The organism is Sphingopyxis sp. H050 (assembly GCF_001468265.1).
In the GTDB taxonomy this organism is placed as follows: domain Bacteria; phylum Pseudomonadota; class Alphaproteobacteria; order Sphingomonadales; family Sphingomonadaceae; genus Sphingopyxis.
The window spans coordinates 1-41524 of record NZ_LNRZ01000015.1; the positions used below are offsets into that span (position 1 = coordinate 1).

Consider the following 41524-nt stretch of genomic DNA (forward strand, 5'->3'; position numbering starts at 1 on the left):
GCAACACCGTAAGCTCGCCGCCTAAAACCCAACAACAGACGAGGCCCGCACTCCGCTAATTTACGCCGCGACCTGTGCCAAATGTTCTGACGACGGACAGCTTTCCGACATCGACGGCTCGGCGATCGCGCCAGCCATCATCGAAAGCTGCCAGACCCGGCTGCTACTGCCGAACGAGCGCGCGATCGAACCGCAGATCACGGCGATATATCAGCGCTTCGGGCTCAATTCGCGCCAGATCGAGATCCTCGCGCGGGCGATGCCCAAGCGCGACTACTACTGCCAGTCCCGCCGAGGCAATCGCCTGTTCGAGCTGGGCCTGTCCGACGTCGCGCTGGCGCTCTGCGCCGCCTCGTCGAAGACCGACCAGGCCGCCATAGACCGCATCGTCACCGAGCATGGCCGCAAGGGATTCCTCGCCGCCTGGCTGCGGCTGCGCGGCGCGACATGGGCGGTCGACCTCATTCCCGACCTCACCAACCTGGAGAGCCTGCCATGAAACTGCGCATTCCCCGCGCGGCGATCACCGCCGCCGTCCTCGCCATCCCTTTGTCTGCGTCGCCGGTGCTAGTCGCGCCGGCCTCGGCGCAATGGATCGTCTACGACCCGACGAACTACGTTCAAAACGTCCTGACGGCGGCGCGTTCGCTGGAGCAGATCAACAACCAGATCACCTCGCTCCAGAACCAGGCCACCTCGCTGATCAACCAGGCCCGCAACCTCGCGAGCCTGCCGTTCTCCTCGCTGCAACAGCTCCAGCAATCGGTCCAGCGCACCCAACAGCTTCTGCAGCAGGCGCAGCGCATCGCCTACGATGTCCAGAACATCGATCAGGCGTTCCGCACCAATTACGGGGCCGGAAGCGCCTCGATGAGCGCGTCCAATCAGCAGCTCATCGCCCAGGCGAAAGAGCGCTGGAACAACACCGTTTCCGGCCTTCAGGACGCCATGCGCGTCCAGGCCGGCGTGGTCGGCAACATCGACACCAACCGCACCCAGATGTCGGCGCTGGTCGGCCAGAGCCAGGGCGCCACCGGCGCGCTGCAGGCCACCCAGGCGGGCAACCAGCTTCTCGCACTCCAGGCCCAGCAGCTCGCGGACCTGACCGCCGTCGTCTCGGCGAACGGCCGTTCCCAGGCGCTCGCCGAAGCCGAGCGGTCGGCGGCCGCCGAACAGGGCCGCGAGCAGCGCCGCCGTTTCCTGACGCCCGGCTCGGGCTACCAGCCCGGCAACGCGCAGATGTTCCAGAACGGCAACTGAGGGCGCGACGATGGACGGAAAGATCCTCGCGCGCATCGGCGCCATCTTCTTCGTGACCTTCGCCGTCACCGCCACCGCCATCGAACTCGCCCGCAAGGACGAGCCGCCGATCTACCGCAGCATCGCGGTGCCCGCGGAAGCGGCGGCCGATCCGCTGAAGGCAAAGCTGCGCCGCTGCCAGCGGCTCGGCGAGGCCGGCACCAGCGACAGCGAGTGCCTGCAGACCTGGGCGGAGAACCGCGACCGCTTCCTCACGCCGTCGCAGCCGGCGCCGCAGGCGCCCGGTCCGCAGGACATCCCGCAGAATCCGCCGGTCACGCGCGAGCCCATCGTCAAGGAGCCCGTGCCGGCCGTCGACTCCCACACGAACGAGGCGCGCTGAGATCATGGGCGGCACCGGCGTCATCGACCACTTCCTGGAAGTTTTCACCCGCTACATCGACGGCGGCTTCGGGCTTCTCTCCGGCGAAGTTGCGTTCATCGCCACGACGTTGATCGTGATCGACGTCACGCTCGCCGCGCTGTTCTGGAGCTGGGGCGCCGACGAAGACATCATGGCGCGCCTGGTGAAGAAGACGCTGTTCGTCGGCGTCTTTGCCTACCTCATCGGCAATTGGAACAACCTGGCCCGCATCATCTTCGAGAGCTTTGCTGGCCTCGGCCTGAAAGCCTCCGGCACCGGTTTCACCGTCGCCGACATGATGCGGCCCGGCCGCGTCGCCCAGACCGGCCTCGATGCCGGCCGGCCACTGCTCGATTCCATATCCGATCTCATGGGTTACTGGAGTTTCTTCGAGAACTTCATCCAGATCGCGGTGATGCTGCTCGCCTGGGCGCTGGTGCTGTTGGCCTTCTTCATTTTGGCCATCCAGCTCTTCGTGACGTTGATCGAATTCAAGCTCACCACGCTGGCGGGCTTCGTGCTCATCCCGTTCGGGCTGTTCGGCAAGAGCGCCTTCATGGCCGAGCGTGTGCTTGGCAACGTCATCTCCTCAGGTATCAAGGTGCTCGTCCTCGGCGTCATCATCGGCATCGGGTCGAGCCTGTTTTCCGAATTCACCGCCGGCTTCGGCGGGGCAACACCCACCATCGATCAGGCCATGGCCATCGTGCTCGCGGCGCTGACGCTGCTCGGTCTTGGCATCTTCGGTCCGGGCATCGCCAACGGTCTCGTCTCTGGCGGACCCCAGCTCGGCGCGGGCGCCGCCATCGGAACCGGCCTAGCCGCGGGCGGCATGGTCGCCGCAGGCGCCGCCACGGTTGGAGCGGTGGCGTCCGGAGGAGCCGCGCTGGCAGGAGGCGCGGCCGCCGCCGCTCGCGGGGGCGCCGCCCTCGCGGGCGGCGCTTCCACCGCCTACAGCCTGGGCGCCGCAGGGCAGTCGGGCGCCTCAGGTGTGGCCAGTGGCCTGGGCGGCGTCGCCCGGGCCGCCGGTTCCGCTGCAACATCGCCGCTCCGCCGCGCCGCTGAACGCTCGACCGAAAGCATGCGCTCCAGTTTCTCGGAGGGCGCCAAGTCCGCCTTCGAGGCGACCGGCGGCTCCTCGACCATGGGCACCATCGGCGGCGGCTCAGACGAGGCCGCGCCCGCCGCCGGCAATTCAAACACGCCGCCCGCCTGGGCCCAGCGCATGAAACGCTCCCAGCAGATGAGCCACGCCGTTTCCACCACCGTCCATGCCGTCCGCAGCGGCGACAGCCATGGCGGCGGCTCTTCCATCAACCTCTCTGAAAGCGACCGCTGATGTTCCGAAGACCCTCTACGCATTACGGAAAGGCTCCCGAGCCCGAGACCCCTTATCAGCGCGCCGCCCAGGTTTGGGACGACCGTATCGGCTCGGCCCGCGTCCAGGCGAGGAACTGGCGCTATATGGCCTTCGGATCGCTGTTCCTCAGCGCCGGCTTCGCCGCTGCGCTGGTCTGGCAGTCAGCTCGGGGAACCGTCGTGCCATGGGTGGTGCAGACAGACCGGCTCGGCCAGGCGCAAGCGATTGCGCCTGCGACCGCCGACTACCAGCCGACCGATCCGCAGATCGCCTTCCACCTGGCGCGCTTCATCGAGCAGGTCCGCTCGATCCCAGCCGACGCGATCATCGTCCGCCAGAACTGGTTACGCGCCTACGACTTCACGACAGATCGCGGCGCGGCCGCACTCAACGATTACGCGCGCTCGAACGATCCCTTCACCAAGGTCGGCCGCCAGCAGATCGCCGTCGATGTCTCGAGCGTCATCCGTGCGTCGCCGGACTCGTTCCGCGTCGCTTGGACGGAGCGCCGGTATGAGAACGGCCAGCTCGCCGACACCACGCGCTGGACCGCGATCCTCACGATCGTCGTCCAGATTCCCCGCAATGCCGACCGGCTGCGGGCCAATCCCTTGGGGATCTACGTCAACGCAATCTCATGGTCACGGGAGCTGGGGCAATGACAAAGCCGTATTTCCGTAAAGCCGGAAGGCCGGCTTTGCGCATTCAGACATTTGCGGCTTTGCTGCTGTCGGCGACGGCGCTCGCCGGCTGCGCCACCGCGACGCCGCCGCCGGAAATCAGCTACGACGACGCTCCGGCCGCCGTGCAGACCGTCGATCCTCCCGCGCCGGTCCGGGTCGTCGAGCTGCCGCGACCGCTGCCGCTGCCCGGTCAGATGAAGCCGGTCGAGGAATCGCGCCGCGCTCCGGAGCCGGCCGATCCCACCGCGCGCGTCAACCAGGCCAACGCCGCCGCCCGTATTCAGCCGGTGCGCGACGGCTTCATCAACTCGATGCAGGTCTATCCCTTCACGCAAGGGGCGCTCTATCAGGTCTACACCGCCGTCGGGCAGATCACCGACATTGCGCTCCAACCCGGCGAGCAGCTCGTCGGCTCAGGGCCGGTCGCGGCCGGCGATACGGTCCGCTGGATTATCGGCGACACGCAGAGCGGCGCCGGCGCGACGCTGCAGGTCCATATCCTCGTCAAGCCGACGCGCGCGGATCTGATGACCAACCTGGTCATCAACACCAATCTACGCACCTACCATATGGAGCTGCGCTCGACCGAGCGGACCTATATGGCCTCGGTCTCGTGGCAGTATCCGCAGGACCAGCTCATCGCGCTCCGCAGGCAGAATGCCGAGGCGCAGGCCACCCAGCCGGTGGCCACCGGCGTCGATCTCGCACGGCTGAACTTCCGCTACGAGGTGACCGGCGACCGTGCTGCATGGCGGCCGCTGCGGGCCTATGACGACGGCCGGCAAGTCTTCATCGAATTCCCACGCGGCGTCGGCCAGGGCGAGATGCCGCCGCTGTTCGTCGTCGGCCCGGAGGGCAAGACGTCGGAGCTGGTCAACTATCGCGTCCGCACCAACTACATGATCGTCGACCGGCTGTTCGCCGCCGCCGAGCTGCGGTTCGGCTCCGGCGACAATCAGAAGCGTGTCCGGATCACCCGCACCGACGGGAGGCCGGCGTCGTGAGCGAAGACCGGAACGAGGGAGAGGATGCGGCCGCGCCGCTGACCGGATCGGCGCCCGAAGCGGCAGCGCCGATGCGGCTGCGCGCGGATGCGCCGCGCGTGACGCGGCTGTCGCGCAAGGTGCTCGCCGGGCTCGGCCTGGTCGCCAGCCTCGGGATCGGCGGTGCGCTGGTCTATGCGCTCCAGACTCGCAACGGCGGCCGGGCGCCGGAGGAGCTTTATTCAACCGACAACCGCAACACGGCGGATGGCCTCCAGGGCCTGCCGCGCGACTATAGCAGCGTGCCGCAGCTCGGCCCGCCGCTGCCGGGCGACCTCGGCCGGCCGATCGTCAGCGCCCAGAACCGCGGCCAGCCCGTGCCCAATCCCGGCGTCGCCGCTCCGCAGCCCGGCCTCAGCGCCGAGGAGCAGCGCCGGCTCCAGGAGATCGAGACCGCCCGCACCAGCCGTCTGTTCGCGGCGGCGGAGGCGCGCAATGCCGCGCCGGTCACGGCGAACACGCCGAACCAGGCGCCACCGGACCTCGCCAGCCTCGGGCTCGCGCCGCCGCCGGCAACGCCGAGCGCCCAAGATCGGCAGCAGGCCTTTCTCAACGCGCCGGTCGACCGACGCACTGTTGCGGCCGACCGCATCGCCGCGCCGGCCTCTCCGAATATCCTTCAAGCCGGCGCCGTCATCTCGGCCGCTCTCATCACCGGCGTTCGATCGGACCTTCCGGGCCAGATCACCGCCCAGGTCACCGAGAACATTTATGACAGCCCGACAGGCCGGATCCTCCTGATCCCGCAGGGCACGCGCGTGATCGGCCAGTATGACAACAACGTCCAGTTCGGGCAGAGCCGCGTCCTGCTCGTGTGGAATCGGCTGATCTTTCCGAACGGCCGCAGCATCGTGCTGGAGCGCCAGCCCGGCGCCGACGCCGAGGGCTATGCCGGCCTGCAGGACGGCGTCGACTATCACTGGTGGGATCTCGCCAAGGCCGCCGGTCTCTCGACGCTCCTGAGCGTCGGCGCCGAACTGGCCACCAATGATGACGACCGGCTGATCCAGGCGATCCGCAACGGCGGCCAAGACACGATCAACGACGCAGGCCAGCAGATCATCCGGCGGCAGCTCAACATCGCCCCGACGCTCACCATCCGACCCGGATTCCCGGTCCGGGTGATCGTAACCCGTGATCTTATTCTCGAGCCCTACGGAGGCTGATGTGACCAAGTTGAAACTCGGCATGATAGCCGACGACAAGCCCGTGAAGGTGACGGCGGAATTACCGGCGACGGTCTATCGGGATCTTGTCGCTTACGCTGAGGTTCACGGCCGCGAGACCGGCCAGCCGGTCGCCGATCCAACACGTCTGATTGCGCCTATGATCGAACGCTTCATCGCGACCGATCGCGGCTTCGCCAAGGCACGTCGCGCGCGGCACGTTACTTCCTCTTGATCGTCGGCAGGGCCCAAGGGAGCCCCGGCGAACGATCATTCGGGTTCCTTATAGCCATATTCGGGAATGCCTTGCTCGCTTCCGTAGTAGCGATAGGGAAGAAACTTGCCCGACATTCCGATCTTCACTCGATCACCTTTTGGATTCGGCTCACGCTCGAACGTGATGTCGAAATCGATTGCGGACATAATGCCGTCGCCGAACTCGTCCTCGATGAGTGCCTTCCACGCGGGGCCGTTGACCATCACCATTTCATAGAAGCGATATATCAGGGGGTCCGTCGGCGGCATGGGCATGCCTCGATATGGCACCTCGTTCAGCATACGCTCTTCTGCCTCCGACAGGCCGAACAGCGCCGCAGCCTTCTTCGCGAGCGGTTTGATCAGCTTCATCTGCCCGAGCAAAGCGCCGATGATCAGCACCTCGGACACACCACCGATCTCTCCGGTGATGTGTTTCCACGACCAGCCTCGCTCGCGCTTGATGTCCAATATCTTTTCGGTCAGTTCCTCACGCCTCATCGATCCGTTCTCCTTCTTTGATGATCGCTAACGGGATGCGGTCCCGGCAATGCCGGGACCACAGGGACATGTGCGCAGGTGCGGGCGTCTCAGCCCTTCAGTTGTGAGACGGTTTCCGCGGTCGTCCAAAGGCCGTGCGCGAGGAACCGGAAATTCACCAGGGCGGCGAGGTAGCCGTCGCCCTCCGGAACGCGAGGGCCGGCTGTCGCATCGCGAACGACCACCACTTCGAAGCCCTGTTCGATCAGTTCCCGCAAATGCGCTTCAATGCACAGATTGGCGGCCATGCCGGCCAGGATGACTTGTGACACACCTTGTTTGCGCAGTTGGAGAATGAGGTCGTTCGTCTCGGGGCCGTAGACCTTGTGCGGCGAGGCAATGATGGTTTTGCCGTCGTGGATGTACTTTTTGTAGTCTTCGAGGAAATCCGCGCCCGATCCCTCGAATTCCTCCACGGTAAACTGGCCTTTGCGACCAAACATGTTGATCGCATGCATGGTCTTTTCCAGTGGACCGCCAAACTGCCAATGATGGTCACATGGATAGTAGAAGTGGGGCGAGATGGCGACGGTGATATCCGCTGCCTTCGCGGCTTCGAACAGTTGGCCGATGTGCGACACGGTGTTGTTCTCGACAACGCTCTCGCCGAAGAACGGCCAGCTCACACCGCTGGGATGTAAGAAGTCGTTCTGCGGATCGATCACCACGAGGGCAGCTCGCTTCAGGTCGAGCTGAAACGTGCTTTTTGGAAGCACCGGATTTTCGGGATCTGCGTAGAGTTCAGTCATGATCTTCTCCTTTCAGAAGAGGAAGGCGCCATCTGCTGGCGACGTATTAAAGTGACTGGTCGTCTATTAATACGACACGATTTTCACGCGAGGAGCCGAGGCAGGGCAACAGTGCCAAATCGCCTCAGAGCTCTTCCGCTTTGCTCGACCTTGGCCACCATCACCGCGCCCTCGAAGGCCTCGATGAGCGTCGCCGCAAGGTCCTGGGGTTCGCGCGCGAGGGGAAGCTCTCCCGCTTCGCTCGCGGCCGACAGGCACTTTGCAAGGGCGGCTGTCCAAGTCCTCAGGAGAGCTTTCAGCTTTGATCGTGCAATCGAGCTCTGCGCCGCAAGCTCAAGCGCGAGATTGCCGATCAGACAGCCAAACGTGAATTTCTGTCGCTCATGATACTCAATCAACTCCGAAAAGTGTCTCTCGACGCGCTTTAACGGGCTAACGAAATCGTCTTCCAGGATGGACACGTAATTGGATTCGATTGCGCGCCAGTATTCATCGAGTATCGCTGCCGCGAACGCATCCTTGCTTTCGAAGTAATTGTAAAACGATCCCTTCGGAACTCCGGCAGCGGCAGTAATATCCTGCACGCCACAGCCGTTGAAGCCAAGGCGATGGATGATTTCTGCGCCTTTTTCGATGAGGCGCGAACGAACTTCTGGATTCGGTGGACGTGGCATGACGTTAATAAATGACCAGTCATCTCGTTATGTCAACCGTTGAATGGCCTCTAGGACCGTTGAGGACCGCCGCTGGTGCGTTTTTGCGATCGATGCGCTAAGGTCCAGCAGACGCTTAAGCGCGGGATTGACGTTGTTTGTCGACCAAACAACGCTTGAGTTGAACACCTCGCCCCCTTCGGCAAGCGGAACGAAGATGACCGCGGGATAGGAGGCGCCCTGAGTGGAGGTCGCAGCCAAGGTCACGCCGAATCCCATGCCCACCATGTTGAGGAGGTTCTCGCGGCCAACCCGCTGCACCGAGATCCGCGGATGAAAACCCAAACCGGAAAGCTGCCGCACGATGATCGCCTCGACCTCAGGCCCGTGAACGTCCGCTGCGACAAGGAATGTCTCGTCGCGGAGATCCTCCCAATTGACGCCGACGCGTGCCGCCATGGAATGGTGCTTTGAAACTGCGACGTATAGAGGTTCACCCCAGAGATGCATCGCCTGGCAACCGGGAAGACGCGGCTCGCCGGGAATGAATGCCGCGTCGAGCCGACCGCTTAGCACGCCGGCGGCAGTCGCCTGCGCCGTCGCCTCTTCGATCTTTATATCGATGTTCGGAAACCGGAAATGGAACGCCTCGAGCACGTCGGCCAAGAAACCGCTGGCGAGCGAGGCCATCAGCCCGATTTTCAACTCCCCAATCTGGCCTCGTTTCTCCATGCTTAGGCTGCTGACAGCTTGGCGAATGTGTTCAGCGCCAAATGCAGCCTCCCGTATGAAGCGCTCGCCGGCTGGCGTCGGCCGCACTCCGCTCCTGCTGCGTTCGAAGAGCGGCACGCCCACCCTGCGTTCGAGCAACTGAATTCGACGGCTGACCGTCGACTGCGAGAGATTCATCGCATCGGCCGCACGGCGGAAACTTCCGTGTTCCGCAACCAGAATCGCGTAGCGGAGAAAGCGGAGGTCAAGAGCCAAGTCAGGCATGTCCCCCTCCGCCTGCCCGCCGATGCAGTGGCCGGCCGACGCTCAGCCGCGACCTGCGCAACAGGGAATGACTGCGCATTTCCGCCGCCGCGAACCGCGGGACGGCGCCAATTATGCGGCTACGATGCTCGTGGAGAAGCGACACTCGCATAGAGAAAACACTACTCAGAAAGATCAGGCCCGAACATCGCCCGCATCTGTGCCAAATAATGTTCCTCCGAGGTCATCCATCGCAATTGTGCGAACAACGCGGTATCGGGGCCCGCCGGAAAGCGCAGCCGATCGCCCTCCTCCGTCGCAGCAGCGAAAACAGCCTCGGAGACTTCGCTCACACTCGTGAACGCGGTTGGATAGTCTTGCAACTTGGCGAAATAGCGTTGCGCAAAGGCGTCGTATGGCGGTGGTGTCAGTCCCTCAATGCGATTGGCGCTGTTCGTTCTGAAATTGGTCGTTGGTGCAAGGCCTGGTTCTACGATCCGCGCCCGGATGCCAACCAGGCCCAATTCATACGAAAGCGCCTCAGTGAACCCTTCAACAGCACACTTGCTGGCCGTATACACGGCAACGAACGGCATCGGGGCGATCGCCGTGCTGGAGGTCACATTGATTATCACACCACCCGCATGCTGGCGCATATGCGGGATTGCCGCTCGGCAGACCGCCATCACCCCGAAAGTGTTTGTTTCAAACATCTCCCGAATTACGGTGTCAGGCGTAAACTCGAACGCGGAAAGCAAGCCGATGCCCGCGTTGTTGACCAGCACATCAATCCGTCCAAAGGCGGCGACGGCATCGGCGAGAGCCTTAGAAATGCTTTCAGCGCTGGTCACATCCAGCGGCAGGACTTTCAGCCGGTCCCCGGGCTTGTCGAACACGCTTTCGTCAGGCGCCCGCATTGTCGCAACGACGTTCCAACCTTGATCGAGAAAGAGCTGTGCGGTCGCCTTCCCATAGCCTGAGGAAGTTCCGGTAATCAGTATAATGTGGAGCTCCACATTAGACATATTCGCGTGGCGACAGGTCGATTTCGAGGTCTGCCCGCTCGTCGGGGCTGAGCTCCCCGAGGCGACGGTTGAGGATCGATTCCGCGGTCGTGACGAGCTGCAGCACCACCGATTTGCCATCGGCGAGGTGTTCCTCGACCGCGGCGATGACGGTCGGCATCTTCAGGCTGAGAAGGACCTGGCCGAAGAAGCGCTGCTTGGTCGACTCGAAGCGCGAGCGGGCGGACGCCTTGGCGCCGCTGTTGAGCGTCGCGTTCTCGAGGGAGTCGACGACGGCGGTCAGCTCCAGCGCCTGTTCCATGTTGCGGTGGATGATGCCCCAGGCATCCGCATAGGTGTCGTAGATCCTGATCTGGTCGGGTGTCAGCGCATGCTTGAGGATGTCGTACTCGACGCCGGCGAAGCTGAGCGCGCGCGCCATGTAGAGGCCGGTCGCCTTGAGGTCGCGAGCGACGAGCTCCATGGCGGCGATCCCGCCCTTGCGGATGCCGCTGATGAACTGCTCGCGGTCGGCGAAGGCGGTCTCCGGTCCCCAGAGGCCGAGCCGGACGGCGTAGGCGAGATTGTTGACGTCGGAGGCTCCGGTCGCCGAGGCGTAGAGCACGCGCGCGCCGGGCAGGTTATTCTGGAGCAGCACCCCGCAGATGCCCTGCTGGGAACCCTTTTTCGCGCCGAGAGCGCCCTCCCCGCCTGCGACGCCGCCCATTTCGTGTGCCTCGTCGAAGGCGATGACACCGTCGAAGTCTTCGCGTGCCCAATCGATGAGCTGCTTGAGCCGGGTGTGATCACCCCGAGCAGAGCGGAGCGCCGGATAGGTGACGAAGATCACGCCCTGGTCGAGCTTGACCACCTCGTCGATCTTCCAGCTGGTAAGGGGCTGGATGTCAGCCGTCATGCCGCCCAGCGCGGTCCAGTCCCGTCGGGCATCCTCGAGGAGGGGCTCGTTCTTGGTGATCCAGATGTGGCGGCGGCGGCCCTGCAGCCAGTTGTCGAGGATGCAGGCGGCGATCTGCCGGCCCTTCCCCGCCCCGGTCCCGTCGCCCAAGAAGAAACCCTTGCGATACTCGCGGCCGTCCTCGGACAGGTCCAGTCCGACGCCCTCCTTGCTCGGGCGGAACCGGCCCGGGATCATCTGGGTCCAAGCATCGCCGGCGTAGACGACTGTTTCGAGCTGCGAGGCCGACAGCAGACGCTCGGCAACCGTCCGCTCGGGCAAGCGCGGGACATGATGGGGGATTGGCGCGGGGATCGAGCCCATGGCCACGGACTCGACCAGTGCGGTCGGATGCTCGCCGGCGGTGGTGAACACGAGGCGGCTCGGCCGATAGGGCAGGTAGACGCCCGTCTGTCCGAGAAGCGGCGCCGGGGTTTCCAGCGGCGTGAAATCGACGGGGAGAACCTCGTTGCGGACGGGGGCATGATAGGCGCGCGGTTCGGCAGGGCGCGTGCTCTTCACGGCACGGAACAGTGAGGTCGTGCCGGTCTTCCGGACAGGAGCCATTGGCACGTCCGTTTTCGGCTTCAGCCGGTCGACGATCGTCACCGCGTCGAGGATCTCGGCGACCGACGAGCGCTGGATCGTCGAGGGGATCGTCGTGCCCGGTGCCTTGTCGATGACGTAGAGGCGGACCGCGATCGAGGTGCCGTGCTTCGTGTAGCACTTTTCGAGGCGGATCGAGGTTCGGACCGCGACATCGCGCAGCGTGGAGTCGAACAGGTCACGCAGACGCGCGCTGGGGCCGAACCAGTCGGGCATGATCGCGACAAGCCGTCCTCCGGTGCGCAGGCGGCGCAAGGCTGCCTGTAGGTGGCGCACGGCCGCGAAGTCGTCGGCGCCGCGGCCGAGCGAGCGCGAGAACGGCGGGTTCATCAGGACCAGCGTGGGACGCTCGGACGATGCCATCAGCGACGTCAGCGCTGCGCCGTCGTAGCCGGTGATCGGCGCGCCGGGAAAGCTGTGGGCGAGCCGTGCCCGTCGAGCCGGGTCGAGTTCGTTCAGCTGAAGCGTGACGTCCTGGCGCAGCTGCGCGACGAGCAGGCCGTTGCCGGCGCTGGGTTCGAGGACGACGTCGCCTTCCTGTGCGTTCGCCAGGAGCACGGCCAGAGCGGCGATGTCTGCCGGTGTCGAGAACTGCTGCCATTCGAGCTGCTCCTCGCTCCGGACAGTCTGGGTGGGTAGCGCCGCCATGAGCCGGATGGCGTGGGCAACATCGGGCAAGGCGTGGAGCGCGTGGGGGACCGTCCGCAGGTGGACGGCGAGCGCGTGCTCCAGCACCTCGAAGCTCTCGCGCTGGGTCCAGCATCCCTGCGCGTCGGTGCCGCCATAGGCCTTCGTCATGGCCTCATTGAGGGCGGCCCGCGTGATGCTGTCGCCGGCGCGGAGTCGATCCTGCAGCAGGAGCGCGGCGCTTCGGTCGGCGTTCTCGGCCGTCGAGAATAGGTCGGTCATGGGGGTCTCCTGGATCGGCCGCCCAAACGGCAGCATCATCCACTCGACCCCCCTCCCCTTTCCTGCTCGCGATCGAGGACGATCGCCCAGTCCTTGATGCGCCCTGGTGGTGGCGCTCGCCGGATGTTGAGCCGGGGACGTGCATAGTGAGCCTCTGCGCGTACGGCAGCGGCTTCGCCCTCCGGATCGTTATCCTGTGCGAGTAGAAGATTGGCGAGCGCCGACGGCAGGCCGAGATGATCGAACCGTCGAGCGCCGAGGGTCGCCCAGCAGGGCACGCCATGCAGGATCGTGAAGGCCGCGGCCGTCTCGAACCCCTCCGCGATCGCGAGCGTGTCACCTTGCAGCGGTCGTCCCTGCCACGCCCCCTGCCCCGGTTGTCCAAGCATGACCTTGCACTCGTAGTCCGCGGTTGCCGGGTCGAGGAAGATGCGCTGGAAGGCGACGAGCCGATGTCCCTCCCTCACGCCGACCAATAGGGCGGGCTTGAAAACGGTACGTCCCTTGGGTCCGAGCGGGCATCGCGGATGGAAGCGGAGATCGGCCGGTCCTGCGACGATGTGGCGTCGCTGCAAGTAGCGCTCGCCGAGCGTCTGCATGACGTCGCGGGCCTGTTCCCAGAGACGTTCGACGTTCCCGGTTCCGCGGCGTATGTCGGCCTTCGGGGGCTCGAAACGCCTCGTCACCGGGATGCGACGAATCTCGCGCAGGACGTCCTCTGCCTCGCAGCCCGCAAAGCACGTCACGAGGATGCCGCGATCTCCCTGGCGTAGCGACAGGCTCGGGGTCCGATCGACGTGGGCTGGGCATCGGCATGTCGCAACATAGCCGTGCCAAACTCCACCGAGCGAGCCGACGATGTCGACGAGTTCCTGGCTTGGTTTCAATGCGGTATAGGGCATCTTTTCTGCTCCTTCGCTATTCTGCACCCCCTCCCCTCGCTCCGGCCAGTGGTAGACTATGGTACCAAGAGAAGGCCTAAGCATCGCAGCTGAACCGCTCGGAATGCTCGGCATGCCCGAGCGGTGCATAGCGGTGGCTACCATATTCTAGCGTAGCGCTGCCATGCGGTGGCTGGGGTGGCATAGCCCTGCGTAGCATTTAGTACGCCTTAGTAGCGTATCCTATCCATGCCCTGCCATGTATAGCGTTGCCAAGCGATGTGTGGTCTGGCATGGCGTAGTCAGGGCGGGCAATCTCCCCGCCTGTCGTGTGAAGGCTGCGCCAGTGTAGCGCAGCGATGACGAGGAAGGCTGGAGCATGCCAGTAATCAGCTTTGCAAGCCCCAAGGGCGGGGTAGGTAAGAGCACGTCGGCGTTGGTGCTCGCCAGCGGTCTCAGCCAAGCCGGGGCCTCGGTGACTGTCATCGACGGCGACCCGAACCGAACGCTTGAGACGTGGGCGAGCGAGACGTCTGATCCTGGATTCGAGTGCCGGACACTCCCGTCAGACAACGCGATCATCGACGAGATCGAGGAGGCGGCAGCCTCCAGCCAGTTCGTCATCGTCGATCTGGAAGGAACCGCGAACTTGGCCATGTCTCGCGCGATTTCGCGGACCGACTTGGTCATCATCCCGCTGCAGGCGTCGCCGGTCGACGCACGACAGGCGAGCCGGGCGATCAAGCTGGTGGTGGATGAGGGGAGGGCGCTTCGCCGCGAGATCCCGTATCGCATGCTGTTTACGCGCGTGAACCCTGCGATCGCGACGCGCGACGAGAAGGAAATCAGGTCGCAGTTTCGGGGCGCGGGTATCCCGACCTTCGAGACCGCTCTGAACGATCGCGCGGGGTTTCGCGCGATGTTCACACACTACCGCTCGCTCTGGAGCCTCGGCGACGATCAGGCGACCGGGCTGGACAAGGCGCGCATCAATGCCACCGCCTTCGTGCAGGAGGTCGTGACGGAAATCAGACGGCAGAACGCTGTCGTGGAGCAGACGGCATGAGCAACGGCATCAAACTTGGGCTGGACGATCTCTCGGACATCCGGCCGAACACCCGGGCTGAACGCAGCCGAACGGATCAGCGCCGAGACGCGGCTGCGGTAGATGACATCGGGCGCGAACACGGGTTCTCCAAGCCGTCCGCGCCTGCGGCATTGCCGCGCCGGCAGAAGTCGGCTTATGCGGGCGAGCAGCTCCACCAGGTCAGCGTCAAAGGCCCGGTGAGCGTGATGGGGCGCTTCGTCGAATACTGCGACCGGGAGCGGCTGCCTTACTGGCAGGCCATCGAGAAGCTGATGGACCTGGCTGAGGGAGAGGAACGCTAGGCGGCGGGCAGCGACGCCACCACTTCGCCGATCAGGTAGAAGGCGTCCGGAAGTGCGAAGAAGGCGTCGACGCGCGCGTTCTCGTCATCGGGTGCCTCTGTGCTTCCGAGCAAGGCTGACCAGCGATCGTCCACGAACCCCAGCAGCGCCGCCCATGCGGAGCCGTGGTCCGGGTGGACCGACAGTTCGTCTTTGTCGCCGAAGGTGATCATCAAGAGGTGTAGCGACATCGCAAGCTCCTGCGAGCTGCGCCGGGACCGGAGCCTCGGCGGGTGAGGGCAGGGGCCGCGGGACGCAACTCCCGCTTGCCCGATCCTCTCGATCCCTCTCACCTCTTTTATGATTCTGCGCTCAGCGCAGAAGAACCGATGCTACTTGCGAATAGTTGCGCGGATGTATCCGGTCCCGCGTCTCAAAACGGTTCAAGTCGACCGTCTCGTCCCCGAAGCGAGCGGCAACCGAGCTGACAGTATAAGCCTGGGGTCTTGCATAAGGCAGCAGCCAAATGACTCGGCGAAAGCAGAGGCTGGTGCGGATCTTCGTGAGTTTGGTCGCGAGGGCGGCGCCGGCCGGGTCGTTTGATCCCATGGCGAAAACACAGGCGCCATAGTCTTTGCCCGTTTTCCTCCAGGTGAGGATCTGCGCCGCTGTAGCACGCTCGACGGCCTGCACGTCGCATTGCTGGGCATAGCGCCGGTTGATCGCCTGACCGGCACCGACGCCGGTGCTGTCGCCCAAGATAAGGCACTCGAACATAGGAGGCTCCCGCTCGCCTAGATTGTACGACGGGATGGTGCGTCAGGCCAAGCGAAGAACGGCGTCAGCTGAGCGCCTCCTGCAGCTCGGAAAGGTCGGCGTCGATGATGGCGTAGAGATCGTCGCTGTTGTTGCGGAAGAACTGGTCCGCGCGCGCCTCGGGCTCGATAGGGGAGGGGGCTCGGCCGAACCGGCGTTCCCAGCGTCGGTCTACGAACTCCATCAGCTGCCGCCACGCCTGCGCTTCGGTCGCGTGGAGCGTGACCTTCCGAACGCCCTCGAAGATGATGACGAGGACGACGACGCCGGGGTTCATCAACAAACCGCCTCGGCAGCTCGGCGTGCGGACGTGGGTCGGCGATCCGATCGGCAGGACGTGCGAAGCCGTTTATCGACCATTAGCTTGCGGTATGCGAGGAACTTGCGTCACTTTCGTTGCGGTGGGGGGTTAAGCATATCCTCACCATGCTGTTGTAAACAGATAGGGTCCGTTCGGAACCGGCCAAGGGTCGGAGACATTAATCACCCGAGGCGGGCTACGAGGCTGATCATGGCGCACCTGACCCAAGTCGAGTTGATCAACTGGATAGCACTCTACACCGCCACGGGGCTGTGCTGCGCGATCGCGATGGTCCTCTCCGTCTCGGTCGCCGGAATCCGTCTGTATCGCGAGCGGTCCTGGGAGGAGATGCGGTCCGTGCGTGGCGCCGTGCTGTTCCTGCCGAAGACCTGGTGGCGCTGGCAGAAGCTCTACCTTCTGTCGACCCCTGTGACGCTCGGGATCGTGGTCTCGTTCGGCATGAGCCTGAGCTGGAACTGAGCCTCAGAGATCGAGAGCACTCGCGATCAGATCGCCCACGCGGTCCTTCTCGACATCCGTGGGCTCGATCGTCAGGAGTGGTCCAAGGAGCCGCATACGCGGATGCGTCGTCGCCTTGGACGTCAGGTAGTCGTCGTCGCTGAAGCCCATCGCTTCGACCACGAGCTGTTTGATCTCGCCAGTCAGGCGCGAGCGTGCCTCGAGGAGGAAGTCGGGTCGGCATGAGCCCTGGGTCGTGAGGCGGTCAAAGACGGGCTTCTCGATCGCGAGATCCACTCCCCCGGCGTCCAGTAGCCGGCGGGCCTTGAACAGCTCGCGAAGGACCGACCGTTCGAACTCGGAGTCGACCGGGATGAAGCGCTGACCGGAGAAGATTGGTTGAGCGTAGGCGCGAAGCGGTGCGTAGCCGTGCGCCTCGGGATACTCGCCCGCGACGATCATCACCAAGAACGGCCCCTTGATGAGGTTGCCGCGCACGGAGGGCGACTGCACGCGGTTGGCGACGTGGATCGCCTCGGCCCCGGGGACGTCGACGACGTGGCCCCGGACGTGTGGCGAGAACAGCGCCATGAAGCCCTGTGGCGCGTGTCCGCTCGGCCACGATTTCGCGAGCTGGCGCAGCATGGCGTAGGCTCTACGGCTGTGAAGCGCATTTGCGTGGGTCCAGAACGCTCGGCCGAGCTCGATGCCCGGCGCGATCTCGATCTTGGTCGAGGCTCTGCCGAGCGCCTCGAACTCCAGCTTGATCGAGGCGGTTTCGTATTCGTGCGCGACGGGGGCCACCTTGTTGGTGCCGGCAGCGTCGATCAGGCGCCACAGGAGCCGCGCTAGGCGCGGAACGGAGGCATGGCGGGTGCGATCGTCGCTGGCATCTTCCTCGGGCCTCTGCGCCAGTTTCTCCGGGGCTGGGCGCAGCACCTCGAAATAGCCGGTGGGTGGATCAGCAGGCGTCTCGCGAGAGCGGATCTCGGTGATGCGGTGCGTGACCTGGTCGCGGAAGAAGGGGCAGTCCTCGCGGTGCTCCGGCCGCTTGGTGCTCGTCAATCTCCGCAGATAGGGGTCGGTACACAGAACGGACCCAGATATACGCTAAGGTTTTGCCGTGCCTTCGACGGCGCGCATCTGGCGAAGCGGTCTGAGCGCGGTGGATGGCGCATCGGGATCGGTCCAGAGGTAATCGCCGGTGAGATTGATATGCTGCCAACCGAGCGGTGATAGGTGTTGCAGCAGGTCCGGCGGGACCGGCCGGCCGAGGTTGGCGAGATGCATCCGGGCGGCTTGCAGGTAGGTCGTGTTCCACAGGACGATGGCACCGGCGACGAGGTTCAGCGCGCTCGCCCGATGGCTTTGGGCTTGCAGCGCATGATCGCGGATACGGCCGATGCGATGGAAGAAGATGGCGCGTTTCAGGGCATTTTCCGCTTCTCCCTTGTTGAGTTCGCGGGTGGCGCGGCGACGCTGTTCGGGCTGCTCGATCCAGTCGAGCGTGAACAGGGTACGCTCGACGCGACCGATCTCGCGCAACGCCAGTGCCAGGCCGTTGGCGCGTGGATAGGAGCCGAGCCGTTCCAGCATGATCGAGGCGCTGACGACGCCTGTGCGGATCGAGGTTCCCAGTCGCAGCACGTCGTCCCAGTGTGCCTCGATCAGACCTTCGTCGATGCGGCCCGCGACCAGCGGCGCAATATCGGGGCCGGGTTCGATGCCGTTAAACAGGTGCAAACGGCGTGCGGCGATATTCGGGATACGCGGCGCGAACCGGAACCCAAGCAGATGACATAGCGCGAACACATGGTCGGAGACGCCCCCGCCATCGACGTGATGCTCTTCGATGTGCAGATCGGCGCCGTGGTGGAGCAGCCCGTCGAGCACCTGTGCCGCCTCGCTCGCCGAAGCGGAGATAACTGTGGAATGGAACGGCGCGTAGCGATCCGAGACGTGGCTGTAAAAGGAGACAGCCGGCTCTGTCCCCTTGTGCGGATTGACTGCGCCGGTTGCCTGGGCGCGGCGGTCGAGCGGAAAGTTCTGACCGTCTGAGCTGGACGAGGTGCCGGACCCGAACAGCGCGGCCAGCGGCGCGGTGTGTTGGGCGTCGACAAGCCGGGCGAGCGCGCGACCGTAGGTTTCCTCGCGCAGATGCCACGAGGCGAGCCAACCGAGTTGGCGCTGGGTCACGAGATTGCAGGCTTCCGCCATGCGCGTATGGCCCAGATTGGTGGCATCGGCGAGCACCGCCGTGAGGATCGCACGTGGTTCATCCGCGGCACGGCCACTTTGCAGATGCGTGAAGCACTGGCTGAACCCGGTCCATCGATCGACTTCGGCAAGAAGGTCGGTGATGCGGATCGCGGGCAGATGCGCATAGAGCGGCGCAAGGGCGGTATCGGATTCCTCGGGAGTAATCGCCTTCAAGGGCGAAATCCGCAGCCTGCCCAAGCTGAGCTGCACGTCTTCCAGCGCGTCCGTCTCCGCCTTTCGCTCGACCTCGGCCAATCGACGGGCGAGGCGGGCGCGTCGTTCGGCCAGCCAGATATCGGCCGTATCCGGTGCCGGTATCGGCAAGGGGCCGGCCGCGCGCATGTTGGCGAATACGGGGGCAGGAATGAGTTGCTGCTCGACAGCACGATAGCGTCGGCTTCCCTCGACCCACATGTCGCCGGCGCGAAGCCGGTCGCGAAGCTCGACCAGCACGCACAATTCATAGATCCTGCGATCGGGAATGCCGGTGCCGATCGCCCGACGCCAAGCTTGCCGGATGAAGCCGACTGGCGTGCCTGCAGGCAATTTGCGCAGATGACCAAAATGAAGGTCGCGCATGATCGCGACCGCTCGCGCGAGCGCATGGCAGGCTGGCACCGCCCCGAATGTGAACGAGGCGATGAACGAGGGACCGACCTGTCGGAGGACGGGGTAATTGGTCGCGGCGACCGCGACGGGATCGACCGAATCGGGGCGGATCAGCTTGCGGGCTTCATCGACCTCGCGGCCGAGATCATTCCATCCGATCGCTGCCTCGACCGCAGCGCCGATATCGCCACCTGATATCTTGGCGGCGAGCAAGGCAGCGCCGAGTTGGGCAAGCAGCCGGATTTTGCCGTTGATGGTGCGCCGGTTGCGCTTGAGTGTCGTGTCCGCGCTGTTCTGTTCGCGCCGGAACATCTGCCCAAGCAGGCGATCGAACATCAGCACCGCATCGTCGGTGAGGGTAACGATGGTTTCGAGGATGGTCGCCACCAATGTGGCGCGACGCCGCGTCGCTTGCAGCGTCCGAACATGTTGCGCGGTCAGCCGCACGCCTTCCTGGCACAGGCGTCGGAGGCGCTCGGGATGGACGCCTACGGCGATATCCGGATCGATCCCGATGGCCCGAAGCAGTGTCAGTCGCTCGATGATGGCGGCGAATGTCTTTCGGCCGGGCTTGCCGGGTGACTGCCGCACCCAGGCCAGATCGCTCAAGTTCGTGCCTGTGTGGGGCAGGAGAAGCGCATCGAGCAGCCGGCGCTGTCGAGCATCGAGTCCTCGGGTCAGATGCTCGGCGACATGGCGTTCGGCATCGAGCAACGCCTGTGCGACCATCCGCTCGACCGAACTGATGCCCGGCACAATGATGCGCCGTCGCCGGCACTCATCCAGCATCACGCGCGCCAGCCTAGCCCCGCTGGTCGTCGTCAGCGCGATCGGCAGGAGCCATTCCTGCAACGTCGTTCGCAGCGGCCGACTGAGCGGCATGAAGCCGAATGCATCGCGCAGTGCATCGAGCTGTTCGTACCGGGTCGGGCCGCGCGTCGCGTAGTCGGCCAGCACCTCGGGTCCGACCTGCAATTGCTCTGCGACGAACGCGAGCGGCGTATCAGGGATCAGTTCACCGGGTCGCAGGAAACGGCCAGGATAGCGCAGCGCGCAAAGCTGGATCGCGAAACCCAGCCGGTTATGCGGTCGCCTCCGGCGGACGATGATGGCCAAGTCGTCCCGGCTCAATGTCCAGTGCTGGACGAGCAGGGTTTCGTCGTCGGGAAGCGCGAGCAACGCCGCGCGTTGCTCGTCCGACAGGACGGCGCGACGCGGCATCGGCTTAGACCTTGGCCGGTGCGGTCCAGCCGATCCGGGCAAGCGTGCCGAGAAGGGTCGAACGCGGCACCTTGAAGGTCCGGCAGACGGACGCCTTGCTGGCCCCGCCATCCAGCGCGGCGGTGATCCGCTCGAGCGTTTCGGCGTCGATCATCGGCGGGCGGCCACCTTGGCGTCCCCGGCGTTTGGCAGCAGCCAGTCCCGCCATCACCCGTTCGCGCGTGAGCGCACGCTCATATTGTGCCAATGCACCGAACAGCGAGAACAGCAATTCGCCGTGCGGCGTGGTCGTATCCATCTGCTCGGTCAGCGACCGGAACGCGATGCCGCGCGCCTTCAGATCGGTGACGATCGTCAGCAGGTGCGGCAGCGAGCGTCCGAGCCGGTCGAGCTTCCACACGATCAGTGTGTCGCCCGCGTTCAGATAGTCGAGGCAGGCTTTCAGGCCTGGTCGGTCGTCGCGCGCGCCGGATGCCTTGTCGGTATGGAGATGCCGATGATCGACCCCGGTTGCGACGAGCGCGTCCCGCTGGAGATCGACCGTTTGGCGGTCATCGGTCGTTGACACCCGCATATATCCGACCAGCATGTACGACAAACCCTCGAAAGCATGTTTTCGAACACCCTATCAAAGCGACAGGGTTTGTCGATCGTTATGGGCTGAGGCGGGTATGGTTCGGCAAAAGCGCAGGTCCGGAGCGTCGCCTATCACCTGTTTGCCGTCACGCGTCTGCTGTCCGTATGGACGCAAGTAGAAGGCACGCTGATGCCGCAAGAAGCACCAGGTCCTTCAACAGGAACTGTCCGGTTCCGGCCGAAATCGCCGGGAACCCGCCAGCGGTCGGCTCGGCGACGCCAGGCGTGCTCAGGAAAAACGTCAGTGTCACGGCATAAGTCAGGCATGACATCGCCGCGCCGAGAGCGGAGGCCGTCTTGTTGAAAGCACCGATAATCAGCGCAGCGGCCGTCGCGAGCTCGACGGTGCCTATAAAATAGCTTCCACCCTGCACCCCAAAAACGGCCGGAATCCAGCTCATGATCGGACTGTTCTTCATCAATGGCGCGATGCCCATCGCTTCATAGCTCGTGAATTTCATGCAACCGAACCAGAGAAAGATGACCACCAGCGCCCAGCGCAGCAACGCGAGAGACCCGCGAGAGCCGGTCGTCTTTTCAGCTATGTGTAATGTCGAAAACATGGTGCCTCGCTTTCATCATGGCGCATGACCTGCCTTCATGCTTAGACAGGCGTGATATATGCGCTGCGCATACACTATACGCCGTCAATGAATGAGGCAACCCTTTGAACGTACTCTCGGACCGGCTCGTCAATCTGTTCGGCGCCCTCGCAGTGGGCATCACCGATCGAATTAAGAAGGCGGCATTCGACCCGACGATACCCGGCGGTGGCGAAACCACCGCGGCGATCGTCGTCATCGGTCACGCGACCGGTCTTTCGATCGACGAATTAGGACGGGTGCTAGGCTTGTCCCACGCGGGGACGGTGCGGCTTGTCGATCGATTGGTTGCAGCCGGGTTCGCCGTTCGATCCAAAGCGCTACGGGACCGTCGTGCAGTAGCGCTGATGCTCACTGAGGCAGGCGAGACTCGCCTATCTGCGATCCTGCAACGAAGAAACGAGACTTTATCCGAAATCCTTAGCCATGTCTCGAATGCTGACCGCCTCGTGCTGGAACGTATTGCCGAGACAATACTTGCGCAGATGTCTGACGACGCTGTCTCGGCGCTGACGATATGCCGGCTCTGCGACGAGAGGCGATGCTACAACTGTCCGATGGATGCCTTTGGAATGCTGGAGTCGTCGACGCATAGAGTCGACCCATAAGTGCGCGCAGAGACGCTTAGCGTATATCTGTGCCCGTTCTATGTCCTGACCCCTCAAAGGGATCCCATGGCCTAACCCCGCTTGGAAAATGATCGACAAGCGAGATTCGGCCGCTCGCGATGCTTGGTTCTATGAGTGCCAACGCCGCAAGATACCGTTCCTGCACGTGGCAAAAGCAAGAAAACACTTCTCGGTCCATTGGGACCATATCAGCTTGGATTCTGATTATGACCAGATGATCAGACAGTCTGCCGATGGGAAAATGGCAAGGGTTCTGTTCCGAACCTATCAACTGATCGCTTCTGGCCTTGAGCCTAAAAGCTTTTTCGATGGCGGGGCCTTGGTGGGGGATGTGACTGGCTTGTCTGAATCAAGCGCCCGGCAGATTGCAAATGCCTTCGCTCTCCTGCTTTTTCCTGGCAACGTGCAATCTGCTTTGGCTGCATAAGAAGATATTGGAAGCCGCGGAACCAGCGGCTTCAATACGCCACAACTCCATCAGGCCGAAATTCTGAGCTCCGTTCGCGTCGTGCAACAAGCCAGTGGTCCAAATCAGGCACGCTGCGGTGGACTTCATCATCGCCAGAAGCCGTCCTGTCTCTGGCCGTGCCGGTTGTCGTAATTCTCGCGCTGATCGTAGGCGCTCTTGCGGATACCCACCTCGACCCGCTGGCCGCCGACGTTGCGAATGTGGAGATCGCGCAGATCGACCTTGTTGCGCTGCGCCCAGTCTTTTGCCTCGCGCTCGCTGCCGAAAGTGCCTGCATCTTCGTAATCGAATGCCATTTCATGCTCTCCTTCATGTGGTGATTGACGGTCTGGAAGATTGGATGCGCAGGCGCAGGCTCATGCCGACTGCTTCTGGGCATTGGCGGATCGGGCTTGGGAAGGGCTGCCGCTTGAAATTGGAGTTGAAGTGCAGTTCGTCATGTAAGCGCTGATCCTCGGTCCATCTGGTGGTCGAGGCTGGCTTTGGCCGACCGGTGCTCCTTTATTTGCTGGCTGAAGCCTCGAGCCGACTGGAACGTGAATAACGCCAGCGCAACGGCGGCAGCACCGGCAATGAATGCGGTGATGTAGAAGCTCATTGCGGGAACATTCATCCGAGCCAGATATTGTGGGTCGTTGATCACACTCATCTCGTGGGCGAGGAGTATGATGCTGCCAAACATCAGGGCCATCCGGATCGCTATCGTGCCGGCGTGTGTAATCAGCCGGCTTCTCGCAATGGATTCGCGCTGGCGAGCCTCGACGATAGGGTCTGGCGTCGAATTGTACGCTGCTTCGGCTCTATCGGCCTTTCGCTTGCGCCATATGGCGCGCCCCTGGGCAACGAACTGGGTAAACTCTCTGGGTCCGTTGTTTTCGGCAATAAGCCGCTCAAGGTGCCGATACTCAGCCTCGGCGGCTTCCTGATTCCTATAATAGATTGCTGCACTGAAGACCGATTCCATTCTTGCAATGATATCGTGTAGTGTTTGGTTAGGGTTGAAACATTCGTTCACTCGGGGGTGCAGTACCCAGTCGTGCCACTGTTCGTATCGGTTGGTACAAGCAAAGTATGAGTTAGGGCGTGTGTCCCAGTCGATATAGCGGATCTTGTGGAAGCGATTTTGGCTCCGGTAAGCCGCAACCCGTTGACGGGCTCGGTGATGAAATGCTTCGACGCTCATCAACTGCAGCGGCCCGATCAGGGCCTCGATCTTTGCTAGGTGAGCGTCACAATTGTAGATGCAGTGCTGGAGGTGCTCGAGCGTGAAGTCTTCATAGAGCGCCTTTACCTCTCGCAGGAGCGCTCCCTCGTTCAGCATTTTTGAGGTCCAGCAATGGACGCCCGTTCTTTTACCGAGAAGTACATTAAGGGGGATATCGAGCTGTCGTCCCTCATCGCAGTATTGCTGGATCATCCTTGGTGCTGTCACGTCGCGAAATTCGGCATCGAGGCCGCGATTGACGAGAACGCGGATTTTGGTCTGAGAAAGCTCAAAGCAGCCCGCGATTTCTCGTACCGACTTTCCGGCCCTATGCTCTTTGAAGACCCGGCGTGCCAGATTGTTTGCCGCTTCGCCCTTCAAGTAGCTGTTGGGTGATCTGCGCTTGAACTCGCTCGTTTTCTGAACGGTACTTTGACCGCCGGCATTGCGGATGTGGAGATCGCGCAGATCAACCTTTTTGTGCTGCGCCCCGTCCTTCGCCCCACGCTTGCTTCCGACGGTCCCTGCGTCTTTGTATTCAAGCGCCATGCCTCTTCTCCTTCCTGGTTATGATGTTGACCGCATCTTTCCGGGGCTTTGCCCGACCCCTGCGCAGCGGGATAAAGGCAACGGCGCACCGCTCCCAAGGAGGAGCCGCCCGCTGCGCCACCAGCCTCACAAAGGCGGCCGCGATCGTGCCCACCAGAACTGCGACAAGGATCATCAGACCTATCGCCACCAACTCGGCGGCCATTTTCTGGTTATGGAGGGCGGCTCGCAGATCAGCGCATCCCTGAACCCCGTACGTATTGAGGTCGCAGACCACAAAGCTGTCCCCGCCAGCGGCACGCGCAATCTCCGAGAGTCCTGCCTCGTTCACCAGATTGGTCAGGGTCAGCTGCTGCGTGAGGTGAATCTCGAAAGTGTCTGAAGGCGGCGTGCCCGCTTTGGCATGGCCCATCTGTGTCACGATCTTCCTCCTATCGGCTGCGTTCGATGTTGCGTTCGGGCACATCGAGCTGGGGCGTTGCCCGAAGGCTCGCCGGATCGATCCGTGAGGCATTTGCTTGCCTGTCCTCGGGCGCCCTCAAATGATCGGGAATTGTGGGCCGGAATTCGCCAGCCTCGCGGCCGCTGCGCTTGGCCTCGACCTGCTTTTCGCCGAGGGTTTCGAGTGCGCTGGTCTTGTCGCCCGGGTTGCGGCCGATCTGTGCGAGAAGCCGATCGCGGTCGTTGGTGACGACTATGATGTCGTCGCGCACCCGGGTCATCATGACGAGCGCCAGACGCTGGTTCGACAAGTGCCTGGCCGATGAGTGCATCTCACCGATCGCCATGTCGCGCGTGTCGCCCTGCGCCTGATGCATGTTGATCGCATAGGCCAGGCCCATGCGCTCGAGCATGCGGTCATTCTGCTTGAGTTCTACGATCTCGCCTGCCTTGTTCTCGAGCGTGACGATCCCATCCCTGATCCCGAGGATCCTCGCCTCCTCGGACTTCATCAGCCCCCTGGCATCATCCTTTTCGGTCCAGCGGATCTTGTCGCCCTCGTAGATTGTCTCCTTGTGCTTTTCGGAGAGCCTCAAGGCATCGCGCTTGTCCGAAGGGTCGATCGCCGCCGGATCGAATTTGATCAGCTTGCCGCTTTCATCGCGCAGCATGACCCGGCCCTTCACGTCTATGCTTTCGACATCGTACCGCCCCCGAACAAGCCCTCCGGGGGCGTTCTGGCGCGTCACTTCGAGCAGCTGGCCCTTGCTGTAGGTCGAGGCGTAGCGCAGCTCCTCGCGCGTCGCATGGGCCGGGAGGAGCGTGGTCAGCCTCAGCCCTTCCCCCTGGATCGCCCCTTCTGCCTTTAGGCCCTGCTGGACCATCCGGTTGAGTTCGCCGCGCGCTGCACGACCCGATGAGTAGATCGCGGTACGCTCGCGGTCTTCTGGCGATAGCTCCAGCCATTTCTGCGCGGTGACCTTGAGGTGGTCTGCGCCAGCTTCGACCACACGCTCGCCAAGCGAGGCAAAGCTTTCCTTGAACATTCCGGCGCGCGCGAGGCCAGCGGCTTCCTTCATATGTTCGGTGCGCTGCCGAAGGCTGGTATCGATGCGGGCTATGGCGGGGTTATCGGACTGGATCAGCGAAAAGCTTTTGCCCGCCTCGATCGGCTGCAGCTGGGCCCGGTCTCCGATCATGACCAGCTTTTCAACCCCAAGCCGGTTGGCGATCGTGAGCAGGTCATTCATCGGCTTGTTCGCAACGAGCGAAGCCTCGTCCAAGACCAGCACTTTGCCGCGCAAGGTCTCTCGTGATGCCTCGAACTTCGGACCTGAGCCCTCAAGCGTGGGCCGCAGATGCTCATTCACGAAGGATGAGACGGTTCTTGCTGTGATACCCTGCCTGACAACCTCACCGTCCGGCCCCCGGATCGCTGTATCGCTGCGAAGATCGCTCACCATCTTGTTGGCAAAGGCGAGCCCGATCACCTCCCTTCCCTCCTGATGAGCTACGCTTGCGATGGCCGAAATGATTGTCGTCTTGCCTGCGCCCGCGACACCCTGGATCACGATCGTGCGGTCCTTGCTGGCCAGCGCCAGAGTTCCCGCGGCAATCTGCTCGGCATTGAGCTCGTGGGTGCCCGCTACTTGCCGCAAGCGCCCGGGTGCCTCGGCAGCTTCAATGATGGCCTGGCCTGCGCCCTTTCCGGCGGCGACATTGGCAAGGGTTGCCCGCTCGATTGCGACATGCTCGGGCGTGGTGAATCTCTCAGGCCTGCCATCGAGCCTGTCGCTCTTGCCCTCGAGCACCCTCCCGTCGGCCACCAACACGCCAATCCTCGCTTCAACCCCATCAGCGGTCACACCCTTCACCCCAAGGTCGAGCGCGGTCTTGACCAGCTCGCCCCGGGTCCAGGAGGTTTCACGTTCGCCGATGATCCTGATCGCAGAAGCGGTTGCCATCTCAGTGCGCAGCTGCGTGGGCGTCAGAGTGATCCGTTGCAGGCCATTGGTTGTCAGTGTGTCTGCTGGCCGAGTGTAGAGCTTGGCGCTGTCGCGGAGCGCACTAAGAGTCTCCTGGACACGCTGCGGCGACCCCAAAGGGCTTTCACGCCCCTCGGAGCCGCGTTCCCGCGCCTGTTCGACCAGCGCCTTGGCATCGAACCCCAGCCCGGCAGCGCGCCTCGCCCATTCCTGCCGAAGCGCCTGCTTATCATCCGGATTGAGCTTGGGATCGCGGGTGCGCTTGGTGATTTCACGCAAGGCTTCTGTGTCGTTAGCGCTCTTCCCGAGTTTCTCGGCCGTTGCCAGAATGGTCAGGCGACGCTGGCTGAAGGCTTCGATCACATCGCGCGCCACGCCCTTGATCTCGAACTGGCCGTGCTTGCCCGTGATCTGGGTTTCGTAGCCGAGCTTCTCGAGGTTCGTCCGCAGCGCGGCGTTGTAGATGGAGCCAAGGACTGTGTTGTTCTTCCAGATCTCTCCGTTCCACAGCGCCTTCCAGTTGCCATCCTTGTCTTGGGTCATCGCGGCAATGACAGCATGGGTATGGTTCTGCGGGTCCAGCGCCCGGCTCGTGTCGTGCTGGAACAGGGCATAGAGGAGCTTGCCTGTGACCACGCCCTCGCCGTTGGCATTGCGCGAACGATCGCGGGCCTGCGCATAGTGCTTCTCGAGATAGGCCATGGTCGCCTTGACGGCGGCCTGCTGTGCATCGAGAATCCGTTTGTCGCCGCCCAACTGCGCCAGCAGGCTGGCTGACTTCGGCATCGAGAATGTGAGGTCTATGCCCGAGCGGCGGTTTGCATTGCCATTTACGACCGTGTCATCGGGCAACTTGCCATCGAGGACTTTTTCGAAGTCTTCCTTGGCAACTGGGCCTGCAAGCCCGAGCGCTTTCGCGCCCTCGCCACCCCATTCGCTAAGCTCGGCAGGACCATCGCCGACATAGTAGTCGTCCTTGGCAAAGTAGTTTGCGGCGCCGCCTGCAGATGCGACCGATGCGACCGACAGCATCTCAGGCCACCCTTGCCTGCTCATGCTGGAACATCGGCCGCGAAGCATCGCCCAGCAGAAGCCAGGCGGCATCGATGCGGAACTGTTCGCAGATGGCAGCGATCAGGCTGGAGGGCGGATCCCTGTGCCCACCTTCATAGTTCTTGATGGTCTTGTCCGCGATCCCGAGCTGCAATGCCATCACGTGCTGGGAGATACCCAGAGCCGCTCGGACGGTCTTTATCCGCCGCCCGATCGTACCGGCACAATGCGGGCACATTGACGGGGACACATGGCCAGTTTGCGCGGCCGCGCTCATCGCCCAAGCTCCTGATCATCGTCGATGGAAGGGTCCTGACGGCTCTGCTTTTCGTTGCCGATGCCGCGCATGTTCTCTTTGGAAAGCTCGCTCTCCTGCGCGTCTGCCCTGCTGTTCTGCGCTCGCCCCTTCGGCCCTTCGATCTTCGCTTGCGCGCCGCGCTCTTCGCTGTCGCGCATGGCAAGGTTTTGCCGGTCGCGCTGGTCCTTCTTGCCAGGGCGGTTATAGCCATACAGCTCCCCTTGCGCTGGCTTTCGCTCGAAGTCTGCCCGCTCCTCTTCATCCTCAATCTTGCGTGTTACCTCCTCCTCGGTCAGCTCGCGCTCAGGGTTCAATGGCCCCTCGATCGCCTCCCTCAGCTGCTGCGCCGCCCGCTCAGCCTCACTCAGCGCGACCTCTTCGCGATCCTTCCGCTCCTTAGGCGCGATGTCAGGTTGTGCGCCTTCCCTATCCCCACCCCCCAATTCCGCGATATCCCCGGACGGTGGGATGTATTCGGCGGCGCGCATGTCGGTGACACGCTCGAAACCCTTGGCGCGGGGTTCGTAATCCTTCCACGTCAGCCTGATCCTGGCAGCGGGGAAACCGTCGGGGAATTTCACGAACCCGTGCATGCTGGGCAGGTCGCTGATGTCGACCGGCATGACGAGTTCTTCGACGTTGGTACGAGGCGTGATCGTCGAGGCGTCGCGGTTGTCATTATAGCCGTAGGAATAGGCTTCATCCATGATCCGGACCTGACGGTTGCCAATGAACTCGGAGCATCGCCGCGACGTCTCGGGATCGGCCGTCTTGAGGATCAGTTTGGTGCCCGCCAGCGAGGCCAGATTGGTAGCTCCGTTCTCGCCATAGGTTTCTTCAAGCTTGTCGAAGGAATGCATGCCAAGCACGAAGGCTCCGCCAAACGCGCGGGCGGTCTGAAGACCATGATCGATCGCCGGGAGACGATGCAGCGCATGGACTTCGTCGATGAGAAACCAGGTGCGCAGATCTCGGGTCCGTCCCATGTGGAACAGCGCATTGACGGCCAGGTCCATCCACAGCGTCAAAAGCGGGCGATTGAGGACCAGGTCCGGGTGCGTGGAAGTGATGAAAAGGATCGACCCTTCCTTGACCTCGGTGGTCATCCAGTTCTTGATTGAGAAGCCGGTTTCGCCCGGAGGAGGTTCGGGCAGGAAGCGGAAAACATTCGCATTGGCGATGAAGGTGGTCCGGATCGACTCTGCCATTTTGGCAGCGGCGGGTGACATCATCGGACCTGCGATCGTGCCTTCAAGTTGAGCATGGATCGTCTTCAGATCCGACTGCATCAGGAAGTAGGAAAGCGCGCCATTTGAGCGCACGCCCATCTTGATCATTTTGACGCACATCTCGACGAACAGGGTGCGTGCCGACTTCTGCCAGAAGTCATCTTCCGCGCTATGGCCGCTGGGAACCAGCGCTGTCGCAGCGCTCATGAATTCGGCGTAATTGTCGCAGTCGTTGAAGATCGACCATGGCACGCAGCGGCGATCCATCGGGTTGAGGATGATGTCCGTTTCGGCATCATAGAAGCTTTCGACGAAGGTGCCGGTCAGATCGAAAATGACGCAGCGATGCCCGCGTTCACGCGCCTGCGTGACGATCTTCTTCAGCTCGGTCGTCTTGCCAGCACCGGTAGTACCGATGAACATCGCATGGCTTTGCTCAAGACGCCAAGGAACCGGCACACCTGCCAGGCGGTAAGGCGCATGCAGACCCGCCCGAACACGGTCCTTCAAGGGCTCTGCGAGGATCTTGTCGGGGTCCACTGGTGGCGTGCGCTTGCGGCACTCGCTGATATGCGCTTTCCAGTTATGGCTGGTGATGGCTTGGGCCAGTTCGCTGTGTGTCACAAGCACGGCCCCCCGCTCATGGCGCTCGGTCAGAATGTCGGTGCCGCGCCGTTTCGAAAAGTCGACGAACCAGACGGTCAATGGGACGCAGATAAAGGCTGCACCAAGACCCGCAGAAATGCTGACCTGCACAGCCTTGGCCCACGCCCTTTCCACTGCAGGATGATAGGGCACCATGGACATGGTGCCTTGCACCATCTGACCCGATGGAAGCGTCAGGTTTACAGGCTTGTTCGGATTGAGCTGAACCCAGCCCCAAGCCTCGGCGTAGAGCTTCATAAGCACGAGCTGCACCTCGTGGTTCTTGAAGGTCAAACTGACGAGGGCACACAGCAGAAGAATGGCGGTTCCGACCCAGACGTAGAGGGGCATTCTGATGCCCGCCCAGGTCATCAGGATTTCATGGTGGAACAGCTGCGATCCGCGCGTGAAATTGCCTGCGTTCCGCTTCACTTTTCCGCGCGCGGAAGCGTGGGTGAGAGTGGCAGCTTTTTTGCTGAACCTGATGTCTTCAGCCATGATGCTCTCGCACGTTGGAGAGCGCCTGAGCGATCAGGTGTTCGGCATCAGCCGGATATTGCTCCTGGACGATGAGCGAGAGCGCAAGCTGGGTATGCTCGAGGATTGTAACAGCCCGCTCGGCATTGAGCGATAGTCCCGCCTTCAGGAGCGGAATACCGACTTCAAGGGCAATGCGGATGGCTTCTGACCGCGATACACCGCGGCTTGCCGCAAGTTGATCGACGACGTCGATCATCCTTGGGCTGAGCGTTACACCGACGCTCTGAAACTGTTTCTTTTCCACTACCACACCTTTTCAGGCGTGGTTCGTCTATCGCAGGACCGAGTATATAACGCTGCAGCCCCCTTGCCAAGAGCTTAGAAGATGCAGCCCGGTGCAGCGCTAAGCCCCTGTATTTTTATATTTATGATGGAGCACTGGACGGTATGCAGCGGACTGCACCGTGCGAATTTCGAGCAAAATCTTACCTAACTGATTGTGAAATATGCAGAACTTCGCTGCATCAGCCTACCGCGCAGCGGTGTACGGTGTGCATAAAATTAGGGACTTAGGCCCTGTGCTAGGTTCAGTGCCATAGGGGGATCACTGGCCCAGCTGGTCTTCCGGGGGGAATGTGCCGGCGAGCCGGACTCGCGAACTGACCACAGACGTTTGGCCTGCCTCTGTGGACCGCTGTGTCACGTCATTGGCACCACGTTCGATCAAGGTGGGCGTCCAATTTGGGCATGCTTCGAGATGAAGTATCGCGAGAGCAGCAAGCAAAAAAATGCCTCGAACAGACCCTGCGATTGGTGCATCTTCGCATGGTCTTTCAAGGCTTGGAGGAATGCGCAATGGTGTCGAAACTTGAACGCGAACGATCTGCCCTGGCAGCAGCGGAAAAGGAGCTGGAGGAGCGCCGGCAGAAGCTTGCAGAGCTTGAGCGTGAGGAAGCAGAACGAGAGCTGAATCGGCTCATCAAAAAGGTCGGTCAGGATACGGCGATTGCCCTTCTGGAGCTAGCCGTCAAAGTGAAGCCAAAGGTAGCGATTTCTGCTCTCGAAAAGCTCGGCGGGTGAGGCCTGATTTTTGCCGAGTTGGGCGGCGGTGACCACCGCCCTGTCTCGTCAGAATTCATCGGCCATTTTGCCTGTAGCGGTGTAGACGATCTGATCGATCAGGTGCATCGGCAGCTCGCCATAGTCTCCCTCCTCAATGAGGATGTACCCGTCCCGGGTCTCGACGACATGGACGTCGAAGAATGTGTGGTAGGAGCGCCGCTCAGCTTCGAGCGTTTTTTCATCAAGGGCGATGATGTTGGGATTGATCTGGCGAAGCACTGAAATGTCGTCTTCGTAGCTTTCTGTTGTGTAGCACATGACCTTGCCTCCTGGCGCTCGGCGGCTCGTCCGCCATGCCATGAAACAGCGCCCCGTCAGTGTGCTGGTCACCGGAGCGAAGCGGAGGCTTGACCGCTAATTTTTCGATGGTGCGGAAGCCGGCGCAGCACGGCTTCTCGGTCGGGAAATTAGTGGTTGACCAGTATGCTGGCGGGGTGCTCATGGCGATGGTGGTGGACGTGCCTGCGGCGGGAGGCATGCGTTACCAGCGACTTCGCGAAAGCTATGTGCCGGAATGTGGTTGTTCGGCAGTGCCGTGACCCAGGGGGCATGAAAAAAGGGCACCGCGGCAACGTGCCGGGCACCCTTTTCCACCTCGATCCTGCAGGAGGCAATTTGCAGATCGAGCGTTAAACATGGCGACGAGTTCAGTCGGTTCGTGGCTGCTCGTGAACTGCTGTCCGGATAGTCATGAGGTCCATTCGAGCAGCGGATGTTGCTCTCCACAATCGGTGGCGGCGATGAACGCGAGGCTTTCGAAGAGCGGAGTGATTCCTGCCTTGGCGAAAGCCGCATAAGTCCGGTGATCCTCGAGCGCTGTCCCAAGCTTTTGCAGGGACAGTTGGCCAGATTCTTGGCGGTGGTAGCCAAGCGAGGTGAGCACCTTTGCAGCAAGGTCGCTGCTCATTGTGATGTCGCCTACCAGTGCAATGTGCTCACTCACCCGCATCGTGATCGGTGCGTCGTATTGGTGGTGCTCGATCCGCAGCATTCGTCCAAGAAACTGTGCTTCCTCGACGATCGCGATCATTTCCGGGCGATGGTCGAAACAGGATGCGAACTCGGCGATCGCAAGCGCGTTGGCATTGATCTCGAAGTTCAGGGGCGCGGCCAGGAATTCGCCTGGGTCTGCATCGATCGTGCTGTTGGCGGTGTGCAGTCTGCGCATCAGTGCTGCGAGCTCTGGCGGGCATATCTGAGCCGGTTTCGAATTGAGCCTTGTCTCGATATCCTTGACGCGGAATGTGACGAGCATCTTTGCCTCCTGTCGCTGCTCGTCTCCTCCATCCCCCTCTTCTTTCTCACTACCTGAGCTGGTGGCAGAATGCCGCCAGGTGGTTCTGGTTCACCCCAAGGATGGCTGGTCGACCCATTGTCCGGGTGTGGCAGTTAGTGCGGCAGCGATGCCCGCAAGATGCAAAGCATCGAGCATGGGCAAGGCGCGCCGAGCCAAGGCACAAGCGCGCCTGATAAACTCAGGGGATCGCGATGCTCGCGTCAGCGGGCGAAGGGGGTTCGATGCCCCCAGAGCCCGCCCCTTGCGCAAAAGAAGAGCGGAAGGCCCCGGGATAAGCCGGAGCCTTCCGAAGAGCGCTCACGCAAAGTTGCGCGACCGAACCTGCGCCTGATCACTGATCCGGCGGATGTGCAGCGGCACGCCTGCCTGACGGAGGCGCTGTGCAAGGTTGGACTGGATGCCCGACCCTTCACCGATGATCGCTTCAACAGGGTTCAGCTTAACGATGCTCTCGTTGCGCAGGAACGGAGCCCGGTTGCCGTGGCGCTGATCGGGGACGAACAGGATCGTGTTGACCCCGTTCTGCTGCGCCCATGCACCGGCCATGGCGTCGACGCCCTTGCGCATGCCGGTCGTGCCCAGGACCATGTTCGGGATCCGCGACTTGATGTCGTCGAGGATAGCCCAGATCATCGCAAAATCGTGCCAATCCTTCTGGCCACCTGACACGATCACCAGCGGGCCATCGGGCTGGAATTGTGCCCTGCGATCCTTGGCGCGTGCGGCGAGGAAATCGCGTGCCTGCACCTGGCTTGCGGTAACCCCGTTCTTGCTGACTTGCGATCCCCGTGCGGCCGTGAAGGGGCGACCGGTTTCGACCCGGTAGACGTCCGCTGCATGATCGCGCATCGCCTCGAGCGCTTCGCGGCATCCTTGCAGTGTCTGGCAGAGCTGTTGTGTTTCCTCGAGCTCGACAGCGTAAATCTCCGAAGGGTCGAAGTGGCGGGCCATTTCGCCCAGCTTCTTTGCAGCATCGTCCTCGCGACCTTCAGCCAGGCGTGCGGTCATGTGGAAGGAGTTGACCATGCCCCAGGCGAGTTGCTGCGCAAATTCCTCCATGCGCGTGTCCTTGAGGACATCGAAGATCGTTCCGATTGCCATCTCCACGGCGCGGCGCGCCATGTCGGGATCCGGCATCTCTGCGGCGATTGGAGCCTCGATGATGTTGAGCTTTGCCAGATCGCTGTGTTCAAGAAACGCTCCGTCATAGGATTCCGTGATCCCTTCACGAGCATCGGCGAGATTGATCCGTGCCTGAGCCAGATCTGCGAACGAATTGAAAAAAGTCATAAAAGCCTCCGATTTTTGAAATCGTCCCCACATTGGGAACAGCCAAAAACCCATCGGGCCGGACGAACCGTGTCAGGGACGGCGAGCTCGTCTCGCCGCCGCCATGGCGGGCGTGGGGGAACCGATTTTCTGCCAAGCGTGGCGCGAGCGCAGCGAGACAGCCGCGATTGCTGAAAATTGGGGGGACCGCGATCCTTGACCAAGGGGCGGCCGCCGATAGGTTTCGGCAGGTGTTCCTGTGTGTGTGGAAGAGACGTTCCCGCCCTCGAGCAGGTGAGACGAAGGCAGGGCCGGTCAGGCGCTTCAGCGCCACACCGGGCCGCCCCTTCGGCCCTGCGAAGGGGTTACAGCGGGAACTCCCCCCATCTTGAGAGACCGTTTGGCGGGGCTGGTCGCAAGACGACGGACTGTCAGGGATGATGCCGCAAAGCGGGCATCACCGCCACGCGGGCGGTGAAGGCAAGCGCAGCGACAGCCTGAGCCGATCCTTGACCGGACGGAGGATACCGAATGACCCGCCTGCTCGCAGCAGCACGCATTACGGTCGGAAAGCTCCGAGCGCGAACGCCTTCCTGGCAAGGAAAGGCGCGTTCGCGGGTAAGGGGCGCTGCCCTGCCCGCATGGGCGGCACTTAGCGAACGAGCCCATTGTCGGAGCCCGCATTGACGCTATGTTCGGGCCATGGCCGTCTGGCAGTTCGTCATCAACCTCATCCCTGCCTCTGCGGCGCGTATCGCAGGGGTCCACGCAGCACGGATGAGCCGCGGGCAGCTCGAGGAAGTTGTTCTGGCACTGCCCATCGCAAAGGCGGATGCGCTGTTCGCAAAACTCGACATGCTGCTGCCCGAGAAGCCGCGATCGTACACCGGTCTCCGGGTGTGGGGTGACGAACCTGCGGACGACATTCAGGTGAGCTTCGATGACGAATTCATCGAAGAAATCCAGGTCCGCTTCGACGCGGCAGATCTCTCTTTGCCTTTGGTCGGCGGGGTCTGCGACGTCGCGCGGCAACTCGACTGCGTCTTTGCAACGCCGGAGGGTGCGATCATTCAGCCAAGCAGGGAAGCTGTCGTCAGGACGGTTCTGCAATCAGACGCAGCGCATTTCGTGAGAGAGCCACAGGGCTTCATCGAAAAGGCGGTCCGTCTGGATCAGGAGGACCGATAGGGTCCATACCAGTGGCGGGCCACATTAAGTGACGAGCAGGAGCCGTACTTGAAGCAGACCGGCAGCTTCGTGCAGTTTGCCGCGGAAACGACAATAGCCGAGATGGCTGCGGCGGCGGTGTCTATGCACAGTTCGCACAGCAGATTCTGGCAATCTTGATCTCACCTGATGCCTCCTTGGCCAACACCTCGGAAAGAGGGACGGCTTGTTGCGGAAAGACTTGATGAATGCCTCGATGGCACGGCTTGCACACAGCATGTCGATGAGCTTCATCCGTGTATCGCTTATCGCCACGCTCAAAATCATGATGAGTGTCCGCACATCCGTCGCTAAGCGTTATGCTGCAGCGTGCGCAAACGGAATTCTCTTCGCGCGTTTTCTTGCGCCGTTTGCGCTCCGACCCACTGACGTTGGCCATATCTCATCTCCTTTCAAAGGTCTGATAAACGAAGAAGTTTGAAACGTGAAATCGCGCGCGGCAACTCGGCCGCGAGCGGCGGAACCGAGAGCCGGCGGGCCATCAGAAACGCAATGCCCCGGCGCAGCCCGAGCCGCTTGAGAGCGCCGCTCATCAGGCGGCAGCGCGCAAGCGTGGCCAGCGGCCAAATGCGTCAGCGATCGTCACCTGAAGGACCGAGACCTTTCAGGGGCTCGGTGAAGCCTTGGGTGCGCGAAGCCTTCGTGAAGACGGGGCCGCAGCGCACGGGGCGGAATAGAGCGCGATCCCGGCCAGAGGTCGGGAGACGCCACCCACTGTTTATCCTGCGAGGGGGCAACCAAGTTTGAAGCAAGGCCGCTTGCATGACGGTAGCCTCATGCAAGGCGCGCGTACGGAAGATGATACATCAACCACTCCGCTTGCCAGAGCACCATTTCCTAGCCAGAGGTCCGTCGCGCCGCTGCAGCTTCCTCATTTGAGGGGCGCCTTTCGCCAGCATCTATGCGCGCTTTGGCAGCTTCCCAGATGGCTGGTATTTCATCGAAAGCCGCTTCGCCTGCTTCCCAGTAGTATTGGAAGAATGCCTGGATCAGCGGCAGCCGGACCGAGTAGAGGTCATCGGTTGCAAAGCCAATGTCGAAGCGGATGATGGGCGCGAACGGGTAGCTTCGGTTGGTGGGTTCGATCTCGGGGTTAGTGGCGAAGGCGAGCGATTTTTCGATCACCTTTTCTCTCAAGATTTCATAGATCGGCTCAATGCCCTGGTCCCATTCGACGTCTTCGATGGCCTTGGTTAGGCGATCGAGCGTTTCGCTCCGCGAGGCCCATGCCTCATCGGGAAGGGTTCGGATGGCGGCTATGATCGCCTTTTGTTGTGCGTCGAGCACGGTTCGGGAGAAGTCGCGCCATTCGTCCCAGATGGCTTCGTCGTCGTGGACGTGGTTCTGAGCTGAACTGAAATACTCGGTCAGCGCTTGTCGGACGATTTCGGATCGATCGTGCCGCTGGTACTGGGCTGCGTTATCCAGATGCTCCTCGAGCTGTTCGTCGAGATTTACCCTAAAGAGTGCCATGATGTCATACTCCTCAGCTGCAATGTGCGGGATTATTGCGCTTTTTTGCTTCGGCGCAAAGTGTCTTGTTATTCGGTTTGCGGGTCTTTCTGATCAGGCCGATTGCGCAACCCCGCAGCACGCTTGACAACTAATGTTCTTATGATGTTCTGCCGTGGCTATGGGCAGCAAGCGTCTCGATACGGTGGCCGATCTGGTTCGCCATGGCCTCAACGCACAGGTTGAATGTCTCGCATGCCGCCGCGTTGTGATCGTTCCGGCGGCCAAACTGCGAGACCGATGCTTTGCCAAATCCATCCCGATGAAGCTGGAGATCGTCGCGCGGCACTTGCGCTGCAGCTGCGGTCACCGGGGAACCAAGCTGGACGCCACCGGTGTCCAGCTGTCGCCCCCCTGAAAGGGCTCGGGCGACGCCTGCGCGCCGCCCCTCCCGGTCAGAGAAACTCGACGTTCTCGGCGATGATCTCGCAGCCATAGCGGTCATTGCCTTCGGCGTCCTGCCAGCGCGAGTAGTGGATGCGGCCCGTCACGGCGAGTTGGTCACCCTTGGCCTTGTGCTGGCGCAGCGGGAGCCCGAGGCCATTGAAGACGGTGACCTTGTGGAATTCTGCATCCTTGACCGGGTAGCCGGTTCCCGGATCCTTCTGGACCTTGCCGTCGCGGATGACCGGACGCTCGGTCACGAGGATCAGTTCGGTGATGCGGGTGTCGCTGCGGTCGCGGGCAACGGGATCCTTGGCGAGACGGCCGACGAGGTTGACGATGTTCATTGCATGAGCCTCCTTGGTGCCGACGGCTCGTCCGCCGGTGCCCTTATCGAGCCTCGGCGAGAGAGCTGGGACACCGCGCGCTGCGGCGCGCGGGAAACCTCAGAAAGCGAGATGGTGCGGGCAGCCCGGCTTGCCGGGCAACACGGCTCGCATTTCTGCAGGTTGGCCCTAAGCTCGACCAGAGAGGCAGGGGCACTGGGCGGCGGACGTGCTGTTGGCACAGGAGCTTATCGCACGCCTGGACATCGACCTCGCCGCGTCTCGGCTCGCAGGAGCTTGCTGTCGACGGTGATGATCGCAGGATCGATCGCCCGTCCTCACCGATTTTAGGGAGCGAATAGACTCTTTGTGGCTGTCGTCCGGAAGACCCGATTTTGGCTACCTGGGGTGCCGATCCCCGAAGTTGCCGCCATACTGGCCTTGATGCGGGGTCAGACATGGCTCCAAGGGGGCTGCCTGTCTCTGCGTTGCGGCAATCAATCGCGATCGACGGCAGCGGCGCCCCAGGCTGCGATGGCATCGATGGTCTTTGCCGTGAACCGCGGTGGGAGTCGTCCGGCAATGTACCCGGGCTGCTTCATCAGGGGTCTGATGTCGAACCCGGGCCAGGTGAACCGGTTGAATTCCGAAACGACAATGGCGCTGCCCGGAGCGAGCCCGGCTGCGCGTGCGATCTCATCGGGGATTGCGACAGCGTTCTTGCGCCCCTCGCCCTTGGTCGTGATCGCCGCGACCAGGTAGCGTGACCCTTCCACACCAACGACGACGACAAAGCGTTCCTTGACGCCTTCGTCGCGGCCCCGTCTCTGCTCTTCCTCGAAGAGATAGACGTATCGGAGGATATGGCCTGCGGCGGGGCGGTCAGTCTTCCCAGCGGTCATTGGCGAGTTCACTGGCCGAAGGCCGTGCATTAGCGAAAGCCTTGCGATCGGCTTCGGTCATGTCGGACGAAGCGACAGCTTCGATATTCATGTGGCCGGCGATCACACCGCGTGCTGCCTGTTCAAGATGGCGGAAATATTCGCTATCTGCGATGACATGTCGCTCGCGCCCATGGCTGGTGAGGACGACCGGCTGTTTGGTTGCGAGATCAAGGAACTCGCCGGTGTTGTTGTGAAACCGGGTCAGGGGAATCCTGGGGTGCTCATTCGCCGTCGCTGGCATGGTGGTATCTCCTCTTGGCACCAAAATAGCAATTATTGCCAAAATAGCAAGATTTCTGTGGCGACGCTTGCCGCGCTAGCCGTCCACCTCTGCCGCCAGCAGCTCAGGCAACAAGGGGACGAGGCCCGCATCAATCGCAAAGCCCAGTGTCCGTGCGAGGCGGCAGGCTCGCGCGATTGACCCGTCTGGAACATCTAGCGCCGTTTCAATGTGCCCAAGGGTTTCACCAGCGCATGGCTCACAGACCGCGTGAAGCTTGCCCGGCTCTGCGGTGATAGCAAACGGCCAGGTCATCGCGACACCGACAACCCTCTCATCGAGGATGAGCAGCGTATCCCCAGCAGCAATAGTCTCGTCGGTCTGCACGGCGTCGTAGGCATTGCCCGTCGAGGCGAAGGCATGGATTCGCCAGGCGCTGAAGGCGAAGCGCTCGCTGTCGGTCAGCATGGCACGGCCCCTTCGGAAAAGGCGCGCTGTGCCGCTTCCGGAAAGGCTGCGGTGAGGTTGCGATGGATCGGCCCGGAGGATTCTGGAAAGAATGCCCCGGTGGTGCTCGGCCGTGTGATCCGCAGCGCGCTTGCGACGGCATCCACGACGAAACTCACAAGCTGATCGCTGGCCGTCAGCTTGCTAAATTCAGGCGGTGCGAACCCGGCCTGATGCCAGAAGGCGATGCCGATCTCGAGGGTCTCGAGATAGCTGGCATGGCTGCCATCGTCCTGTTCGTCGTCGACGCTCGCCTCGACCGTCCGGTAGGTCCCGAAATCATGGGCGTTAGCCTTGATCCGCAGGGTGATCCCGGCGGGCGGAGGCCCGGCGACCGCGATCAGCGCAGCCCTGTAGAGCGTGACTTCTGCGGTATTCACGAGGTCGAAGTTCGGGGTGTGGCCGATCTGCGCGCAGTCTTCGTTCCACGGAGCCCCGCCAAGATCGAGAGTCCAGTTTGTCTGTGCCATTCAAGCCTCCTTTGCTTGAACGGCACCTCCCCCTTCTCTTTCGCAGGCAGAGTTTCCGCTGCAGGTCGGCTCGGCTTGCAAGCACCGGGCAAAGAAAAGGCCCGCCCGCGACGAATGCGCGGACGGGCCTTCCCGATGTGACCGGCGCGGGTCGCGGCACCGGTCACGGGGGGCTTGTCCCGGTCAGGCGTCGACGCTCGCGCGCGTCTTGCCCTTGGGTGCCGGAGCGGTGCTGTCGCCCAGACCGTCGCCGGTGGCAGCACCGCTGTCAACGCTGCGGTCGCTGGCCGGTTCGTCGCCGGTGGCAGTCAGCGGCGGCAGGGCGCCTTCACTCTCGCTGCCGAAGCCGTCGAGCGAGGCCTTGGGCTTCGAGCGGCGCCAGGCGACGTTGTAGCTGCCATCGTTCTGCTGGAACATGGCGACCGGGATCGGCGCCGAGAGGCTGGGATCGTCGATCTGGCCCGAGAGGAAGCACTCGCCGGTCTCGTTCGACGAGTATTCCCAGAGCGCGCCGATCTTGACCCAGCTGCGGCGGTCCGCCGAGAGCGCCATGAGGTCGAACTTGGGTGCCCGCTCGTTGGTGGATTCGAAGGCCCGCAGCGCAACCGTCGCGCTGAAGGTCAGGGTGGTGATGCGGCCGATGTGAACGCCTTCTGCGTTGGCCTTGAGGGTGCCGATGTTCATGTCGAAGTTCTCCTGATGCCGTCCGAACCCCTTGTCCGGAACACCTTCTCCCATCCCCCCTCTCCTCCGGGCCCCTGGCCCGGCCCGTGCGCCAGCCACCGCAGGCGCGCGTCATCCTGTCCAGCCCAGAGGGCTGAGGAGTCTCGATAGTTGGATTGGAGCTGAACCGGCCCTGCTACGAGCCAGGCCCGGTCTGTACCGACCTAAGCTTCGGGCTCGGACCCGTCCTTGATCTGGTTGAGGCGCGCCATGAACGCCTTGGCTTCGAGCTGATTGGGTCCATCGCGCGTGGCGAGGCAGGCCATCCTGTCGATCTCGAGCTGTGCGGCAAGACTTGCCTCGATATGGCAATAGGGCTCGAGCGCGCGGATTGCGTCAACCGCGCGGGGCAGCTCTCCGAAAGCGGTTCCGACCCATACGAGTTCGATTTCCTCCCCGTCTTCGTCAGGAGCGCTCAGAACCTGCGCGAAATAGGTCTGAAGCGGTCGGTCCCATCCGACATAGGCACTGGCAGCAGCAATCCCGTCACGAAGCGGTACTTTGTGCCTGCTCATGCGCTCGTTACCTCCCCACCCTTAACTGGGCCGATGCCCCGCGGCGCACTGACATGTCAGCCCCTGAACTCATCAGTAGTCCGCTGGCCGCATCAGCTTGATGACGCGCTGTGTCATCGCTGGATTGGCCGGATCCTCGGACCCGAATGCCAGTTCGGTGTCGTAATAGATCCTATGCAGGCCGGATCGGCTATGCCGTTGTTCCGTCAAACCCCACGGAGAACGCTACATGGAGAACTCGTCGTCAGATTACTGCCCCAAGACTTCTGTCATTGTCAGCGTTGAGCTCAGCAAGCGCAACTGGCTTGTTGCC

49 protein-coding genes and 2 pseudogenes are annotated in these 41524 nt (G+C 62.6%); 17 read left to right on the forward strand and 34 right to left on the reverse strand.

Features of this window, described 5'->3' with window-relative positions; all coding sequences use genetic code 11:
• Positions 1-100: 100 nt before the first annotated feature.
• The 8 genes and pseudogenes from ATE67_RS21200 to ATE67_RS20115 form a co-directional block, all read left to right on the forward strand.
• A pseudogene (locus ATE67_RS21200) lies at positions 101-499 on the forward strand (conjugal transfer protein TrbE); the annotation flags it as partial.
• Positions 496-1260: a P-type conjugative transfer protein TrbJ gene (gene trbJ / locus ATE67_RS20085; RefSeq protein WP_054362438.1), complete on the forward strand. Its 765-nt coding sequence runs from the start codon at positions 496-498 to the stop codon at positions 1258-1260. The pseudogene ATE67_RS21200 and the gene trbJ, both read left to right, overlap by 4 nt.
• 10 nt (positions 1261-1270) lie before the next feature.
• Entirely contained in the window at positions 1271-1642 is a 372-nt protein-coding gene (gene trbK-alt, locus ATE67_RS20090) for a putative entry exclusion protein TrbK-alt (RefSeq protein WP_054362437.1), read from the forward strand.
• A gap of 4 nt (positions 1643-1646) precedes the next feature.
• Positions 1647-3002 carry a P-type conjugative transfer protein TrbL gene (trbL, locus tag ATE67_RS20095; RefSeq protein ID WP_054362436.1) on the forward strand — a complete coding sequence of 452 codons (1356 nt, stop codon included), beginning with the start codon at positions 1647-1649 and terminating at the stop codon, positions 3000-3002.
• Positions 3002-3685 carry a conjugal transfer protein TrbF gene (gene trbF / locus ATE67_RS20100; RefSeq protein WP_054362435.1) on the forward strand — a complete coding sequence of 228 codons (684 nt, stop codon included), beginning with the start codon at positions 3002-3004 and terminating at the stop codon, positions 3683-3685. The genes trbL and trbF overlap by 1 nt, the downstream gene beginning before the upstream one ends.
• Positions 3682-4710, forward strand: a complete 1029-nt coding sequence (gene trbG, locus ATE67_RS20105; RefSeq protein ID WP_196490233.1) for a P-type conjugative transfer protein TrbG — start codon at positions 3682-3684, stop codon at positions 4708-4710. The genes trbF and trbG overlap by 4 nt, the downstream gene beginning before the upstream one ends.
• 71 nt (positions 4711-4781) lie before the next feature.
• The gene (locus tag ATE67_RS20110; RefSeq protein ID WP_196490234.1) at positions 4782-5915 is read left to right on the forward strand and encodes a TrbI/VirB10 family protein; all 1134 of its coding nucleotides are present in this window, start codon (positions 4782-4784) and stop codon (positions 5913-5915) included.
• Position 5916: 1 nt separating this feature from the next.
• Positions 5917-6150: a DUF2274 domain-containing protein gene (locus ATE67_RS20115; RefSeq protein WP_054362432.1), complete on the forward strand. Its 234-nt coding sequence runs from the start codon at positions 5917-5919 to the stop codon at positions 6148-6150.
• 35 nt (positions 6151-6185) lie between these two features.
• On the opposite strand, the gene cynS is transcribed toward ATE67_RS20115, so the two are convergent.
• The 7 genes from cynS to ATE67_RS20150 form a co-directional block, all read right to left on the reverse strand.
• Positions 6186-6671, reverse strand: coding sequence for a cyanase (cynS, locus tag ATE67_RS20120; protein WP_054362431.1), 486 nt, complete (start codon positions 6669-6671; stop codon positions 6186-6188).
• A gap of 89 nt (positions 6672-6760) precedes the next feature.
• Entirely contained in the window at positions 6761-7459 is a 699-nt protein-coding gene (locus tag ATE67_RS20125) for a cysteine hydrolase family protein (protein WP_054362430.1), read from the reverse strand.
• A gap of 83 nt (positions 7460-7542) precedes the next feature.
• Positions 7543-8133 carry a TetR/AcrR family transcriptional regulator gene (locus ATE67_RS20130; RefSeq protein WP_054362429.1) on the reverse strand — a complete coding sequence of 197 codons (591 nt, stop codon included), beginning with the start codon at positions 8131-8133 and terminating at the stop codon, positions 7543-7545.
• Between the two features lie 27 nt (positions 8134-8160).
• The gene (locus tag ATE67_RS20135; RefSeq protein WP_054362428.1) at positions 8161-9108 is read right to left on the reverse strand and encodes a LysR family transcriptional regulator; all 948 of its coding nucleotides are present in this window, start codon (positions 9106-9108) and stop codon (positions 8161-8163) included.
• A 161-nt stretch (positions 9109-9269) separates the two neighbouring features.
• Positions 9270-10103, reverse strand: coding sequence for an SDR family oxidoreductase (locus ATE67_RS20140; protein ID WP_231728248.1), 834 nt, complete (start codon positions 10101-10103; stop codon positions 9270-9272).
• Between the two features lies 1 nt (position 10104).
• Entirely contained in the window at positions 10105-12561 is a 2457-nt protein-coding gene (locus tag ATE67_RS20145) for a strawberry notch-like NTP hydrolase domain-containing protein (RefSeq protein WP_058803406.1), read from the reverse strand.
• Positions 12562-12596: 35 nt separating this feature from the next.
• Positions 12597-13463: a DUF7146 domain-containing protein gene (locus ATE67_RS20150; RefSeq protein WP_058803405.1), complete on the reverse strand. Its 867-nt coding sequence runs from the start codon at positions 13461-13463 to the stop codon at positions 12597-12599.
• 358 nt (positions 13464-13821) lie between these two features.
• On the opposite strand from ATE67_RS20150, the gene ATE67_RS20155 reads away from it, so the two are divergent.
• Positions 13822-14508, forward strand: a complete 687-nt coding sequence (locus ATE67_RS20155; protein WP_054362425.1) for a ParA family protein — start codon at positions 13822-13824, stop codon at positions 14506-14508.
• Complete coding sequence (locus ATE67_RS20160; protein WP_054362424.1) at positions 14505-14831, forward strand: hypothetical protein; 327 nt, start codon at positions 14505-14507, stop codon at positions 14829-14831. Before ATE67_RS20155 ends, ATE67_RS20160 begins: the two co-directional genes overlap by 4 nt.
• Here ATE67_RS20160 and ATE67_RS20165 read toward each other — a convergent pair.
• The 3 genes from ATE67_RS20165 to ATE67_RS20175 all read right to left on the reverse strand — a co-directional run bounded on the left by ATE67_RS20165 (position 14828) and on the right by ATE67_RS20175 (position 15903).
• Positions 14828-15061, reverse strand: coding sequence for a hypothetical protein (locus tag ATE67_RS20165; RefSeq protein ID WP_054362423.1), 234 nt, complete (start codon positions 15059-15061; stop codon positions 14828-14830). The genes ATE67_RS20160 and ATE67_RS20165 overlap by 4 nt on opposite strands.
• 121 nt (positions 15062-15182) lie before the next feature.
• Positions 15183-15569 carry a hypothetical protein gene (locus ATE67_RS20170; RefSeq protein ID WP_200912148.1) on the reverse strand — a complete coding sequence of 129 codons (387 nt, stop codon included), beginning with the start codon at positions 15567-15569 and terminating at the stop codon, positions 15183-15185.
• 82 nt (positions 15570-15651) lie between these two features.
• Positions 15652-15903 (reverse strand): hypothetical protein, encoded by a 252-nt coding sequence (locus ATE67_RS20175; protein ID WP_058539788.1) that lies wholly within the window; start codon positions 15901-15903, stop codon positions 15652-15654.
• Between the two features lie 234 nt (positions 15904-16137).
• Here ATE67_RS20175 and ATE67_RS20180 point away from each other — a divergent pair, with 234 nt between their 5' ends.
• On the forward strand, positions 16138-16407 hold the full coding sequence (locus ATE67_RS20180) for a hypothetical protein (protein WP_054362420.1): 270 nt from the start codon (positions 16138-16140) through the stop codon (positions 16405-16407).
• A 3-nt stretch (positions 16408-16410) separates the two neighbouring features.
• Here the strand turns inward: ATE67_RS20180 and ATE67_RS20185 are convergent.
• The 4 genes and pseudogenes from ATE67_RS20185 to ATE67_RS20200 all read right to left on the reverse strand — a co-directional run.
• A pseudogene (locus ATE67_RS20185) lies at positions 16411-17463 on the reverse strand (hypothetical protein); the annotation flags it as partial.
• 33 nt (positions 17464-17496) lie between these two features.
• Entirely contained in the window at positions 17497-20475 is a 2979-nt protein-coding gene (locus tag ATE67_RS20190; protein WP_012449407.1) for a Tn3-like element ISMpo10 family transposase, read from the reverse strand.
• Between the two features lie 4 nt (positions 20476-20479).
• Entirely contained in the window at positions 20480-21064 is a 585-nt protein-coding gene (locus ATE67_RS20195; RefSeq protein WP_010339849.1) for a recombinase family protein, read from the reverse strand.
• Between the two features lie 133 nt (positions 21065-21197).
• Positions 21198-21674, reverse strand: coding sequence for a YkgB family protein (locus tag ATE67_RS20200; RefSeq protein WP_010339850.1), 477 nt, complete (start codon positions 21672-21674; stop codon positions 21198-21200).
• Positions 21675-21778: 104 nt separating this feature from the next.
• Here ATE67_RS20200 and ATE67_RS20205 point away from each other — a divergent pair, with 104 nt between their 5' ends.
• Entirely contained in the window at positions 21779-22321 is a 543-nt protein-coding gene (locus ATE67_RS20205) for a MarR family winged helix-turn-helix transcriptional regulator (protein WP_010339851.1), read from the forward strand.
• 88 nt (positions 22322-22409) lie between these two features.
• Positions 22410-22769, forward strand: coding sequence for a hypothetical protein (locus ATE67_RS21570; RefSeq protein WP_058456890.1), 360 nt, complete (start codon positions 22410-22412; stop codon positions 22767-22769).
• 128 nt (positions 22770-22897) lie between these two features.
• On the opposite strand, the gene ATE67_RS20215 is transcribed toward ATE67_RS21570, so the two are convergent.
• The 7 genes from ATE67_RS20215 to ATE67_RS20245 form a co-directional block, all read right to left on the reverse strand.
• On the reverse strand, positions 22898-23107 hold the full coding sequence (locus tag ATE67_RS20215; protein WP_054136348.1) for a hypothetical protein: 210 nt from the start codon (positions 23105-23107) through the stop codon (positions 22898-22900).
• A 140-nt stretch (positions 23108-23247) separates the two neighbouring features.
• Positions 23248-24564, reverse strand: coding sequence for a hypothetical protein (locus ATE67_RS20220; RefSeq protein ID WP_058803396.1), 1317 nt, complete (start codon positions 24562-24564; stop codon positions 23248-23250).
• Positions 24554-24985: a hypothetical protein gene (locus tag ATE67_RS20225; RefSeq protein ID WP_152998738.1), complete on the reverse strand. Its 432-nt coding sequence runs from the start codon at positions 24983-24985 to the stop codon at positions 24554-24556. Before ATE67_RS20225 ends, ATE67_RS20220 begins: the two co-directional genes overlap by 11 nt.
• Before the next feature lie 10 nt (positions 24986-24995).
• A complete protein-coding gene (mobF, locus tag ATE67_RS20230; protein ID WP_058803394.1) occupies positions 24996-28022 on the reverse strand; it encodes a MobF family relaxase in 3027 nt (1008 codons plus the stop codon).
• 1 nt (position 28023) lies between these two features.
• Entirely contained in the window at positions 28024-28320 is a 297-nt protein-coding gene (locus tag ATE67_RS20235) for a helix-turn-helix domain-containing protein (RefSeq protein ID WP_082660521.1), read from the reverse strand.
• Positions 28317-30713 carry a type IV secretion system DNA-binding domain-containing protein gene (locus ATE67_RS20240; RefSeq protein ID WP_058803392.1) on the reverse strand — a complete coding sequence of 799 codons (2397 nt, stop codon included), beginning with the start codon at positions 30711-30713 and terminating at the stop codon, positions 28317-28319. The genes ATE67_RS20235 and ATE67_RS20240 overlap by 4 nt, the downstream gene beginning before the upstream one ends.
• Positions 30706-30999, reverse strand: a complete 294-nt coding sequence (locus tag ATE67_RS20245) for a ribbon-helix-helix domain-containing protein (protein WP_058818294.1) — start codon at positions 30997-30999, stop codon at positions 30706-30708. The genes ATE67_RS20240 and ATE67_RS20245 overlap by 8 nt, the downstream gene beginning before the upstream one ends.
• Before the next feature lie 437 nt (positions 31000-31436).
• Here ATE67_RS20245 and ATE67_RS20250 point away from each other — a divergent pair, with 437 nt between their 5' ends.
• On the forward strand, positions 31437-31775 hold the full coding sequence (locus ATE67_RS20250) for a hypothetical protein (RefSeq protein WP_152998736.1): 339 nt from the start codon (positions 31437-31439) through the stop codon (positions 31773-31775).
• A 48-nt stretch (positions 31776-31823) separates the two neighbouring features.
• Here ATE67_RS20250 and ATE67_RS20255 read toward each other — a convergent pair whose 3' ends face one another.
• Positions 31824-32147, reverse strand: a complete 324-nt coding sequence (locus ATE67_RS20255) for a hypothetical protein (RefSeq protein ID WP_321164273.1) — start codon at positions 32145-32147, stop codon at positions 31824-31826.
• 17 nt (positions 32148-32164) lie between these two features.
• On the opposite strand from ATE67_RS20255, the gene ATE67_RS21575 reads away from it, so the two are divergent.
• Positions 32165-32356, forward strand: a complete 192-nt coding sequence (locus ATE67_RS21575) for a hypothetical protein (protein ID WP_146215413.1) — start codon at positions 32165-32167, stop codon at positions 32354-32356.
• Between the two features lie 149 nt (positions 32357-32505).
• On the opposite strand, the gene ATE67_RS20260 is transcribed toward ATE67_RS21575, so the two are convergent.
• The gene (locus tag ATE67_RS20260; protein WP_058818295.1) at positions 32506-33072 is read right to left on the reverse strand and encodes a hypothetical protein; all 567 of its coding nucleotides are present in this window, start codon (positions 33070-33072) and stop codon (positions 32506-32508) included.
• A 339-nt stretch (positions 33073-33411) separates the two neighbouring features.
• Positions 33412-34404, reverse strand: coding sequence for a DUF2493 domain-containing protein (locus ATE67_RS20265; RefSeq protein ID WP_058803389.1), 993 nt, complete (start codon positions 34402-34404; stop codon positions 33412-33414).
• A 681-nt stretch (positions 34405-35085) separates the two neighbouring features.
• On the opposite strand from ATE67_RS20265, the gene ATE67_RS20270 reads away from it, so the two are divergent.
• A complete protein-coding gene (locus ATE67_RS20270; protein ID WP_058456879.1) occupies positions 35086-35571 on the forward strand; it encodes a hypothetical protein in 486 nt (161 codons plus the stop codon).
• Positions 35572-36002: 431 nt separating this feature from the next.
• Here the strand turns inward: ATE67_RS20270 and ATE67_RS21580 are convergent, their stop codons facing one another.
• Positions 36003-36143 carry a hypothetical protein gene (locus tag ATE67_RS21580; RefSeq protein ID WP_156416645.1) on the reverse strand — a complete coding sequence of 47 codons (141 nt, stop codon included), beginning with the start codon at positions 36141-36143 and terminating at the stop codon, positions 36003-36005.
• Between the two features lie 304 nt (positions 36144-36447).
• Complete coding sequence (locus ATE67_RS20275; RefSeq protein WP_058456878.1) at positions 36448-37083, reverse strand: hypothetical protein; 636 nt, start codon at positions 37081-37083, stop codon at positions 36448-36450.
• A 160-nt stretch (positions 37084-37243) separates the two neighbouring features.
• On the opposite strand from ATE67_RS20275, the gene ATE67_RS20280 reads away from it, so the two are divergent.
• A complete protein-coding gene (locus tag ATE67_RS20280; protein WP_058456877.1) occupies positions 37244-37480 on the forward strand; it encodes a hypothetical protein in 237 nt (78 codons plus the stop codon).
• Between the two features lie 37 nt (positions 37481-37517).
• Here ATE67_RS20280 and ATE67_RS20285 read toward each other — a convergent pair whose 3' ends face one another.
• From ATE67_RS20285 to ATE67_RS22120, 8 genes are all read right to left on the reverse strand, one after another.
• Positions 37518-37853 (reverse strand): single-stranded DNA-binding protein, encoded by a 336-nt coding sequence (locus tag ATE67_RS20285; RefSeq protein WP_058456876.1) that lies wholly within the window; start codon positions 37851-37853, stop codon positions 37518-37520.
• 476 nt (positions 37854-38329) lie between these two features.
• Positions 38330-38734 (reverse strand): hypothetical protein, encoded by a 405-nt coding sequence (locus ATE67_RS20290; protein WP_058456875.1) that lies wholly within the window; start codon positions 38732-38734, stop codon positions 38330-38332.
• A complete protein-coding gene (locus tag ATE67_RS20295) occupies positions 38715-39017 on the reverse strand; it encodes a hypothetical protein (RefSeq protein WP_058456874.1) in 303 nt (100 codons plus the stop codon). Before ATE67_RS20295 ends, ATE67_RS20290 begins: the two co-directional genes overlap by 20 nt.
• A 75-nt stretch (positions 39018-39092) precedes the next feature.
• Positions 39093-39464: a hypothetical protein gene (locus tag ATE67_RS20300; RefSeq protein ID WP_058456873.1), complete on the reverse strand. Its 372-nt coding sequence runs from the start codon at positions 39462-39464 to the stop codon at positions 39093-39095.
• Positions 39458-39973, reverse strand: a complete 516-nt coding sequence (locus ATE67_RS20305; RefSeq protein WP_058803388.1) for a hypothetical protein — start codon at positions 39971-39973, stop codon at positions 39458-39460. Before ATE67_RS20305 ends, ATE67_RS20300 begins: the two co-directional genes overlap by 7 nt.
• A 183-nt stretch (positions 39974-40156) precedes the next feature.
• On the reverse strand, positions 40157-40657 hold the full coding sequence (locus ATE67_RS20310; protein ID WP_058803387.1) for a DUF736 domain-containing protein: 501 nt from the start codon (positions 40655-40657) through the stop codon (positions 40157-40159).
• Between the two features lie 203 nt (positions 40658-40860).
• Complete coding sequence (locus tag ATE67_RS20315) at positions 40861-41211, reverse strand: hypothetical protein (protein ID WP_052241788.1); 351 nt, start codon at positions 41209-41211, stop codon at positions 40861-40863.
• A gap of 72 nt (positions 41212-41283) precedes the next feature.
• On the reverse strand, positions 41284-41421 hold the full coding sequence (locus ATE67_RS22120) for a DUF3768 domain-containing protein (RefSeq protein WP_152998735.1): 138 nt from the start codon (positions 41419-41421) through the stop codon (positions 41284-41286).
• Positions 41422-41524: the final 103 nt, after the last annotated feature.

Coding starts and splice junctions, on each gene's coding strand:
- trbJ (WP_054362438.1), top strand. CDS start 496: ATGAAACTGCGCATTCCCCGCGCGGCGATCACCGCCGCCGTCCTCGCC.
- trbK-alt (WP_054362437.1), top strand. CDS start 1,271: ATGGACGGAAAGATCCTCGCGCGCATCGGCGCCATCTTCTTCGTGACC.
- trbL (WP_054362436.1), top strand. CDS start 1,647: ATGGGCGGCACCGGCGTCATCGACCACTTCCTGGAAGTTTTCACCCGC.
- trbF (WP_054362435.1), top strand. CDS start 3,002: ATGTTCCGAAGACCCTCTACGCATTACGGAAAGGCTCCCGAGCCCGAG.
- trbG (WP_196490233.1), top strand. CDS start 3,682: ATGACAAAGCCGTATTTCCGTAAAGCCGGAAGGCCGGCTTTGCGCATT.
- ATE67_RS20110 (WP_196490234.1), top strand. CDS start 4,782: ATGCGGCTGCGCGCGGATGCGCCGCGCGTGACGCGGCTGTCGCGCAAG.
- cynS (WP_054362431.1), bottom strand. CDS start 6,671: ATGAGGCGTGAGGAACTGACCGAAAAGATATTGGACATCAAGCGCGAG.
- ATE67_RS20125 (WP_054362430.1), bottom strand. CDS start 7,459: ATGACTGAACTCTACGCAGATCCCGAAAATCCGGTGCTTCCAAAAAGC.
- ATE67_RS20130 (WP_054362429.1), bottom strand. CDS start 8,133: ATGCCACGTCCACCGAATCCAGAAGTTCGTTCGCGCCTCATCGAAAAA.
- ATE67_RS20135 (WP_054362428.1), bottom strand. CDS start 9,108: ATGCCTGACTTGGCTCTTGACCTCCGCTTTCTCCGCTACGCGATTCTG.
- ATE67_RS20145 (WP_058803406.1), bottom strand. CDS start 12,561: ATGACCGACCTATTCTCGACGGCCGAGAACGCCGACCGAAGCGCCGCG.
- ATE67_RS20150 (WP_058803405.1), bottom strand. CDS start 13,463: ATGCCCTATACCGCATTGAAACCAAGCCAGGAACTCGTCGACATCGTC.
- ATE67_RS20155 (WP_054362425.1), top strand. CDS start 13,822: ATGCCAGTAATCAGCTTTGCAAGCCCCAAGGGCGGGGTAGGTAAGAGC.
- ATE67_RS20160 (WP_054362424.1), top strand. CDS start 14,505: ATGAGCAACGGCATCAAACTTGGGCTGGACGATCTCTCGGACATCCGG.
- ATE67_RS20165 (WP_054362423.1), bottom strand. CDS start 15,061: ATGTCGCTACACCTCTTGATGATCACCTTCGGCGACAAAGACGAACTG.
- ATE67_RS20175 (WP_058539788.1), bottom strand. CDS start 15,903: ATGAACCCCGGCGTCGTCGTCCTCGTCATCATCTTCGAGGGCGTTCGG.
- ATE67_RS20180 (WP_054362420.1), top strand. CDS start 16,138: ATGGCGCACCTGACCCAAGTCGAGTTGATCAACTGGATAGCACTCTAC.
- ATE67_RS20190 (WP_012449407.1), bottom strand. CDS start 20,475: ATGCCGCGTCGCGCCGTCCTGTCGGACGAGCAACGCGCGGCGTTGCTC.
- ATE67_RS20195 (WP_010339849.1), bottom strand. CDS start 21,064: ATGCTGGTCGGATATATGCGGGTGTCAACGACCGATGACCGCCAAACG.
- ATE67_RS20200 (WP_010339850.1), bottom strand. CDS start 21,674: ATGTTTTCGACATTACACATAGCTGAAAAGACGACCGGCTCTCGCGGG.
- ATE67_RS21570 (WP_058456890.1), top strand. CDS start 22,410: ATGATCGACAAGCGAGATTCGGCCGCTCGCGATGCTTGGTTCTATGAG.
- ATE67_RS20215 (WP_054136348.1), bottom strand. CDS start 23,107: ATGGCATTCGATTACGAAGATGCAGGCACTTTCGGCAGCGAGCGCGAG.
- ATE67_RS20220 (WP_058803396.1), bottom strand. CDS start 24,564: ATGGCGCTTGAATACAAAGACGCAGGGACCGTCGGAAGCAAGCGTGGG.
- mobF (WP_058803394.1), bottom strand. CDS start 28,022: ATGCTGTCGGTCGCATCGGTCGCATCTGCAGGCGGCGCCGCAAACTAC.
- ATE67_RS20235 (WP_082660521.1), bottom strand. CDS start 28,320: ATGAGCGCGGCCGCGCAAACTGGCCATGTGTCCCCGTCAATGTGCCCG.
- ATE67_RS20240 (WP_058803392.1), bottom strand. CDS start 30,713: ATGGCTGAAGACATCAGGTTCAGCAAAAAAGCTGCCACTCTCACCCAC.
- ATE67_RS20260 (WP_058818295.1), bottom strand. CDS start 33,072: ATGCTCGTCACATTCCGCGTCAAGGATATCGAGACAAGGCTCAATTCG.
- ATE67_RS20265 (WP_058803389.1), bottom strand. CDS start 34,404: ATGACTTTTTTCAATTCGTTCGCAGATCTGGCTCAGGCACGGATCAAT.
- ATE67_RS20270 (WP_058456879.1), top strand. CDS start 35,086: ATGGCCGTCTGGCAGTTCGTCATCAACCTCATCCCTGCCTCTGCGGCG.
- ATE67_RS21580 (WP_156416645.1), bottom strand. CDS start 36,143: ATGAGCGGCGCTCTCAAGCGGCTCGGGCTGCGCCGGGGCATTGCGTTT.
- ATE67_RS20275 (WP_058456878.1), bottom strand. CDS start 37,083: ATGGCACTCTTTAGGGTAAATCTCGACGAACAGCTCGAGGAGCATCTG.
- ATE67_RS20280 (WP_058456877.1), top strand. CDS start 37,244: ATGGGCAGCAAGCGTCTCGATACGGTGGCCGATCTGGTTCGCCATGGC.
- ATE67_RS20285 (WP_058456876.1), bottom strand. CDS start 37,853: ATGAACATCGTCAACCTCGTCGGCCGTCTCGCCAAGGATCCCGTTGCC.
- ATE67_RS20290 (WP_058456875.1), bottom strand. CDS start 38,734: ATGACCGCTGGGAAGACTGACCGCCCCGCCGCAGGCCATATCCTCCGA.
- ATE67_RS20295 (WP_058456874.1), bottom strand. CDS start 39,017: ATGCCAGCGACGGCGAATGAGCACCCCAGGATTCCCCTGACCCGGTTT.
- ATE67_RS20300 (WP_058456873.1), bottom strand. CDS start 39,464: ATGCTGACCGACAGCGAGCGCTTCGCCTTCAGCGCCTGGCGAATCCAT.
- ATE67_RS20305 (WP_058803388.1), bottom strand. CDS start 39,973: ATGGCACAGACAAACTGGACTCTCGATCTTGGCGGGGCTCCGTGGAAC.
- ATE67_RS20310 (WP_058803387.1), bottom strand. CDS start 40,657: ATGAACATCGGCACCCTCAAGGCCAACGCAGAAGGCGTTCACATCGGC.
- ATE67_RS20315 (WP_052241788.1), bottom strand. CDS start 41,211: ATGAGCAGGCACAAAGTACCGCTTCGTGACGGGATTGCTGCTGCCAGT.